Source organism: Frigoribacterium sp. VKM Ac-2530, assembly GCF_015350835.1.
Taxonomy (GTDB): domain Bacteria; phylum Actinomycetota; class Actinomycetes; order Actinomycetales; family Microbacteriaceae; genus Frigoribacterium.
In genome coordinates this window covers 818,499-876,169 of record NZ_JADKSE010000001.1, presented here as the reverse complement: position 1 = coordinate 876,169, position 57,671 = coordinate 818,499, and the positions used below count along the sequence as shown (strand labels likewise).

General features: G+C 70.1%; 47 protein-coding genes and 1 other RNA gene (2 of these 48 cut by a window edge). 29 read left to right on the top strand and 19 right to left on the bottom strand.

Annotation, left to right across the window (positions count from 1 at the left end; genetic code table 11):
* The 10 genes from ITJ48_RS03975 to ITJ48_RS03930 form a co-directional block, all read left to right on the top strand.
* A protein-coding gene (locus ITJ48_RS03975) for a BCCT family transporter (RefSeq protein ID WP_194612486.1) crosses the window boundary here: on the top strand, window positions 1-1,229 show its 3' portion. Its footprint begins 493 nt before the window's first position; the window shows 1,229 of its 1,722 coding nt (coding positions 494-1,722); the start codon falls outside the window, past its left edge; its stop codon occupies window positions 1,227-1,229.
* Between the two features lie 361 nt (window positions 1,230-1,590).
* Entirely contained in the window at window positions 1,591-2,547 is a 957-nt protein-coding gene (gene rpsB, locus ITJ48_RS03970; RefSeq protein WP_194612485.1) for a 30S ribosomal protein S2, read from the top strand.
* Between the two features lie 45 nt (window positions 2,548-2,592).
* A complete protein-coding gene (gene tsf, locus ITJ48_RS03965) occupies window positions 2,593-3,420 on the top strand; it encodes a translation elongation factor Ts (RefSeq protein WP_123546429.1) in 828 nt (275 codons plus the stop codon).
* A 169-nt stretch (window positions 3,421-3,589) separates the two neighbouring features.
* A complete protein-coding gene (gene pyrH / locus ITJ48_RS03960) occupies window positions 3,590-4,309 on the top strand; it encodes a UMP kinase (RefSeq protein ID WP_192042350.1) in 720 nt (239 codons plus the stop codon).
* A gap of 72 nt (window positions 4,310-4,381) precedes the next feature.
* Window positions 4,382-4,900 (top strand): ribosome recycling factor, encoded by a 519-nt coding sequence (gene frr, locus ITJ48_RS03955; RefSeq protein ID WP_228506470.1) that lies wholly within the window; start codon window positions 4,382-4,384, stop codon window positions 4,898-4,900.
* Entirely contained in the window at window positions 4,901-5,899 is a 999-nt protein-coding gene (locus ITJ48_RS03950) for a phosphatidate cytidylyltransferase (RefSeq protein ID WP_194612483.1), read from the top strand.
* A gap of 46 nt (window positions 5,900-5,945) precedes the next feature.
* Complete coding sequence (locus ITJ48_RS03945) at window positions 5,946-6,506, top strand: DivIVA domain-containing protein (protein ID WP_228506468.1); 561 nt, start codon at window positions 5,946-5,948, stop codon at window positions 6,504-6,506.
* 240 nt (window positions 6,507-6,746) lie between these two features.
* Window positions 6,747-7,394 carry a lytic transglycosylase domain-containing protein gene (locus ITJ48_RS16035; protein WP_228506199.1) on the top strand — a complete coding sequence of 216 codons (648 nt, stop codon included), beginning with the start codon at window positions 6,747-6,749 and terminating at the stop codon, window positions 7,392-7,394.
* A gap of 36 nt (window positions 7,395-7,430) precedes the next feature.
* The gene (locus ITJ48_RS03935) at window positions 7,431-7,748 is read left to right on the top strand and encodes a hypothetical protein (protein ID WP_123546424.1); all 318 of its coding nucleotides are present in this window, start codon (window positions 7,431-7,433) and stop codon (window positions 7,746-7,748) included.
* 2 nt (window positions 7,749-7,750) lie between these two features.
* Complete coding sequence (locus ITJ48_RS03930; RefSeq protein WP_228506466.1) at window positions 7,751-8,503, top strand: alpha/beta hydrolase; 753 nt, start codon at window positions 7,751-7,753, stop codon at window positions 8,501-8,503.
* 40 nt (window positions 8,504-8,543) lie between these two features.
* Here the strand turns inward: ITJ48_RS03930 and ITJ48_RS03925 are convergent, their stop codons facing one another.
* Both ITJ48_RS03925 and ITJ48_RS03920 read right to left on the bottom strand, forming a co-directional pair.
* Window positions 8,544-9,602, bottom strand: a complete 1,059-nt coding sequence (locus ITJ48_RS03925) for an AI-2E family transporter (protein WP_194612481.1) — start codon at window positions 9,600-9,602, stop codon at window positions 8,544-8,546.
* Between the two features lie 55 nt (window positions 9,603-9,657).
* The gene (locus ITJ48_RS03920) at window positions 9,658-11,409 is read right to left on the bottom strand and encodes a hypothetical protein (protein ID WP_194612480.1); all 1,752 of its coding nucleotides are present in this window, start codon (window positions 11,407-11,409) and stop codon (window positions 9,658-9,660) included.
* Window positions 11,410-11,656: 247 nt separating this feature from the next.
* Here ITJ48_RS03920 and ITJ48_RS03915 point away from each other — a divergent pair, with 247 nt between their 5' ends.
* Both ITJ48_RS03915 and ITJ48_RS03910 read left to right on the top strand, forming a co-directional pair.
* The gene (locus tag ITJ48_RS03915; protein WP_194612479.1) at window positions 11,657-13,465 is read left to right on the top strand and encodes a hypothetical protein; all 1,809 of its coding nucleotides are present in this window, start codon (window positions 11,657-11,659) and stop codon (window positions 13,463-13,465) included.
* Entirely contained in the window at window positions 13,462-14,448 is a 987-nt protein-coding gene (locus tag ITJ48_RS03910; protein ID WP_194612478.1) for a tetratricopeptide repeat protein, read from the top strand. The genes ITJ48_RS03915 and ITJ48_RS03910 overlap by 4 nt, the downstream gene beginning before the upstream one ends.
* 85 nt (window positions 14,449-14,533) lie before the next feature.
* Here the strand turns inward: ITJ48_RS03910 and glgB are convergent, their stop codons facing one another.
* Together glgB and ITJ48_RS03900 are read right to left on the bottom strand one after the other, a co-directional pair.
* Window positions 14,534-17,173 carry a 1,4-alpha-glucan branching protein GlgB gene (gene glgB, locus ITJ48_RS03905; protein WP_228506198.1) on the bottom strand — a complete coding sequence of 880 codons (2,640 nt, stop codon included), beginning with the start codon at window positions 17,171-17,173 and terminating at the stop codon, window positions 14,534-14,536.
* A 14-nt stretch (window positions 17,174-17,187) separates the two neighbouring features.
* Window positions 17,188-19,332 carry an alpha-1,4-glucan--maltose-1-phosphate maltosyltransferase gene (locus tag ITJ48_RS03900; RefSeq protein ID WP_194612477.1) on the bottom strand — a complete coding sequence of 715 codons (2,145 nt, stop codon included), beginning with the start codon at window positions 19,330-19,332 and terminating at the stop codon, window positions 17,188-17,190.
* Between the two features lie 214 nt (window positions 19,333-19,546).
* On the opposite strand from ITJ48_RS03900, the gene ITJ48_RS03895 reads away from it, so the two are divergent.
* The 4 genes from ITJ48_RS03895 to ITJ48_RS03880 are packed head-to-tail and all read left to right on the top strand — an operon-like array spanning window position 19,547 to window position 22,267.
* Window positions 19,547-20,110, top strand: coding sequence for an alternate-type signal peptide domain-containing protein (locus ITJ48_RS03895; protein WP_194612476.1), 564 nt, complete (start codon window positions 19,547-19,549; stop codon window positions 20,108-20,110).
* A gap of 14 nt (window positions 20,111-20,124) precedes the next feature.
* Window positions 20,125-20,751, top strand: a complete 627-nt coding sequence (locus ITJ48_RS03890) for a hypothetical protein (protein ID WP_194612475.1) — start codon at window positions 20,125-20,127, stop codon at window positions 20,749-20,751.
* A complete protein-coding gene (locus ITJ48_RS03885) occupies window positions 20,748-21,668 on the top strand; it encodes a hypothetical protein (protein ID WP_194612474.1) in 921 nt (306 codons plus the stop codon). Before ITJ48_RS03890 ends, ITJ48_RS03885 begins: the two co-directional genes overlap by 4 nt.
* A gap of 41 nt (window positions 21,669-21,709) precedes the next feature.
* On the top strand, window positions 21,710-22,267 hold the full coding sequence (locus tag ITJ48_RS03880; RefSeq protein WP_370544766.1) for a signal peptidase I: 558 nt from the start codon (window positions 21,710-21,712) through the stop codon (window positions 22,265-22,267).
* Window positions 22,268-22,680: 413 nt separating this feature from the next.
* Here the strand turns inward: ITJ48_RS03880 and ITJ48_RS03875 are convergent, their stop codons facing one another.
* A complete protein-coding gene (locus ITJ48_RS03875; protein WP_194612472.1) occupies window positions 22,681-24,354 on the bottom strand; it encodes an ABC transporter family substrate-binding protein in 1,674 nt (557 codons plus the stop codon).
* A 217-nt stretch (window positions 24,355-24,571) separates the two neighbouring features.
* Here ITJ48_RS03875 and ITJ48_RS03870 point away from each other — a divergent pair, with 217 nt between their 5' ends.
* The 3 genes from ITJ48_RS03870 to ITJ48_RS03860 are packed head-to-tail and all read left to right on the top strand — an operon-like array spanning window position 24,572 to window position 28,751.
* Window positions 24,572-25,558 carry an ABC transporter permease gene (locus tag ITJ48_RS03870; protein ID WP_194612471.1) on the top strand — a complete coding sequence of 329 codons (987 nt, stop codon included), beginning with the start codon at window positions 24,572-24,574 and terminating at the stop codon, window positions 25,556-25,558.
* A gap of 11 nt (window positions 25,559-25,569) precedes the next feature.
* A complete protein-coding gene (locus ITJ48_RS03865; protein WP_228506197.1) occupies window positions 25,570-26,634 on the top strand; it encodes an ABC transporter permease in 1,065 nt (354 codons plus the stop codon).
* Window positions 26,631-28,751 (top strand): ABC transporter ATP-binding protein, encoded by a 2,121-nt coding sequence (locus ITJ48_RS03860; RefSeq protein WP_194612470.1) that lies wholly within the window; start codon window positions 26,631-26,633, stop codon window positions 28,749-28,751. Before ITJ48_RS03865 ends, ITJ48_RS03860 begins: the two co-directional genes overlap by 4 nt.
* Window positions 28,752-28,837: 86 nt before the next feature.
* Here ITJ48_RS03860 and ITJ48_RS03855 read toward each other — a convergent pair whose 3' ends face one another.
* The 3 genes from ITJ48_RS03855 to glgX are packed head-to-tail and all read right to left on the bottom strand — an operon-like array spanning window position 28,838 to window position 31,798.
* Window positions 28,838-29,200: a DUF1294 domain-containing protein gene (locus tag ITJ48_RS03855; protein WP_370544765.1), complete on the bottom strand. Its 363-nt coding sequence runs from the start codon at window positions 29,198-29,200 to the stop codon at window positions 28,838-28,840.
* Window positions 29,193-29,732, bottom strand: coding sequence for a Cys-tRNA(Pro) deacylase (ybaK, locus tag ITJ48_RS03850; protein ID WP_194612469.1), 540 nt, complete (start codon window positions 29,730-29,732; stop codon window positions 29,193-29,195). Before ybaK ends, ITJ48_RS03855 begins: the two co-directional genes overlap by 8 nt.
* Window positions 29,729-31,798 (bottom strand): glycogen debranching protein GlgX, encoded by a 2,070-nt coding sequence (gene glgX / locus ITJ48_RS03845; protein ID WP_194612468.1) that lies wholly within the window; start codon window positions 31,796-31,798, stop codon window positions 29,729-29,731. Before glgX ends, ybaK begins: the two co-directional genes overlap by 4 nt.
* A 65-nt stretch (window positions 31,799-31,863) precedes the next feature.
* On the opposite strand from glgX, the gene ITJ48_RS03840 reads away from it, so the two are divergent.
* From ITJ48_RS03840 to ssrA, 8 genes are all read left to right on the top strand, one after another.
* Window positions 31,864-33,030, top strand: a complete 1,167-nt coding sequence (locus tag ITJ48_RS03840; RefSeq protein WP_194612467.1) for a cysteine desulfurase family protein — start codon at window positions 31,864-31,866, stop codon at window positions 33,028-33,030.
* A gap of 559 nt (window positions 33,031-33,589) precedes the next feature.
* Window positions 33,590-34,162 carry a hypothetical protein gene (locus ITJ48_RS03835; protein ID WP_194612466.1) on the top strand — a complete coding sequence of 191 codons (573 nt, stop codon included), beginning with the start codon at window positions 33,590-33,592 and terminating at the stop codon, window positions 34,160-34,162.
* A 120-nt stretch (window positions 34,163-34,282) separates the two neighbouring features.
* Window positions 34,283-34,888 carry a hypothetical protein gene (locus ITJ48_RS03830; RefSeq protein ID WP_194612465.1) on the top strand — a complete coding sequence of 202 codons (606 nt, stop codon included), beginning with the start codon at window positions 34,283-34,285 and terminating at the stop codon, window positions 34,886-34,888.
* A gap of 11 nt (window positions 34,889-34,899) precedes the next feature.
* A complete protein-coding gene (gene prfB / locus ITJ48_RS03825; protein ID WP_194612464.1) occupies window positions 34,900-36,006 on the top strand; it encodes a peptide chain release factor 2 in 1,107 nt (368 codons plus the stop codon).
* 181 nt (window positions 36,007-36,187) lie between these two features.
* A complete protein-coding gene (gene ftsE / locus ITJ48_RS03820) occupies window positions 36,188-36,931 on the top strand; it encodes a cell division ATP-binding protein FtsE (protein ID WP_123547268.1) in 744 nt (247 codons plus the stop codon).
* Window positions 36,928-37,842 carry a permease-like cell division protein FtsX gene (gene ftsX, locus ITJ48_RS03815; RefSeq protein WP_192041967.1) on the top strand — a complete coding sequence of 305 codons (915 nt, stop codon included), beginning with the start codon at window positions 36,928-36,930 and terminating at the stop codon, window positions 37,840-37,842. Before ftsE ends, ftsX begins: the two co-directional genes overlap by 4 nt.
* Window positions 37,843-37,988: 146 nt before the next feature.
* A complete protein-coding gene (gene smpB, locus ITJ48_RS03810) occupies window positions 37,989-38,465 on the top strand; it encodes an SsrA-binding protein SmpB (RefSeq protein ID WP_123546410.1) in 477 nt (158 codons plus the stop codon).
* Window positions 38,466-38,572: 107 nt separating this feature from the next.
* Window positions 38,573-38,950: a transfer-messenger RNA gene (gene ssrA, locus ITJ48_RS03805) on the top strand.
* Between the two features lie 211 nt (window positions 38,951-39,161).
* Here ssrA and ITJ48_RS03800 read toward each other — a convergent pair.
* Window positions 39,162-40,661: a hypothetical protein gene (locus tag ITJ48_RS03800; protein WP_194612463.1), complete on the bottom strand. Its 1,500-nt coding sequence runs from the start codon at window positions 40,659-40,661 to the stop codon at window positions 39,162-39,164.
* A 269-nt stretch (window positions 40,662-40,930) separates the two neighbouring features.
* Window positions 40,931-44,317 (bottom strand): hypothetical protein, encoded by a 3,387-nt coding sequence (locus ITJ48_RS03795; RefSeq protein WP_194612462.1) that lies wholly within the window; start codon window positions 44,315-44,317, stop codon window positions 40,931-40,933.
* Between the two features lie 217 nt (window positions 44,318-44,534).
* Between ITJ48_RS03795 and ITJ48_RS03790 the strand changes: the two genes are divergently transcribed.
* Together ITJ48_RS03790 and ITJ48_RS03785 are read left to right on the top strand one after the other, a co-directional pair.
* Window positions 44,535-45,584, top strand: a complete 1,050-nt coding sequence (locus tag ITJ48_RS03790) for an LCP family protein (protein WP_194612461.1) — start codon at window positions 44,535-44,537, stop codon at window positions 45,582-45,584.
* 59 nt (window positions 45,585-45,643) lie between these two features.
* On the top strand, window positions 45,644-46,900 hold the full coding sequence (locus ITJ48_RS03785) for a nucleotide sugar dehydrogenase (protein WP_194612460.1): 1,257 nt from the start codon (window positions 45,644-45,646) through the stop codon (window positions 46,898-46,900).
* Window positions 46,901-46,958: 58 nt separating this feature from the next.
* On the opposite strand, the gene ITJ48_RS03780 is transcribed toward ITJ48_RS03785, so the two are convergent.
* The 9 genes from ITJ48_RS03780 to ITJ48_RS03735 all read right to left on the bottom strand — a co-directional run.
* Entirely contained in the window at window positions 46,959-47,651 is a 693-nt protein-coding gene (locus ITJ48_RS03780) for a glycosyltransferase (protein WP_194612459.1), read from the bottom strand.
* Window positions 47,652-48,127: 476 nt separating this feature from the next.
* A complete protein-coding gene (locus ITJ48_RS03775; RefSeq protein ID WP_194612458.1) occupies window positions 48,128-49,453 on the bottom strand; it encodes an O-antigen ligase in 1,326 nt (441 codons plus the stop codon).
* Complete coding sequence (locus tag ITJ48_RS03770) at window positions 49,450-50,589, bottom strand: glycosyltransferase (protein ID WP_194612457.1); 1,140 nt, start codon at window positions 50,587-50,589, stop codon at window positions 49,450-49,452. The genes ITJ48_RS03775 and ITJ48_RS03770 overlap by 4 nt, the downstream gene beginning before the upstream one ends.
* A 1,835-nt stretch (window positions 50,590-52,424) precedes the next feature.
* Window positions 52,425-53,582, bottom strand: a complete 1,158-nt coding sequence (gene wecB, locus ITJ48_RS03760) for a non-hydrolyzing UDP-N-acetylglucosamine 2-epimerase (RefSeq protein ID WP_194612455.1) — start codon at window positions 53,580-53,582, stop codon at window positions 52,425-52,427.
* Complete coding sequence (locus ITJ48_RS03755; RefSeq protein WP_194612454.1) at window positions 53,579-54,673, bottom strand: NAD-dependent epimerase/dehydratase family protein; 1,095 nt, start codon at window positions 54,671-54,673, stop codon at window positions 53,579-53,581. Before ITJ48_RS03755 ends, wecB begins: the two co-directional genes overlap by 4 nt.
* Window positions 54,670-55,725 (bottom strand): polysaccharide biosynthesis protein, encoded by a 1,056-nt coding sequence (locus tag ITJ48_RS03750; protein WP_370544764.1) that lies wholly within the window; start codon window positions 55,723-55,725, stop codon window positions 54,670-54,672. Before ITJ48_RS03750 ends, ITJ48_RS03755 begins: the two co-directional genes overlap by 4 nt.
* Window positions 55,715-57,025, bottom strand: a complete 1,311-nt coding sequence (locus ITJ48_RS03745; protein ID WP_194612452.1) for a glycosyltransferase family 4 protein — start codon at window positions 57,023-57,025, stop codon at window positions 55,715-55,717. Before ITJ48_RS03745 ends, ITJ48_RS03750 begins: the two co-directional genes overlap by 11 nt.
* Window positions 57,022-57,669 carry a NeuD/PglB/VioB family sugar acetyltransferase gene (locus tag ITJ48_RS03740; protein ID WP_228506196.1) on the bottom strand — a complete coding sequence of 216 codons (648 nt, stop codon included), beginning with the start codon at window positions 57,667-57,669 and terminating at the stop codon, window positions 57,022-57,024. Before ITJ48_RS03740 ends, ITJ48_RS03745 begins: the two co-directional genes overlap by 4 nt.
* On the bottom strand, window positions 57,666-57,671 hold the final stretch of the coding sequence (locus ITJ48_RS03735; RefSeq protein WP_194613327.1) for a sugar transferase. It continues 618 nt past the right edge of the window; 6 of the gene's 624 nt are visible here — the last part of the coding sequence; its start codon lies beyond the right edge, outside the window; the stop codon is at window positions 57,666-57,668. Before ITJ48_RS03735 ends, ITJ48_RS03740 begins: the two co-directional genes overlap by 4 nt.

Sequence of the window (57,671 nt, the reverse complement as noted above, 5' to 3'; positions counted from 1 at the left end):
GTCAGGCCCTCAGCCAGACCTACCTGCACTGGGGCGTCCACGCCTGGTCGATCTACATCGTCGTCGGCCTCGGCATGGCCTACGCGATCCACCGTCGGGGCCGCCCGGTCTCGATCCGCTGGGCGCTCGAGCCCCTCCTCGGCGACCGCGTCAAGGGCGGCTGGGGCAACCTGATCGACGTCGTCTCGGTCGTCGGCACGCTCTTCGGCGTCGCCACGTCGCTCGGCCTCGGCGTCCTGCAGATCTCGGCGGGCCTCTCCGCCGCCGGCATCGCCGAGCCGACTATCGTCGTCCAGGTGGTCCTGATCGCCGCCATCACGGGCGTCACGATCTTCTCGCTCGTCAGCGGCGTCACCAAGGGCATGAAGTGGCTGTCGAACATCAACATCGTGCTCGCCGCGCTCCTGCTCGTCTTCGTGCTCGTCAGCGGGCCCACCCTCTTCCTCCTCCGCGACTTCGTTCAGTCGCTCGGCGCCTACCTGCAGAACGTCGTCGGCCTGACCTTCACCGTGAGCGCGTTCTCCGGTGCCGAGGGCGAGGCCTGGCAGGGCAGCTGGACCACCTTCTACTGGGGCTGGTGGATGTCCTGGGCGCCCTTCGTCGGCATCTTCATCGCCCGGATCTCGAAGGGGCGCACCGTCCGCGAGTTCGTCACCGGCGTCCTCGTCGTCCCGACGGTCCTCACGTTCCTCTGGTTCAGCGTCATGGGCGGCGCGGCCCTCTACCGCGAGGTGTTCGGCGGGGGAGGCCTGGTCTCGGCCGACGGCTCGGTCGACACCGAGGGCGCCCTGTTCGAGATGCTGCAGGGACTGCCGGGCGGCTCGATCGCCGTCTTCGGCGCCATCCTGCTGATCGGCCTGTTCTTCATCACGTCGTCCGACTCCGGCTCGCTCGTGCTCGGGATGATCTCGACCGGCGGCGACACCGAGCCGAAGACCTGGGTCCGCATCTTCTGGGCCGTCGTCACCGCGCTCGTCGCCATCGCCCTGCTGCTGACCGGTGGCCTCGACGCCCTGAAGACCGCGGCGATCATCACCGCGCTGCCCTTCAGCGTCGTCATGATCGGCATCTGCGTCGCGACATTCCGTGCCTTCGACGACGAGCACCGGAAGTTCCTCCGGGCGCAGCGCCGGCAGTTCCGCGACAGCATCGGCGACCACTTCGGACTCGAGGAGGCGGCCCACCCGAGGCGTCGTCCGCTCGGCTTCCTGACGCGCCGACCCCGCTGAGCCGACGGGGCTCGCGCCCCCGCCGTCGGGCGCCCGCAGGGCCGTCCCGGAACACGACCCGCAGGGGCGTCCCGCATCGTCGGGGCGCCCCTCGTCGGTGCTACCATGAGCACGCAGCCTGCTCAGCAGGCTGACTTCGCGTGCCCGTGCGTCTCGACGCACCTCGCCCTCGCAGCTCAGTTGCCCCGCAGCTCGGCCGCCCGCGGCGTGACACCGGCCTCCGCATCCACTCGGTCCGATCGTGCTCCGGCACGGGCGGCGGATGCGTGCCCGGGCACCAGGCAGCGGCGGCCGTCCGGCCGCCCAGACAACCGACAACAGGCTCGCGCCCGCGCGTGCCGCAGAAAATAGGAGAACGACCATGGCCGTCGTCACCATCCGCCAGCTGCTCGACAGCGGCGTCCACTTCGGACACCAGACCCGCCGCTGGAACCCGAAGGTGAAGCGATTCATCCTCGCCGAGCGCTCCGGCATCCACATCATCGACCTGCAGCAGTCGCTCGGCTACATCGACCAGGCGTACGACTTCGTCAAGGAGACGGTCGCCCACGGCGGCACCGTCCTCTTCGTCGGCACCAAGAAGCAGGCCCAGGGCTCCATCGCCGAGCAGGCGAACCGCGTCGGTCAGCCCTTCGTGAACCAGCGCTGGCTCGGTGGTCTGCTGACCAACTTCCAGACGGTCTCGAAGCGCCTCGCCCGCATGAAGGAGCTCGAGGACATCGACTTCGACGACACGACGCAGGGCTTCACCAAGAAAGAGCTCCTGATCAAGAAGCGCGAGCTCGACAAGCTGCACAAGACGCTCGGCGGCATCCGCAACCTCACCAAGACGCCGTCCGCCCTCTGGGTGGTCGACACCAAGAAGGAGCACCTCGCGATCGACGAGGCCAAGAAGCTGGGCATCCCGGTCATCGGCATCCTCGACACGAACTGCGACCCCGACGAGATCACCTTCCCGATCCCCGGCAACGACGACGCCATCCGCTCCGTCGGCCTGCTGACCCGCATCGTCGCCGACGCCGCCGCCGAGGGCCTGGTGCAGCGTCACCAGAAGCCCGAGGACGCCGACGCTCCCGTCGAGCCCCTCGCCGAGTGGGAGGCCGAGCTGCTCGCCCAGGGTGAGGCCAAGGCCGCCGAGTCGGCTCCTGCCGCCGAGGCTGCTCCCGCCGCCGAGGCCGTTCCCGTCGAGGAGAACGACGCCGACGCTCAGGTCGCCGAGAAGCCCCTGGGCGAGCCGGTCGTCGAGCCCGTCGCCGAGCCCCGCGACGAGACCGCTGCGGAGCCGGCCGACGCCGACGCCGCCGCGGACGCGAAGTAGAACCCCCCACCTCCCCCTTCCGACTCCACGAAAGGAAGTCAGACAATGGCGAATTTCTCCGCCGCTGACGTGAAGACCCTCCGTGACCGCCTCGGCGCGGGCATGATGGACAGCAAGAACGCGCTCGTCGAGGCCGATGGCGACATCGAGAAGGCCGTCGAGATCCTGCGCGTCAAGGGACTGAAGGGCGTCGCCAAGCGCGAGGGCCGTCAGACCACCGCGGGCCTCGTCGCCGCCAAGGCGTCGGGCGGCTACGCCACCCTGATCGAGCTCGCCAGCGAGACCGACTTCGTCGCGAAGAACGAGAAGTTCATCGCGCTGGCCGACTCCGTGCTCGAGGCCGTCGCGGCCTCCGGCGCGAAGGACGCCGCCGAGGGCAACGCCGCCGCGATCGGCGGCCAGACCGTCGAGGCCTTCGTCAACGACGAGGCCGCGCTCATGGGCGAGAAGGTCGAGCTCCGCACGGTCGCCCGCGTCGAGGGCACCGAGTTCGCGATCTACCTGCACAAGACCTCGAAGGACCTGCCCCCGCAGGTCGGCGTGGTCGTGGGCTACACCGGCTCCGACGCCGAGACCGCTCGCTCGATCGCCCAGCACGTGGCCTTCGCCGCGCCGACGTACCTGTCGCGCGACGAGGTCCCCGCCGAGGACGTCGCCAAGGAGCGCGCCATCGTCGAGGAGACCGCGAAGAACGAGGGCAAGCCCGAGGCCGCCCTGCCGAAGATCATCGAGGGTCGCCTGACCGGCTTCTTCAAGGAGATCGCCCTGCTCGACCAGGCCTACGCGAAGGACAGCAAGCTGTCGGTCGCGAAGGTCGTCGAGCAGGCCGGCATCGAGATCCAGGGCTTCGCCCGGATCAAGGTCGGCGCCTAGCCAGCCACGGGACGGGGTCCGGGACGCACGCGTCCCGGACCCCGTTCGTGCGCCCGCCGCCGTCCCGGTCCGTCGAGGCCGAGGAGGTGCGCGCCGGGCACCAGACGATCGGGCACCTGCGCCGCGACTCGCTACCCTGGCTACGGCCACGACACGAGGGAGACCCCACATGACGACAGACACCACCACACGACGACGCGTCCTCCTCAAGCTCTCGGGCGAGGCTTTCGGGGGCGGGCAGCTCGGCGTCAACCCCGACGTCGTCGGAGCCATCGCCCGCGAGATCGCCGAGGCCGCGAAGGACGTCGAGATCGCCATCGTCGTCGGCGGCGGCAACTTCTTCCGCGGCGCCGAGCTGAGCCAGCGCGGCATGGACCGGGCACGGGCCGACTACATGGGCATGCTGGGCACCGTCATGAACGCCCTCGCCCTGCAGGACTTCCTCGAGCAGGCCGGCGCCGCCACGCGCGTGCAGAGCGCCATCGAGATGACCCAGGTCGCCGAGCCGTACATCCCGCGCCGCGCGGAGCGCCACCTCGAGAAGGGCCGCGTCGTCATCTTCGGCGCGGGCGCAGGCCTGCCCTACTTCTCGACCGACACCGTCTCGGCGCAGCGCGCGCTCGAGATCGGGGCCGCCGAGGTGCTGGTCGCGAAGAACGGCGTCGACGGCGTCTACTCGGCGGACCCCCGCCACGACCCGTCCGCGGTCAAGCTCGACCGCCTCACCTACCAGGAGGCGCTGGTCCAGGGCCTGAAGGTGGTCGACTCGACCGCGTTCAGCCTCTGCATGGACAACGGCATGCCGATGCACGTCTTCGGGATGGAGGGCGACGGCAACATCGCCCGCGCCATCCGGGGCGAGCGCATCGGGACCCTCGTCAGCAACTGACGACTAAGCTCGACGACGAACCAAGGGAGCATCGTGACGATCACTGACGTACTGACCGAGACACGCGAGAAGATGGACCGGGCCCTCGAGTCGGCCAAGACGGACTTCGGGCAGGTGCGGACCGGGCGGATCAACCCCAGCCTGTTCCAGAAGATCCCGGTCGACTATTACGGGACGCCGACGCCGCTGGCTCAGCTCGCGTCGCTGCAGGTGCCCGAGGCGCGCACCATGATCGTGACGCCGTACGACAAGTCGGCCCTTAAGGAGATCGAGAGGGCCATCGCGACCTTCCCGAACCTCGGTGCCAGCCCGACCAACGACGGCACGCTCGTCCGCGTGACGATCCCCGAGCTGACGCAGGACCGCCGCAAGGAGTTCGTGAAGATCGTCCGCGGCAAGGGCGAGGACGCCAAGGTGCAGATCCGCAACGTCCGGCGCAAGTCGAAGGAGTCGCTCGACGCGCTCAAGACCGAGGTCGGCGACGACGAGGTCGCGCGCGGCGAGAAGGAGCTCGAGGCGATCACGAAGGGCTACATCGACCAGATCGACGACGCCCTGAAAAAGAAGGAAGCCGAGCTGCTCGAGGTCTAGATGAGCGACGCACCCGACGGCGCACGTCCCGACGAGTCGGTGCCGACACCCAAGACCACCCTCGGCAGCCGTCGCGCCGACTTCGACGCCAGGGCGCAGGCCGCACGGCACGACCTCGAGAACCAGATCCGCAGTCGGCGTGCCCAGCTCGGTGCCCGCAACGAGAAGCTGACGGCCCGCACGGGTCGCAACCTCCCCGCGGCCATCGCTGTCGGTGTCGGGCTCGGCGCGGCCGTGCTGCTGAGCCTGATCTTCGAGCCGGCGTTCTTCATGATCGTCGCCGGCGCCCTGATCGGGTCGCTGTGCTTCGAGCTGACGAGCGCGCTCCGCTTCGCCGGGCGCGACGTGCCCCGTCTGCCGAGCGTGCTGGTGGGCCTGGCCATGGTCCCGCTCTCCTTCGTCTTCGGGGTGCAGGGCCAGTGGCTCGGCCTCGTCGGCGGCGTCCTCGTCGTCTCGCTCTGGCGGGTGGCCGAGCTGGTGCGTTCCTCGCACCGCAAGCCCGCCTCCGTCGTCTGGCGCGACATCGGCGCCGGCGCGTTCGTGCAGATCTACTGCTCGTTCCTCGGCAGCTTCATGCTCGTCCTCGCGGCCGAGCCGAACGGCGCCAACTGGACGCTGGCGACGCTCATCATCGTCATCGCCGTCGACACGGGGGCGTACGCGACCGGCCTGAACTTCGGCAAGCACCCGATGGCCCCGCGCATCAGCCCCAAGAAGACGTGGGAAGGCTTCGCCGGGTCCGTCGCCGCGAGCCTGATCGCGGCCGTGCTCACCTCGTGGCTGATGCTCGACGAGCCCTGGTGGTTCGGCTTCGTCCTCGGCGGCGTGATCATCGTCACCGCGACGATCGGCGACCTCTCCGAGTCGCTGATCAAGCGCGACCTCGGCATCAAGGACATCAGCACCTGGTTGCCCGGCCACGGCGGGTTCCTCGACCGCCTGGACAGCACGCTGCCGTCCGCGGCAGCCGCGTACGCGCTCTACCTGCTGGTCACCTGACCCGGCCCAGGGTCCCGCCCCGGGCCCCCGAGGCCGATGCGGCATGATGGACGGCGTGAGCTCAACTTTCCCCACGGTGCCCAAGGGCCAGCGCGGCTACGACGTGTCCGAGGTCGAGGCGTTCCTCGCCGAGGCGCGAGCCGCCTACACGGGCGGCGCGGAGGCGGCGTCGCCGGTCGACTCGGCCCGCATCCGGCGCACCGCGTTCTCGATGCGGAAGGGCGGCTACTCCCCGGCGCACGTCGACCAGGCGCTCGAGCGCCTGGAGGACGCCTTCGCGAGCCGCGAGCGTGACCGGGCGGTGACCGCCGCCGGCGACGAGGGCTGGTACGGCGAGGCGCGCAGCGCGGCCGAGGAGATCGTGGCCAGGCTCGACCGTCCGGTGGGGCACCGGTTCGACCGCGTCAGCGTGCTGACCGTCGGCTACCACCCCAAGGACGTGGACCGTCTGGCCCGGCGCCTCCAGGGCTACTTCACGGACGGCAAGGCCCTCAGCATCGACGACGTGCGGGGATCGGTCTTCCGCGCCCGGCGCGGGGGATACCGCGAGGCGCAGGTGGACGTGCTCCTCGACGCCGTGGTCGACGTCATGCTCGCCGTCCGCTGACGGATGCCCCGCGGGGCTGGCGACCGGCCCGTCCGCGACGCGCCATCGGGGCCCTGGCCGATCCGTGACGGATCCGTTACCCTGGACGGACTCATGGGCAGGCACTCAGCGAACGCGACCACGGGCCACTCTCTCTCCGAGCAGCGGTTGGTCGTCAGTCGACCTCGGACGATCGAGAGGCGGCGCGTCCCGGCATCGCTCCTGGCCCCTCCTGCAGCACCGCCGGCCCCCCGGGCCCGCATGTCCGCAGGTCGCCGCTACGCGCTGCCCCTGGTGGGCTTCGCCGCGACCTTCGCCTTCGTGTCCGCGTCGCTGGTGAACCCGCTCTCGGGCGCCGAGGCGGCGACGACCAGCGTGGGCGGCGCTGCGGCCCTCGTCGCTCCCGGTCAGTCCTTCGTGGTGGGTGCCGGCGTCGTGCTCGCCGCCGATCGCGACCAGTACGGCGTCACCCTGCCGCCGCCTCCGCCGCCGCCCGCGCCGGTCGTCGAGGAGGCCCCGACGGACGAGCCCGCTGCTGCCGCCTCGTCGTCGGGCAGCGCGAAGAAGCCGTCGTCGGGCGCCGCGCCCGTGGCGGGCGTCCCCGACCCGGGCACGGCGAAGGCCATCGCCGCCGAGATGGTCGCCGCACGCGGCTGGGGCACCGGCGAGTACGACTGCCTGGTCTCGCTGTGGAACAAGGAGTCGGGCTGGAACATCAACGCGCACAACGCGTCGAGCGGTGCCCACGGCATCCCGCAGGCTCTGCCCGGCAGCAAGATGGCCTCGGCGGGAGCCGACTGGCAGACCAACCCGGCGACCCAGATCACCTGGGGCCTGGGATACATCCAGGGTCGCTACGCGACGCCGTGCGGCGCATGGGGCCACTCGCAGTCCGTCGGCTGGTACTGACCCCCGACCGCTGAGGGGCGGGCTACGCTGGAGGGCATGCCCCGCAGCAACCGCCCGCGTCGTCCGCGCGACCGAGCGGAGCGGAACCGCACGGAAGAAGTCCGTGACGAGCGCGATCTCGCGCGTTCCCTCTTCGGTGGTCCGCGGACCGAGACCCGGCGCGGGCGTGAGTTCGTCGTGCAGTCGGTGTCGGCGTCCTCCGCGGTCAAGGACTACACCTGCCCCGGCTGCGCGCTGACGGTCTCTCCCGGCACGCCCCACCTCGTCGTCTGGCGTGCCGACGGGCTCTTCGGCGAGCAGGACGACCTCGCCTCCCGCCGACACTGGCACACCCACTGCTGGAGGATCTCGTGACCCTGCCCCCTGCCTCTCCCGTGGACGTCCGCGGCGGCGTCGAGCTCCCGGCGCGCCGATCCGACGTCGAGATCCGCACGGCGGACGGGCTCGCCCTGGTGGGCGAGCTGGCGCTGCCGCTCGACCGGGACCCGGTCGCCACCCTGGTGACGCTGCACCCCCTCCCGACTGCCGGCGGGTTCATGGACTCGCACGTGATCCGGAAGGCCGCGGCGCGTCTGCCGGCGCTGGCCGACGTCGCCGTCCTCCGCTTCAACTTCCGCGGCGTCTCGTCGCCCCGGGGGCGTTCCGAGGGCTCCTTCGGCGAGGGCGAGGCCGAGGCCGCCGACCTGAGGGCAGCCGTCGCGCTCGCCCAGGGCGCCGGACTGCCCACGCCGTGGCTGCTCGGCTGGTCGTTCGGCACCGAGGTCGCGCTGAAGCACGGCCGCGGCGTCGACGTCGCGGGGCTCCTCCTGCTCTCCCCGCCCCTGCACCGCACGACCGAGGCCGAGCTCGCCGCGTGGAACGAGAACGACGTCCCGATCGTCGCCGTGGTCCCCGAGCACGACGACTACCTGCAGCCCGAGGAGGCGCGGGCACGGTTCGCGGCCGTGCCCCGCGCCGAGGTCGTCGCGGTCGAGGGCGGCAAGCACCTCTGGGTGGGCGAGAAGCAGACGTCGAGGGTGCTCGACGAGATCGTGCGGCGCGTGGCGCCCGGCGCGCTCCCGCTGCCGACCACGTGGCCTGCCTCGGAGGGCGAGCAGGCCGCCTCCTAGGAGAGCCCTGCCTTCGGCTCGTCCGCGGCCGGACCGGCCGTCAGCGGGCGTCCTGCCGGGGCACGACGACCTGGCGGATGATCAGGAGGACCGAGGCGGCGACCGGGATGGCGATCAGGGCCCCGAGCACGCCCAGCAGCGTGCCGCCGGTGAGCGCGGCGATGACGACGACGACTCCCGGCACCTTCACCGCGCGGCGCATGATGCGAGGGCTCAGGACGTACGCCTCGACCTGCATGTAGACGAGGTACCAGATGGCGGCGGTGACCCAGGTGGCGGGGGAGTCCGGCAGCAGCACGATCTGCGCGAGCACGATGATCGCCGACCCGCTGATGGTGCCGACGAGCGGGATGATCGAGCCGAGGAACGCGATGAAGGCGAAGACCGCCGGCTGCTGCGCCCCGATGGAGCTGAGGAAGATGAAGCTGAGGACGCCGTTGATCGCGGCGAGCGTGAACTGGCCGATCACGTAGCGGCCGACCGACTGGCTGATCTGCTCGGCGATGTCGGCGAAGCGCACGCGCTTGGAGGCAGGGACGAGCTGGTAGATGCCGGCCTTGAAGGTGTTGATCGACGAGGTGAAGTAGAGCACGAGGATGACCACGACGACCGTGGCGAAGACCCCGTTGCCGATGGCCACGCCGACGGCCAGCACGCCGCCGCCGATCGTGACGACGTTGTCGGGGTTCGTGAGGAAGTCCAGGACCGAGTCGAGCGCCTGCTGCACGTCGAAGAAGTTCTGGGGCACGAGAGCCTGGAGGTTGTCGACGAACTCCTGAGTGGTGACGCTCTGCAGGTACGTGACGAGGTTCGTGATCAGCGTGGTCGCCTGGCTGACGATGACGGGCACGATCGCGAACACCACGCCGACGAAGGCCCCGATCGCGACCGTGAAGACGATGACGATCGCGAGCCAGCGCGGCACCGAGCGGTTCTCCAGCCAGGACACGACCGGGTCGAGGCCCAGGGCGATGAAGATCGCGGCCCCGACGTAGGTGAGGATCGTCGACAGCTCGCTGAGGGCGCCCCCGATGACGAGGGCGGCGATGACGCCGAGGCCCGCCAGCAGCCCGAGGCGGAAGGGATCGTGGATCTTCACGCGGGCGGCTCCTGTCGACGGCCGGTGCGCCGTTCAGCTCGACGCCACCGGTTGTCTACTCTGGCGCACCCTGCGCCTGCGGGGCCAACACGGCGCGCAGGTTCTCGAGGTACCCCGCGACGGCGTCGCGTTCCTCGCGGATCTCGGCGAGGCGACGCTCGGCGTCGTCGGTGAGCTCGGCGGACCGGCGCTCGGCCTCGTCGACCAGGCTCGCGGCGCGCTGCTCCGCGTTCGTGAGGACGTCGTGGGCCGTGGCGTCGGCCTCGGAGCGGACCGTGCGGGCGTGCTCGTGCGAGGTGCGCTCCAGCTCGTCCGCCTCGCGTCGGGTCTCGACGGCACGCTGACGCGCCTCCTCGAGCTGCCCCGCGGCGTCGTCGAGGTAGCCCTGCGTCTCGGCCACCGCAGCGTGGTGCCGCTGGACCAGCTCGCGCTCGGCCTCGTCGCGTCGCGTGCGCAGCTCGACCTCGGCGTCGCTGCGGCGTTCCTCGAGCTCGCGGGCGAGCTCGGCGACGGCGGTCTCGCGGTCCGCGACGAGCCTCGCCTGCTGCGTCGCGGCCTCGGCTGCGAGGCGCACGCGTTGCGCCTCCTCGTCGTCGACGAGCTGCGCCTGGCTCTCGGCCACCTCGGCGTCGAGGTCGGCCCTCGCGTTGACCGTCTCGGCCTCCACGACGGCACGTGCCTCACCCGCCTCGCGCTCGAGCCGGTCCCGCTGCTGCTGCACCTCGCGCTCGAGGCGCTCGTGGGTGGCGACGACCTCGGCGGAGAGGGCGTCACGAGCCGTCGTCAGCTCGTGCTCGAGGTCGGCCCGCGCGGACTCGACGTCCCTCCGGGCCGCGAGGCGCGCCTCCTCGACCTCGCGTTCCAGGGCGGCGCGCGTCTGCGCGACGTCCGCGTCGAGCTCTGCCCTGGTGACCGCGACGTGCTCCGCGAGCTCCGCACGGCCGGTGTCGACGTCGTCGTCGAGCTCCGCGCGGGCGGCCTCGACCTCTCGGGCGAGGTCGTCCCGTCGGGTGGCCACCTCGAGCTCGAGGTCGGCGCGGGTGGTCTCGTCGAGGCGCGCCAGCTCGGCGCGGACCGTCTCGGACTCGCGGGCGAGGTCGGCGCGCACGCGCTCGTCCTCGGCGACGAACTCGGCGCGTGCCAGCTCGGTGTCCCGTGCCAGCGCCGCGGCGCCGTCACGGGCGTCGGCGACCTCGCGCTCGACCTGGGCCCGCAGCTCGGCGACCTCGCGCTCAGCCGTCGCGTGCAGGGCGGCGACCTCGTGCCGTGCCGTGCTGACGTTCTCGGCCGACTCGGTGGCCGCGGCGCCCCGCATCGCGGACGAGTCGCGCTGGGCCTCCTGCAGCAGCGAGCGCGCCTCGCCGCGCGCCCTGGCCACCATGCGGTCGGCCTCGCCGGTGCTCTCGGCGACCTGGGCGGCGGCCCGGCCCCGGGCGTCCTCGAGGAGGGCGTCGGCCCGCTCCCGGGCGTCGGAGAGCACCCGTCGTGCCTCGCTCGTCGACGAGGTGCGGAGCTCCTCGGAGTCGATGTCGGCCTTGCTGACGAGGGCGGTCGCCTGTTCCTCCGCGAGCCGGAGGGTCTGCTCGAGCTTGCTGCCCAGCCCGGCGTAGGTGGGCGTGCCGGCCTCCTCGAGCTCCGTCTGCAGGTCGTCGAGCCGGGTCTGGAGCTGCTTCACGTTGCCTGCCATCTCGGCACGGTCGGCGTTGGCCTTGATCAGCTCGCGACGCAGGTCGCCGAGGGCCGCGTCGACGTCGTCCTTGCGGTAGCCGCGCAGCTCGGTCCCGAATTCCGTGTCGTCAGCAGCCACTGTGTCTCCCTCGCGTCCGTGGCGGGCACTGCTCACGTGCCCGGCGCGACGATTTTAGCGGCCGGAGGAGGGGGCGACGGTCCCCGAGGAAGGCCGGGGTGCGGCACTCAGGCTGGTCGGATACGCTGAGCCGTCTTAAATACCCGCCGCCGTGCCCGGCCTCCCGGCCAGGCCCGCGCGAGCTCCGTCGGCGTCTGCCGCGGCGCTCCCACCCGACCGGGATGGCGGCACGGAGGGAGAAAACAACGTGCGTTTCATCATCGCTGTCGTCGTCGTCGTGCTCGCGGCGCTGATGGTGGCCCTCGGGTTCGCCCAGCGCACGGTGTTCGCGCCTCCGTCGAGCGTCTCGTCCTCGGTGTCGACGAGCTCCTCCGAGGCGACCGTGACCGTCGTCCCCGCCAGTGCGCTGCACGGGCGTGAGGGACGTCAGGCAGTCTCGATCGACGGAGCCGACACGGTGTTCGCGGCCACCGGCCGCACCTCCGACGTGCTCGGCTGGGTCGGCGACGCCGACTACAACCTCGTCGAGTGGGACGCGGACGCGGGCGAGCTGACGACCCGCACGGTCGCCGGCGACGAGACGGCGGTGCCCGACCCGGCCGACTCCGACCTCTGGTACGACCAGTACAGCGGCAGCCCCCTGACCTTCTCCCTGGACGCGCCCGACGACGTGTCGCTCGTCGTCGTCTCCGACGGCACCGAGCCGGCGCCCGCGGACCTCGCGGTCACCTGGCCGCTCTCCCAGGCGACCCCCACCGCCGGCCCGCTGATCGTCGGCGGCCTCCTGACGCTGCTGATCGGCGTGCTCCTCTACATCTGGGCGATCGTCCACCACCGTCGGACCCGCGGCCCCCGCCGCACCTCGAGCGACGGCTCGCGCCCCAAGCTCTCCCGGCCGTCCCGCCGGCGCGCGCTCAAGGCGGGGACCCCCGAGTCGATCGACGCCTCGTCCTCGCCCGGCGCGCGTCGCGGCCGGACGCGGCGGTCGGTCGCCGTCGTGCCCGTCCTCCTCGTCGGCTCGCTGGCCCTCGCCGGCTGTTCCGCCGACTACTGGCCGGCGCCCGCGGAGGGCGCGGGTGCGAGCTCGTCCGCGACGGCGACCCCGACGGCCACCCCGACCGACGGCGCCGACGCCGAGGACGACGCCCCGAGCGTGCAGCCCCCGGTCGTGACGGTCGCCCAGGCCGAGCGGATCGTCGAGCGCGTCGCCGCGGTCGCGTCGCAGGCGGACGGCGCGCTCGACGCCGCGCTGGCCGAGACGCGGTTCACCGGTCCCGCGCTCCAGCAGCGCCAGGCCGACTACGTCATCCGGGCGAAGGACGCCGCGGCGGCCGGTCCCCTGGCCATCCCTGCCGGCGACGTGACCCTCACGCTGCCGCAGCAGTCGGACACCTGGCCACGCACCCTCTTCACGGTCGTCCAGGACGCGGACGCGACCAAGGCGCCCGTCGCCCTGACGCTGCTGCAGGAGACGGCTCGCGACCCCTACAAGGTCGAGTACGCCCAGTCGCTGGAGGCGCAGGCCACCCTGCCGACGGTCGCCCCCGCCACCATCGGGGCCGCGAGGCTGGCACCGGACGTCAAGCTCCTCACCCTGCGGCCCGACCAGCTCGCCGAGGCCTACGGCGACATCCTCCGCAACGGGGACGAGAGCCAGTGGGCACCACAGTTCCAGGGCGAGGGCGACACGCTGCGGGACAAGATCGGCAAGGCCTACAAGGACGCGAAGCGGACGGCCCTGCCGACCACCGCCTCCATCGAGTTCTCGTCCACCCCCGTCGAGGACGACGCGGTGGCCTTCGCGACGAACGACGCCGGGGCGCTCGTCTCGGTGGCGCTGAACGAGGTCGAGACGGTCAAGCCGACCGCCGAGGGCGCGAGCGTCGAGCCGCAGGGCGTCGTCAAGTCCCTGCTCGGCCTCGACACGTCCAAGAAGGGCATCGAGGCGACCTACGGTGTCCAGTTGTTGTTCCAGGTGCCTCCCGTGGGCAGCGACGACAAGATCGTCCTGCTCGGCTTCAGCCAGGCACTCATCCAAGCGAAGGAGCTGCCGTGACCGGCCTTCCCCCCGTCCCCGCCGGCCTCCGAGGGGCGGTCGACCTGTCGTCCCTCGTGAACCGGCCCGCACCGTCCGCAGCCGGCGCTCCCGCGCAGCCTGCGGCACCCGGCCAGCCCGCCGGCGCCCCGGCCGCCGCGGTCGCGGTCCCCGCGCTGGTCGTCGACGCGACCGACGCGACCTTCTCCCAGGTGCTCGAGCTGAGCAACACGGTCCCTGTGATCGTCGACCTCTGGGCGGAGTGGTGCGGGCCGTGCAAGCAGCTCTCGCCGGTCCTCGACAAGCTCGTGGCCGAGTACGCGGGCCGACTGCTGCTCGTCAAGGTCGACGTCGACGCGAACCCCCAGCTGACCGAGGCGTTCCAGGCGCAGTCGATCCCTGCGGTCGCCGCCGTCATCGGCGGTCGGCCCGTGCAGCTGTTCGTCGGCGCGCTGCCCGAGGCGCAGGTGCGCGACGTGTTCGAGCAGGTGCTCGAGCTGGCCGCGCAGAACGGCGTCACGGGGACGGCCGTGGTCGACGGCGCCGCCGTCTCCGCGGACGGCGAGACGCCCGAGCCTGAGCCCGAGCCCCTGCCGCCGCACCACCAGGACGCCTACGACGCCATCGATCGGGGCGACTACGACGCGGCGATCGCCGCCTACCGCACGGCCATCGCGCAGGACCCGCGCGACCAGCTCGCCGTCGCGGGCCTCGCCCAGGTATCGCTGATCGCGCGCCTGCAGGGCGTGACGATCGCCGACGTCCGCGGCGCGGCCGCCGCGGCGCCGACCGACGTCGACGCCCAGCTGGCCGTGGCCGACCTCGACGTCAGCGGCGGCCACGTCGACGACGCCTTCGACCGCGTGCTGACGGTCTTCCCGTCGCTCGACGCGGCCGGCAAGGACGCAGCCCGCACGCGCCTCCTCGACTACTTCGAGATCGTCGGCCTGGACGACCCCCGCGTCGCCGCCGCCCGGCGCCGGTTGACGATGCTGCTGTACTGAGACGCACGATGCACGAAGGGCCCCGACGACCTGGTCGTCGGGGCCCTTCGTGCACGTCGCCCCGGGGGAGGAGCGACGCGACTGCTCAGCGGCGGAGCTTCAGCCAGACGACGCCGAGCGGCGGCAGCTGGACGTCCGCGGAGGCGGGACGCCCGGCCCATGGGCTGTCGACGGCCGTGACGGCGCCGAAGTTGCCGACGCCCGAGCCGCCGTAGATCGTCGCGTCGGTGTTCAGCACCTCGTCCCACGTGCCGGCCTCCGGCAGGCCGAAGCGCATGCGCTGAGGCTGGCCGGAGAAGTTCGCCAGCACGGCGAGCGAGTCGCCCGAGCCCGACTTGCGGAGGAACGCGACCACGCTCTGCTCGCCCGCGCCGCCGTCGATCCACTCGAAGCCCTCGGTGTCGAAGTCGTGCGCCCAGAGCGCGCTCTCGGACTTGTACACCTGGTTCAGGCGGCTGACGAGGTCGAAGACCTGCTGGTGCTGCGGCCGGTCGAGCACCGACCAGTCGAGGCCGAGCTCCTGGCTCCACTCCGTCGGCTGGCCGAACTCGGAGCCCATGAAGAGCAGCTGCTTGCCGGGGTGCCCCCACATGTAGGCGAGGTACGCGCGGAGGTTCGCGCGCTTCTGCCAGTCGTCGCCGGGCATCTTCTCGAACAGCGAGCCCTTGCCGTACACGACCTCGTCGTGGCTGATCGGCAGCATGAAGTTCTCGCTCCACGCGTAGTGGAACGAGAAGGTGATCTCGCCGTGGTGGTACGAGCGGTACAACGGGTCCTTCTCGACGTAGTCGAGGGTGTCGTGCATCCAGCCCATGTTCCACTTGAGGCCGAAGCCGAGGCCGCCTTCGCTGGTGGGGCGCGAGACGCCCGGCCAGCTGGTCGACTCCTCGGCGATCATCACGATGCCGGGGTGGCGCCGGTAGGCCGTCGCGTTGGTCTCCTGCAGGAAGGAGATCGCCTCGGTGGCCTCGCGGCCGCCGTGCTCGTTCGGCAGCCACTCGCCGTCGTTCCGGCTGTAGTCGAGGTAGAGCATCGAGGCCACGGCGTCGACGCGGAGGCCGTCGACGTGGAACTCCTCGAACCAGTACAGCGCGTTCGCGACCAGGAAGTTCCGCACCTGCGAGTCGCCGAAGTTGAAGACGTAGGTGCCCCAGTCGGGCTGCTCGCCGCGGCGCGGGTCGGAGTGCTCGTAGACGCTGCGGCCGTCGAAGCGGCCGAGGGCCCACTCGTCCTTGGGGAAGTGGCCGGGCACCCAGTCGACGATGACGCCGATGCCGGCCTGGTGCAGCCGGTCGATCAGGTAGCGCAGGTCGTCGGGGGAGCCCCAGGTGCTCTGCGGCGCGTAGTAGCCCGTGACCTGGTAGCCCCACGAGCCGCCGAACGGGTGCTGGGCGAGCGGCATGAACTCGACGTGCGTGAAGCCGAGCGCGGTGACGTAGTCCACCAGCGGGTCGGCCAGCTCGCGGAACCCGAGGCCGGGCTTCCACGAGCCGACGTGCAGCTCGTAGACGCTCATCGGGCCGGCGTGCTGGTCGTTCGCCGCACGGCGCTCGAGCCAGGCGTCGTCGCCCCAGTCGTGTCCGGCCTCGGTGATGACGGAGGCGGTGGCCGGGGGCACCTCGGCGCGTCGTGCCATCGGGTCGGCCCGCTCGACCCACTCGCCGTCGGGCGTGAGGATCTGGTACTTGTACGAGCCCTGGTCGACGCCGGGCACGAACAGCTCCCACACGCCGTTGTCGTCGAGACGGCGCATCGCGTGGCGGTCGCCCCACCAGCCGTTCAGGTCGCCGACGACGCGGACCGCCTGCGCGTGCGGGGCCCAGACGGCGAAGGAGGTGCCGCGGACGCCCTCGTGCTCGCGCACGTGGCTGCCCAGCACGGTCCAGAGCTGCTCGTGACGGCCCTCGCCGAAGAGGTAGAGATCGAGGTCGCCGACGGTGGGGGAGAACCGGTACGAGTCGTCGGCGACCCAGGGGGCGCCTCCTTCGTACTCGGCCGTCACCTGGTAGCCGCCGAGCGGCTCCGGGGCGACGCCCTGCCACAGGCCGTGCGCGTGGTGCTCCAGGACGACGGCCTCGCCGGAGGCGCCGGCCACGCTGACGGAGCCGGCCAGCGGACGGACGACGCGCACGACCGTGACCCCGTCGACCGTGTGCTCGCCGAGGAGGGCGTGCGGGTGGGCGTGACGCCCCTCGGCCGCGGCCAGCACCTCGGCGTCGTCGAGGGCGGGGAGCTGCTGTGTCGAGGTCGCAGGCTCTCGGCGGACGTCGGGAGGCGTCGGGTCCTCGTGCGTCGCCGGACGCGCACCGGCCGGCTCGGCCGGCTCGGCCGGGGTCGCCGGTCCGAGGTCGAGGACGGGGCGCTCCTCGGTCGGGACCGGGGCGGGCACGGACGAGACGAGGAGGTGCTCGTCGGCCTCGGCCGGGTCGGACGGCTCGTCGGGGTCGTCCGCGGTGGACGGCTCGACGGGCTCGTCGCTCGTGGACAGCTCGTCGGGCTCGCCCCTCGTGGACAGCTCCTCGGCGGGGAGCGGGGGCTCCGCCGTGACGGGCGGGTCGTTCTCGTCGGGCACCGAGGTGACCGGCTCGGCGGCGACGGGCTCGGGAGCGACGGGCTGCGCAGCCGCGGCCTCGGGTGCGACCGGCTCAGCCGCGGCGGGCTCGGGCTGGACGGGCTCGCGACGGTCGTCGTCTCGGGAGGAGCCGTGGCGGGAGAAGATGCTCATGGTGGGTCGCCTTCCTACGGCGCTCGGGTGAGGTCGACGGACAGCACGTGCACGGGCTCGACGAAGGCGTCGAGGCGCACGTAGTTGTCGTCGCCCCAGGTCCACGACTGGCCGGTGATGAGGTCGCGAACCGTGTACGTGCCGCCGGGGGCGAGCCCGAACTTCGTCACGTCGAGGTGCACGGTGGTCTCGCGGGCCGAGTGGGGGTCGACGTTGGCGACGACGATGATCGCGTCGGCCCGGCCGCTGCGCGTGTGCGCCCGCGACAGGTACTTCGAGTAGACGAGGACGGCGTCGTCGTCGCTCGAGTGCAGGTCGAGGTTGCGGAGCTGGCGGAGGGCCGGGTGCGAGCTGCGGATGCGGTTGAGCTGGGTCAGGTAGGGGGCCAGGGTCGCGCCCTCTGCCTCCGCGCCGGCCCAGTCGCGCGGCTTGTACTCGTACTTCTCGTTGTCGATGTTCTCCTCGGAGCCCGGACGGGCGACGTCCTCGAAGAGCTCGTAGCCCGAGTACACGCCCCAAGTCGGCGACGCCGTCGCGGCGATCGCGGCCCGCACCTTGTACGCCGGGCGACCGCCGTACTGCAGGTAGGGGGTGAGGATGTCGTGGGTGTTGACGAACAGGTTCGGGCGCAGCCAGGCGCTCGTCTCCTTCGACAGCTCGTCGAGGTACTCCTCGAGCTCCCACTTCTCGTTGCGCCAGGTGAAGTACGTGTACGACTGGTGGAAGCCGACGCGGGCGAGCGCCTGCATCATGGCCGGCTTGGTGAACGCCTCGGAGAGGAACACCACCTCGGGGTTCGTCTGCCGCACCTCGTGCAGCAGCCACTCCCAGAAGCGGACCGGCTTCGTGTGCGGGTTGTCGACGCGGAAGATCGTGACGCCGAGCTCGATCCAGTGCCGCACGATGCGGAGCACCTCGCGGCTGACGCCCTCGTAGTCGTTGTCGAAGTTCAGGGGGTAGATGTCCTGGTACTTCTTCGGCGGGTTCTCGGCGTAGGCGATCGTGCCGTCGGGCAGCGTCGTGAACCACTCGGGGTGCTCGGTGACCCACGGGTGGTCGGGCGAGCACTGCAGGGCCAGGTCGAGCGCCAGCTCGAGGCCCGTGTTCTTGGCGGTGTCGACGAACCAGCGGAAGTCGGCGAGCGTGCCGAGGTCGGGGTGCACCGCGTCGTGGCCGCCGTCGGGCGAGCCGATCGCGTAGGGCGAGCCGGGGTCGTTCGGGCCGGCGGTCAGGGTGTTGTTCGGGCCCTTGCGGAACGTCGTGCCGATGGGGTGGACGGGCGGGATGTAGAGCACGTCGAAGCCCATCCGCGAGATCGCGGGGAGGCGGCGGGCCGCGGTGCGGAACGTGCCGCTCTTCCAGGTGCCGTCGGGCAGCTTCTTGGCGCCCTCGCTGCGGGGGAAGAACTCGTACCAGCTGCCGACCGCGGCGCGGGTGCGCTCGACGCGCAGCTCCTCCGGGGCGCTGCGCGTGACCAGGCTGGCCATCGGCTTGGCGGCGAAGACGGCGGCGAGGCGCGCGTCGGTCGCGACGCGGAGCCGCGAGCCGGGCGAGAGCGCCTCGTTGGCGAGGGCCTTCGCCGCGTCCCGCACGAGGGTCGTGTCGGGGTAGCCGGGGGCGGCGGCGGCGAGGAGGCGGCTGCCGAGCGCGAAGGTCACCTCGACGTCCAGCTCGGCCGGCACCTTGATCTCGGCGGTGTGCAGCCAGGTCGCCCAGTCGTCGGTGTACGCCTCGACCTGCCAGGTCCAGTCGCCCTCCGTCTCGAGCTGCACCTCCGTCGTCCAGCGGTCGGTGCCGGGCAGGCCCGCGACGAGCGGGTGCCGGGACTCGGACCCGGAGGGGTCGGTCAGGACCAGGTCGGCGCCGACGACGTCGTGCCCCTCGCGGAAGACCGTCGCGCCGAAGGGCACGACCTCTCCGGAGAAGGCCTTCGTCGGGAAGTCCCGGTCGGGGGTGGTCGGGGAGAGCGCCGTGACGGGGATCCGCCCGACTCTGGGTTCGTATGCTGTCGCCACGGTGGCGACGCTACCCGGTCTCGAGGCCCGGTGTCCCGCCTCCCTCGAGGACGGAGCGGCACGGCCTGGTCGAGCCGGAGGGTGGTCGGCGGGTGAGGACGGGTGCCCCTCGGATTGGGTGCATGTGGATGCATGGAAAACCATGTCCGCACTTCGGGGGACCCGGTAGCGTCGACCACGGCAGCAGGCCAGCCCGCCGCGGGCCCCGAACCCCGCGAGCTCGGCGCCCGCGGACGGCGTCGTCGGACCCGAACCCCACGACGCGGCACTGCCCCGACACACGTCGCCCCGGACCGGACGCGCTCGACGCGACCCCCGGGGAGTCGTTCGACGCGCCTGGGCGCGGACAGGACAGATCATGAACACCTTCGTCAAGAGCGCCGTCGCCGGTGCTGCCGGCGTCGCCCTCCTCCTCGGCGGCGCGGGCACCTTCGCCGTCTGGAACAGCACCGCCAGCGCCTCGGCGGGCGTGCTGCAGACGGGCCAGCTCAGCCTCTCCACGGTGGCCGGCTCCGGCCAGTGGAAGGACCTCCGGACCGGGTCGGTGCTGAGCGCCGCCGAGCTCTCGTCGTACCGGATGATCCCCGGCACGCAGCTCGAGTACACGGTGCCCGTCACGGTGACGGCCACGGGGACCGGGCTCAGGGCCGTCTTCTCGTACGACCTCGGCGCCACCTCGAGCACGCTCACCAGCGTCGTCCCTGCGCTCACCGTCCAGAAGAGCCGCACCGACGCAGGCCTGCCGACCGGCTTCGCCGCCGTCAGCGGCACGGCGAACTCCTTCTCCGTCACGCCGTCGGCGACGAGCACCGACGCCGTCGCACGACTCGGGATCACCGTGCCGACCGACGCCGACAACAGCACGCAGAACAAGACCCTCGACCTCAGCAAGGTGGTCTTCACGCTGACACAGGTCGAGTAGCCGGAAGTCCGACCGTGCCCCGTCGCCCGCGCCCGCGCCGCCGCGCCCGTCACGCCGCCCCGCGGCGCGGCGCGGCGCGGTCCGGCGTGCTGCGGCGCGTCTGGACGGGCACGGCGGTGCTGGGCGGGGCCGTCGTGCTCGGGCTCGCCGCCACCGGCGGGTCGTACGCGCTCTGGAGCTCGTCCGCCCCCGGGCGGACGATCGGGGTCGTGACCACCGGGACGGCCGCCCTCGCCGTCACGCAGCCCACCGGGCTCACGTCGACGGGTCTCCTGCCCGGCACGTCCGCCGTCGGCTCCTTCTCGCTCGCGAACCGCGGGGTCGTCCCGCTCGCGGCCACCATCATGACTGTGGGCGCACGCGCGATGTACGACGGCCCCGTGGCCGGCGCGTCGCTCGACGAGCTCCAGCTGCGGGTCGCGGCCCTGCCCGTCGGCGGGACGTGCGCGTCCGCGCTCTCCGGGGCCGCCGCCTCCCGCCTGGTCGGGTTCCGGGCAGCCGACGTGCTGCCGCGACTCGAGCCGGGCGCGTCCGCGACGATCTGCGTCGAGGTGCTGCTCGACGGGGACGCCCCGCAGTCCGTCCAGGGAGCGGTCGACACCTGGTCGGTGCGCGTCGTCGGCACCCAGGTGACGTCGTGACCCGACGCGGACCCCGGCGGGCGCTCGCACGTGCCGCCGCGCTCGTCGCCGTCGTCGTGGCTCTCGTCGGGGTCGGGACGGGCACGGGCTGGGCTCTCTGGACCGCCTCCGCCGACGCTCCCTCGCAGACGACGTTCGCGAAGGTCGACCTCGGGCTCGAGTCGTCCAGCCCGCGGGCCGTCGACTTCACGGCCCCGGGCCAGTCGGTCACGACGGCGATCACCGTGTTCAACGGCAGCACCGTGCCCGTCGACTACGAGCTCTCGGCGCGCGTCGGCACGACGGGGGCCGTGTCGGCCGACCTGGCGACGAGGATCGACGTGCGCGTCTGGCCGGCGAGCACCGCCTCCTGCACCTCGGCCGTGCCCGACGACGCGCGGTCGGGGACGTGGGCGGCTGCCACCGTCGCCGCGGGCAGCGCTCCCGCCTCCACGCGGGTGACCTGGTGCTGGCGGGCGACCACCACCGCGTCGGCGCCGGACGCGGCCACGGTGAACCCGCGCTTCGAGGTCGTCGGCGGGTCGCACGGCTGGACGGACGGGTGGTTCATCGAGGACTTCTACCAGAACACGCGGTACGCGTCCCCGGCCCCGGCGGCCAGGGCGCTCGGCTGCCGCACGGTCGACACGGGCGACGGGACGTCGTACGCGACCGTCTCGTGGGACGCGCCCCTCGACTCCGCGCAGTGGGGGCTGTTCGTCGGCGGCCGGCGGGTCGGCAACACCGTGTCGGGGCAGGCGCCGACGAAGCAGCACGACGTCACGCGCGACATGGTGCCCGCGTCGCTGGTGCCCGACGGCCGGGTCACGGTCGACGTGCGCTCGGTCGCGGGCGCCGAGCCGGGGCCGGTCGCGTGGACGGGGCCCGTCGTCGTGGGGCCCAACGCGCAGGGCCAGCGCCAGGTGTCGTGTCCGTGAGCGCGGAGGCCGGGAGGAGAGCCGGAGCCCGGACCGGCGCCGTGCCCGCCGCGGACCGAGGCGCCCGCGGCCTGCTCGGTGCACTCCTGCTCGGCCTCAGCATCGGCGCCCTGGGGCTCGTCGTCGCGCTGGCCGCCCTGCTGGTCGTCGTGCCCAAGGCCACGGGCTCGACGCCGCTCACCGTCCTGACGAGCTCGATGGAGCCGACCTTCCCCCCGGGCACGCTGCTCGTCGTCCGGCCCGTCGACACCGACCTGGTGGAGCCGGGCGACGTCCTGACCTACCAGATCGAGTCCGGCGAGGCGGCAGTCGTCACCCACCGGGTGGTCCAGGTCGTGTCGTCGTCCGACGGGATGCGCTCCTTCGTCCTGAGGGGCGACGCCAACGGCAGCGTCGACGCCGACCCGGTCATGCCCGTCCAGGTGAAGGGGGCCGTCTGGTACAGCCTCCCGCTCGTCGGCTGGGTAGCCCAGGCCGTGGACGGCGAGGGGCGCGGCTGGGTCGCCACGGCCGTCGGCGCGGCACTCTGCCTGTACTCGGTCGTGGCGCTCGCCGTCGGCGTGCGGCGCAGGAGGCGAGCGAGGCACGCGAGGCACTGACCCTCGTACTGGGTGGATGCGATCGCATCGAATTGTCTTGTCCGCCATCAGGGGGACGAGTACAGTCGGATCTGTCGACGCGGCCTGCCCGCCCGGGGTGCGATCCGCCCCGAGAGCCCGGCGCCCTCGACACGCTCGTCACGACGACGAGCACCGTCCTGCCGTCACCTCGGTCGATCGCCGTGGGTGCCGTCACGGGACGCTGTTGCAGCGCGCCCGGACCCGGCCCGAACCGGTCCGGTCGCCGGCAGCGGCCCCGGCTCGCCCTGCTCGCCGTGCCCCGCGCCGTCCCGAGCGCCCTCCGTGCCTCCGAGCCTCAGCAACACGCGCCGCCCAGCACCGAGCCCCGCCCGTCCCGCGCCGTGGCGCGGTCCGAGCGGGGCTCGTGGTCGTCCCGTCGGGGGCGGCCGGTGCTACTTCGTGAAGCCGACGATCGTCCAGTCGAGGTCCGACGCGCCGGCGCGGGCGCCGTAGTTGGCGAGCTTCGGGCTCTGCGCCGAGACGAGCGGCTGCTGGATGATCGGCATCGAGTGCCCGATCTCCCAGATCGCCTCGTCGGCCTGGTTGTACAGGTCGGCCGCGGTGTCGGGGTCGCCCTCGGCGACCGCCTCGTCGAGGAGCGAGCTGATCTTGTCGCTCGAGACGCGGCCATAGTTCTGGCCCTGCTCGTCCTGGTTGTAGATGCTGACGCCCGAGGCCTGGTAGCCGGTGCCCGCCCAGACGAAGATCGTCATGTCGTAGTTGCCGGGCGTGACGTTGTCCTCGAAGAAGGCGTCCGTGCCGACCGCGTTGATGTCGAGCTTGATGCCGACCGCGGTCAGCTGGCTCTGGATCACCTCGGCGAGCTGCTGCGACACCGGTGCCGACGAGGGGATGGTGATCGAGATGGCGAGCTGCTCGCCGTCCTTCGCACGGACGTCGCCGTCCATCTCCCAGCCCGCGTCGTCGAGGATCTTGCCGGCCTCCTCCACGTCGTAGTTGCCGGTCTCGCCCGCGTTGTCCTGGTACGCCCCGTCGGTGCTGAGGTACAGGTGGTTGTTCAGCGTCGACACCTCGTACGGCAGCGTGCCCGTGATGACCTTGCCGAGCGCGTCGCGGTCGACCGCGTGCTGGATCGCCTGGCGGACGGCCTCGTCGGCCAGGAGGCCCTTCGTGCTGAAGTCGACGTGGGTGTAGCGAGCCGAGGGGGCGGCGCGGAGCTCGCTGCCGTCGGCGTCCTTGACCCGGTCGTACCGGTCGGACGAGTTCGCGTAGACCTGGTCGATCTCGCCGTTGAGGTAGGCGTCGATGTCGGCGTCGCCGTCGAGGGCGCGGAAGATCACCGTGTCGAGCTTGGGGGCGTCGCCCCACCAGTTCTCGTCGGGCACCATCGTGACGGTCTGGGCCGTCTGGTCGATCTCGTCGATCTTGTACGGGCCGGCCGAGATCGGCACGGCGTCGACGTAGGCCGTGTTGAACGCGGTCGGGTCGTTGTAGATCTTGGCCGGGTACAGCGGCGCGAACATCGACTTCCAGTCGGAGAAGGGCTCCGAGTACGTCACGACGACCTGCTTGTCGCTCGTGCCGGGCTCGACGCTCGCCATGCGGTCGGGGCCGAGGGTGCTGCCGACGAGGTACTCGGCGTTCGTGCCCTTGAGGGCCGTCCACCAGGCCTGGAAGTCGGCCACCGTGATCGGGGTGCCGTCGTTCCACTGCGCGTCGGGGTTGATGTCGTAGGTGACGACGAGGGGGTCGTCGCTCGTGGCCTCGGCGCTCGTGACGAGGTCCTCGTCGATCTGCGGCACGCCTTCCTCGTCGATGCGGAACGGCTGCGGCAGGATCGCGCTCTCGATCAGCGCGGCGTCGACGAGCGCGCCGTCGAGCTGGCCGTAGTTCCACTGCGAGGGCAGCTGCGTGAGCGGCAGGGTGAGCGTGCCGCCCTGCTCGACGTCGCCGGCCGCGGTCGCGTTGATGTCGCCGGTGGGGGACAGCTCGCCGTTCTTGGGTGCTCCGTCGCCGTCCTGGCCGCCTCCGCCGCTGCACGCCGTGACGACGAGAGCGAGTGCGGCGAGGCCCGCGACGACGCCGGCCTTCTTCGTGTTCTTCATGGCACTCCGAACTAGATGGTGTGAAAAACGCCGGTCACCCCAGTGGTCCGAGGTGCTGTCCCGCCCGGTGATCGCGAGCCGGGGTCCCCCTCGTCCGGGACCGACGAGTGCCACGCTACGGATCCGTGCACTCGATGCGAACTTTTCCGCCACTTCGTTACACGCCTGAAACGTCACGGCACCGATGCCCTCCGGGGTACGTCTATGTTGTTCTTCCATGGCCCGCTATCTCGCGCGGCGGCTGGTGTACTACGTCGCTCTCGTCTTCATCGCCACGTCCCTGACGTACTTCCTGGCGTCGGCGACGTTCACCCCCCGGTCCGCCTACGCCGAGCGCAACCCGCGACCCACCGAGCAGGTGATCGACGCGAAGCTCGACTCGATCGGCGTCAACGACAAGGTCCCGGTCGTCGAGCGCTACGCCTCCTGGCTCGGCGGCGCGGTGACCGGAGACCTCGGCAGGACGATCCAGGACAAGCCGGTGGACACGGAGTTCTGGCCGCGTCTCGGGGTGAGCCTCCGCCTCCTGCTCGCGGGCTCCGTGATCGGCATCGTCCTCGCCATCGCCGTGGGCACCTGGAACGCCGTCCGCCAGTACAAGCTGTCGGACCGTGTGTCGGCGATCCTCTCGTTCGTGCTCATCTCGACGCCTGTGTTCCTGTCGGCGGTGCTGCTCAAGATCGGGGCCACGCAGCTCAACAGCGTGCTCGGGTTCCAGCTGATCAGCTTCACGGGCGAGGCCACGCCGGGGCTCGGGGGCGGCTTCGCGACCATCGTCGGCGACCGGGCCGTGCACCTCCTGCTGCCCACCATCTCGATCGCCGCCGGGCTCATCGCGATCTACAGCCGGTACCAGCGGTCGACGATGCTCGACGTGCTGCAGGCGGACTTCATCCGCACCGCCAGGGCCAAGGGCCTGAGGAGGCGCCCCGCCATCGTCAAGCACGGCCTGCGGACCGCGCTGATCCCGATGACGACGCTCTTCGCCTTCGCGTTCCTCGGCGTGCTGACCGGTGCGACGTTCACCGAGAAGATCTTCGGCTGGAACGGCCTCGGTGCCTGGTTCATCGACGCCGTGCAGGGCAACGACGTGAACGTCGTCGTGGCCTACACGCTCTACAGCGCCGTCGTCGTGCTCTTCGCCGGCTTCGTCAGCGACGTGCTGAACGCCGTCCTCGACCCGCGCGTGCGCAGCCAGAAGTAAGGGGAGCCACCATGACCAGGTTCAGTCCCGAGCTGCTCGACGGCGGCGCCGACGACGTCCTGCCAGCCACCCGTGAGGAGGCGGTGACCACCTCGCCGAACCGCTTCGTGCTCACGATGCGCCGGCTCTTCTCCAACCGGGGCGCTACCGTCGGCCTCGTCACCGTGCTGCTGCTGTTCGCCTTCGCGTTCCTCGGGCCGCTCGTCTCGCCGTGGGCGTACGACTACATCGACTACACGGCCCTGTCGTCGCCGCCGGACGGCGCGCACTGGTTCGGCACGAACAACATCGGGCAGGACGTCTTCGCGCAGACCGCCCGCGGCATGCAGAAGTCGCTGCTGATCGGCCTGCTCGTCGCCCTGTTCTCGACCGCGATCGCCGGGTTCCTCGGCGCGATGGCCGGCTACTTCGGCGGCTGGGTCGACCGGGTCGTCATGATCTTCGTCGACCTGCTGCTCGTGCTGCCGTCGTTCCTGATCATCGCGATCCTGTCGCCGCGCCTCAAGCAGTTCGGCTGGTTGATCCTCGTCGCGCTGCTCGCCCTGTTCGGCTGGATGATCACGGCCCGCGTCGTGCGCTCGCTCACCCTCAGCATCAAGGAGCGGGAGTTCATCCGCGCCGCCCGCTACATGGGCATCGGCCACTTCACGATCATCACGCGGCACATCCTGCCGAACGTCGCGTCGTTCCTCGTCATCGACGCGACCATCGCGATCGGCGCCGCCGTGCTCACCGAGTCGGGGCTGTCGTACTTCGGCTTCGGCGTGCAGCCGCCCGACGTCTCGCTCGGCACGCTCATCGCGCAGAACCAGAACGTGGCGACGACCAAGCCCTGGCTCTTCTTCTTCGCCGCGGGCGCGCTGATCGTCTTCGCCCTCGCGAGCAACCTGCTCGGCGACGGCCTCCGAGACGCGCTCGACCCCACCTCGACGGCAGGCCGCACCGGTCGCCGTCGTCGCCTGCGCGCGGGCGGCCGAGGACGAGGAGGCGCCGCCCCCGTCGGCCGTGCCGCCGCGCTGTCCGAGGACGCGCCCGCCGCGCCTGTCCCGACCCGACCCACGGGGGAGACCCGATGACCCTCGCCGATCCCGTCGTCCCGACCCGCGCCTCCTCGGCCCCGGTGCTCGAGGTGCGCGACCTGCACGTGACGTTCCCGACGCCGGACGGGCCCGTGCGGGCCGTCCGCGGCATCGACCTGACGCTGCGCCGGGGCGAGGTGCTCGGCATCGTCGGCGAGTCCGGCTCGGGCAAGTCCGTGACGAGCACGGCGATCCTCGGCCTGCTGCCGTCGACCGCCCAGGTGACCGGGTCGATCCGGCTCGACGGCGAGGAGCTGCTCGGCAAGGGCGACAAGGCCATGTCGGCCATCCGCGGCGCCCGCATCGCGATGGTGTTCCAGGACCCGCTGTCGGCCTTCACGCCCGTCTACACGGTGGGGCAGCAGATCGCCGAGACGGTGCTGATCCACCGCGGGGGCAGCAAGGCCGAGGCGCGCGCCCGGGCCGTCGAGCTGCTCGGCCTCGTGGGGATCCCCGAGCCGGAGCGGCGCGTCGACTCGTTCCCGCACGAGTTCTCGGGCGGCATGCGCCAGCGCGCGATGATCGCCATGGCGATCGCCAACGACCCCGACGTCATCCTCGCCGACGAGCCGACGACGGCCCTCGACGTGACGATCCAGGCACAGGTCATCTCGGTGCTGCGCACGGCCCAGCGCGAGACCGGGGCCGCCCTCGTCTTCGTCAGCCACGACCTCGGCGTCATCGCCGGCTTCGCCGACCGCATCGCCGTCATGTACGCGGGACGGGTCGTCGAGACGGCCACCGCGGAGGACCTCTTCGCCCACCCGCGCATGCCGTACACGGTCGGCCTGATCGGTGCGCTGCCGCGCCTCGACCAGCGGAGCGACCAGCCGCTCGTGCCGATCCCCGGCACGCCGCCGTCGCTGCTCTCGCTCGCCCCCGGCTGCCCCTTCGCCGCCCGCTGCCCGCTCGTGCGCGACGACTGCCGCGCGGTCGAGCCGGCCCTCGAGCAGGCGCCGTCGGTCGAGGCGGGCCACGCGGCCGCCTGCCTGCACTCGGACGAGCTCGTCGGCGAGGGCACGGAGCCCGAGGAGGTCTACGACCTGCCCGACGCGCCGCGGTCGGCCCTGTCGCGCGTCGCCCGTGACCAGCGCGAGCGCGTGCTGCACGTCGACGGGCTCGTGAAGACGTTCCCGATCACGAAGGGCGCGGTGTTCAAGCGCCGGGTCGGCACCGTCTGGGCCGTCGACGGCGTCGACCTCGACGTCCGCCGCGGCGAGACGCTCGGCCTCGTGGGGGAGTCGGGCTCCGGCAAGAGCACCACCCTGCACGAGATCATGGACCTGCGTCGGCCCGAGGCCGGCACCATCGAGCTGCTGGGGACCGACCTCTCGTCGGGCCGGCTCGACCGCTCGACCGTCGCGCGCCTCCGGAGCACCGTCTCGATGGTGTTCCAGGACCCGATGGCGAGCCTCGACCCCCGGCAGCCCGTGAGCGACATCGTCGCCGAGCCGCTGCGCGCGGCCGGGCGGTCGGCCGAGGAGATCGGGCGGCGGGTGCCCGAGCTGATGCGGCTCGTCGGCCTCGAGCCGGCCGCCGCGACCCGCTACCCGCACGAGTTCTCGGGCGGCCAGCGCCAGCGCATCTCGATCGCGCGGGCGCTCGCCGCCGACCCGGCGCTCGTCATCCTCGACGAGCCCGTCTCGGCCCTCGACGTGTCGATCCAGGCGGGCGTGCTCAACCTCCTCGCCGAGCTCAAGGCGACGCTCGACCTGTCGTACCTGTTCGTGTCGCACGACCTGGCGGTGATCCGCCACGTCGCCGACCGCGTCACCGTCATGTACCTCGGGCGGACGGTCGAGACCGGTCCTGTCGACGACGTCTTCGAGCACCCGCTGCACCCGTACACGCGGGCGCTGCTGTCGGCCGTGCCCGTGCCCGACCCGGTCGTCGAGCGGGCCCGCGAGCACATCCTGCTGCCGGGCGACCCGCCGAGCCCCACGGTGCAGCAGACCGGCTGCCGGTTCCGCAGCCGCTGCCCGCTGTTCGCGCTGCTGCCCGACGAGAAGAAGCGGGCGTGCGTCGAGGACGTCCCCGCGATGCTGCCGCACGGGCGCGAGGGAGAGGACCACACGGCCGCGTGCCACTGGGCCGAGGAGCCGGTGCCGGCGTAGGGGGCGGCAGGGCCCGTCGAGGCCGGCTCGGCGCCTCAGTGACTCGGTGGTCTGCGGTCTGCGGTCTGCCGTCGGTGGTCGGCGGCTCAGCCGCTCGAGAGGCGGACGACGAGCACCACGACCACGACGATCGCGAGGTTGAGCGCGACGGTCAGCCGGAACGAGGACTGGAACGACCGCTTGCGGGTCTTGTGCCGCAGCCGTCGCTGCGCCACGATCGCGCCCGGCCAGCCCCCGGTGAGGCCGAGCGTCAGCAGGGTGCGTTCGGGCACCCGACGGGCCCCGCGCCGCGCAGCCCGCTTGTCGAGGGCGTAGGCGAGCACGGTCACGCCGTTCAGCGCGACCAGCGCCCCGACGACCGCGACGACGGCCCAGGCGGTCGTCGGGTCGGCCAGGGTCGTCGGGTCGGTCAGAGCCGCCAGGTCGGTCACGGTCGTCGGGTCAGTCACGGGCGATCGGCAGGAGCCGCGCCCCGGTGGCGCGCACCAGGTCGTCGGGAGCGATCTCGAGGTCGAGCCCGCGCCTCCCGGCGCTGACGAAGACGGTGGCGAAGGAGGCGGCGCTCGCGTCGACGACGGTCGTCAGCGCCGTGCGCTGCCCCACCGGGCTGATGCCGCCGACGACGTAGCCCGTGCGCCGCTCGGCCACGGCGGGGTCGGCGAGCCGGGCCTTCTTCGCGCCGAGGGCGGCGGCGAGGGCCTTGAGGTCGAGGCGACGGGCGACGGGCACCACCGCGACGACGAGCTCGTCGTCGGCCGAGGCGACGAGCGTCTTGAAGACGCGGTCCTCCGACAGGCCCAGCTCGGCCGCCGCCTCCTCGCCGAAGTTCGTCGCGGTGTCGTGGTGCTCGTAGGCGTGGGCGGTGAAGGCGATGCCCGCCGCGGTCAGCGCGACGGTCGCCGGGGTGCCCGCGCCCCTGCCCGCCCCGGCGGCCTTGCCTGCGCCTGGGCCCGCACCCGACGGGGTGCGCCCGCCGCTCACGACACGGCCCGGAAGATCACGACCGTGGGGGCCGACACCAGCACCTCGTCGCCCGGCTCGAGGGGGTCCAGCTCGGCGGAGTCGTCGCTCGACCAGAGCGGCTCCCAGCCGACGACGCGCTCGGCGCGGGCGAGCGTGACGGCCGCCGCGGACTCGGCCCCGTGCACCAGCACGAGGACCGTGTTCGGCGCCTCGTGCTCGGGCGTCGACCGTGCCACGTACTGCAGGGTCCGGACGCGCGGGTCCTCCCACTCGTCCTGGCGCATCTCGGCGCCGGACGCGTCGGCCCAGGTGATGTCGTTCGCGCTGAGTGTGCAGGCGCCCTCGACGCCGAACCGCGTCGGGCGGAGCGCCGGGTTCTCCCGGCGGATCCGCGCGAGCGTCGCGACGTCGTCGTGGATGCCCTGCTGCCACGGCTGCGTCGCCCAGTCGACCCAGGTCAGCTCGCTGTCGGTGCAGTAGCCGTTGTTGTTGCCGCGCTGGGTGCGCCCGCGCTCGTCGCCGGCGGTGAGCATCGGCACGCCCGACGACACGAAGAGGGTGCCGAGCAGGTTCCGCATCGAGCGGCGTCGCGCGTCGCTGATCCAGGGGTTGTCGCTGTGCCCCTCGACGCCGTGGTTGAACGACCGGTTGTCGTCGGTGCCGTCGCGGTTCTGCTCGCCGTTGCTGAGGTTGTGCTTGGCGTCGTGCGAGACGAGGTCGAGCAGGGTGAAGCCGTCGTGGGCCGTGACGAAGTTCAGCCCGGCGAGCGGCCCGCGGTCGTGGCTGAAGACGTTGCTCGACCCGCTCAGCTTGGAGGCGAAGCTGCCGACGCCGGTGGGCGGCGTGCCCTGGGCGCGCGCGGTCGCCACGTCGGTCAGCCAGAAGTCGCGGGCCCGGTTGCGGAACCGGTCGTTCCACTCGATCCACCCGTCGGGGAAAGCGCCGGTCTGCCAGCCGCCGGCGCCGACGTCCCACGGCTCGGCGACCATCTTGACGCCCGCCAGGGCCGGGTCCGAGACGATGTCGTGCAGCAACGGGTGGGCCGGGTCGAAGACGTGGCCCGCGTCGCGGCCGAGCGTCGCCGCGAGGTCGAAGCGGAAGCCGTCGATCTGCATCTCGGTCGCCCAGTAGCGCAGCGAGTCCATCACGAGGCGGTGCGCGGCGGGGTGGCTCGTGTCGAGCGAGTTGCCGCAGCCGGTCACGTCGACGGGGCGGCCCTCGGCGTCGTGCCGGTAGTAGGCCCCGGCGTCGAGGCCGCGGAGGCTCGTGACGGGCCCGCCGTCCTCGCCCTCCTCGGCGGTGTGGTTGTAGACGACGTCGAGCCAGACCTCGATGCCCGCCTCGTGCAGGAGCCGCACCATGCCCTTGAACTCGCGGACGACGGCGGAGGCGCCGGCCAGCTGGGCGTCCCGGCTCGCGTAGGCGGCGTGCGGGGCGAAATACGACAGCGTGTTGTAGCCCCAGTAGTTCTCGATGCCCTGCGCGACGAGGCGCTGCTCGTCGACGTGCTGGTGCACCGGCAGCAGCTGGACCGCGGTGACCCCGAGCCCCTTGAGGTAGGCGATGGTCGTGTCGGCGGCCAGCCCCGCGTAGGTGCCGCGCAGCTCGTCGGGCACGAAGGGGGCGAGCCTCGTCAGGCCACGGACGTGCGCCTCGTAGACGACGACCCGGTCGAGCGGGGTGCGCGGCTTCTCGACGCCGCCCCAGTCGAACGACTCGTCGATCACGGTCGCGCGGTGCTCGCCGCGGCCCGTCCGGCCGAGGCCGCGCGCGTACGGGTCGAGCAGGGCGGGGAGTTCGCCGGCGGGGTGCTCGCCGCCGTCGGCACGGGCGGCGTCGCCCGCGGTCCCGTCGGCGTGGTCGGCCCCGTCGACGCGGAGCCAGTAGCGCCGGCCCGGCGTCAGCGCCGCGTCGGTCGCGGTCCACACGTCGTGCTCGTCGCGGGTCAGCGGGACGACCCGGTCGTGGGGCGCGTCGTCGATCACGACCGCGAGGCGCTCGGCCGACGACGAGAAGACGCGGAGCGTCGGCCCGTCCGGCCCCTGGCGCACTCCGAGGTCGGCGAGGGGGTCGATGTCGGGCACGGGACCTACAGTAGATGAGGGCCGAGACGGGCCCGCGAACCGACCGGCCGGCAGGAGGCGCCCCCATGGTCGTCTACCTCGACCACGCCGCGACGACGCCGATGCACCCGGCGGCCATCGCCGCCTACGCCGCGGCCCTCGGCACCGTCGGCAACCCCTCCTCGATCCACTCCGCGGGCCAGGGCGCCAAGCGCGTGCTGGAGGAGGCGAGGGAGCGCGTCGCCGCCTCCCTCGGCTGCGAGCCGATCGAGGTCGTCTTCACCTCGGGCGGCACCGAGTCCGTCAACCTCGGGGTCAAGGGCCTCTGGTGGGCGAGGCAGGCCGACCGGACTCGCCCGCGCCTCCTCGTCCCCGCCGGCGAGCACCACGCCACCGTCGACGCCGTCGAGTGGCTCGAACGGCACGACGGCGCCGTCGTGACCTGGCTGCCGCTCGACGAGCACGGCCGGCTGCGGGTCGACGCGCTCGCCGCGGCCCTCGACGAGCACGACGACGTCGCGCTGGTCAGCCTGCTCTGGGCCAACAACGAGGTCGGCACCCTGCAGCCCGTCGACGAGGTCGTGGCGCTCGCCGCCGCGCACGGGGTGCCGGTGCACTGCGACGCGGTGGCCGCGTACGGGCAGGTGCCGATCGACTTCCGCTCGACGGGCCTCGCCGCGCTCAGCGTCAGCGCCCACAAGATCGGCGGTCCGATCGGCATCGGCGCCCTCGCGCTCGCCCGCACGGCGACCGTCGAGCCCCTGATCCACGGGGGCGGCCAGCAGCGCCAGGTGCGCTCGGGCACCCAGGACGGCCCGGCCGCCGTCGCCTTCGCCGTCGCCGCCGAGCAGCAGCACCACGCGTACGAGCCGCTGCGCGACCGGCTGGTCGCGGGGGTCCAGGCCGCCGTCCCGTCGGCGGTGCTGCGGGGCGACCCGGTCGACCGCCTCCCCGGCAACGCGCACTTCACCTTCCCCGGGTGCGAGGGCGACTCGCTGCTGTTCCTCCTCGACGCCGCCGGCGTCGCCGTCTCGACCGGGTCCGCCTGCCAGGCGGGCATCCCGGAGGCGTCGCACGTCCTGCTCGCGATGGGCCTCTCCGACGAGGAGGCGCGGGGCGCGCTCCGCATGACGGTCGGCCACACGAGCACCGAGGCCGACGTCGACGCGCTGCTGGCGGCGCTGCCCGACGCGGTCGCCCGCGCGACCCGAGCCGGCTACGCCGCCCACGCGCCCGCGACCTTCGCCCGCTAGCGCCCGCGCTCGCGCCCGCGCCCGCCCGAGCCCACACACCCGTGTCAGATGCACGACTTGCCCCGATGCGCTGCCTCCCGAGTCTCAGCGCAGCAGAACGGGGCAACTCGATCCGTGCAGTGTAAAGAGGGGCCTCTCCTCCACCGGCGACGGATGAGCGATGTCGTCCCCGTGTCGGTGCCGCCCCCGAGCGGCAGCCCGGTGCCGGCCCGAGTCTCGGTCCGTGCGTCCACGACCCCTTCCCCCGTCCCTCGCCCTAGGTCCGTTCTCCGCTCAGGACGCCCGAGACGCAGGTGTACCGCCCCATCGGCTCCGCGCCGCCGACCTGAACAGTCCGCACCACGGTGTCCGGACGACGGTCGCGCCAGAGTCGATCGAGCAGCGGGCGGCTGCTCTCGGCGTCCTGCTCTGCGGCGACGAGTACTTCAGCCACGTGACGGCACTCGCGCTGTGGCATCTTCCTCTGCCCACCCGTCACGAGGGCGGCACCCTGCACGTGACCGGATCGACCACGCACCAGCGGAGGCGTCCGGGCGTGCGAGGCCATCGGCTCGCGCGGGTGCCGCGGCTGCACTCCCTCAGGGGACTCCGCGTCGTCGACCCCGTCGAGGCGTGGGTGCAGTCGGCCCCGCTCCTGTCGGTCGACGAGCTCGTGCAGGTCGGCGACGCGTTGGCGGGAAGGTGGTCGACGTTCGGCCCGGCCCGCGGGCGTGACCTCGCCGAGCTGGTCGACGCTGTGGAGCGGGCCCACCGGCGACCTGGTGTCGTCCGACTCCGGGCGGCCTCTGAATGGCTGCGGGCCGGCGTCATGTCACCCCGCGAGACGCTTCTGAGATTGATGATCGAGCGTGCAGGGTTGCCACGGCTCAATGTCAACGTGAAGCGCTGGACCGCGTCGGGGGCGTATCTCGGACGACCCGACCTCAGCGACGGACGGCGCAAGGTCGCGGTGGAGTTCGAGGGCGACGGACACAGGACGGACAGACGCCAGTGGCGTCGAGACATCGAGCGCGCGGCGCGGTTCGTGGACGACGGGTGGGCCTACCACCGGGTCACTGACGACCACCTCCGCGGGCCACTCGCCACAGCGTTCCTCGGCCGCCTCGCTCGCGACCTCGATGAGCGCCCCTGACGGTGGCCCTGACGACTTGCTTCGATGACTTGCCTTGATCTGTCACGCCGGAGGGGCCGGGGCAGCACTTCGGGGCAACTCGACGCCTCCAGGGTGTGGGGCGCGGGGCAGACTGGGGCGATGCAGATCTACTCGGCGTCGAACGCCGTCCGTGCTCGTCAGGTCGCCGGCGACGTCGTCGCCGTCGGGCTCGTCGTCGTGTTCGTGGGGCTCGGGCTCGCGGTCGCCGCCTTCGTCGGCGGCCTCGCCGAGCTGGGGCGCCAGATCGAGGAGGCGGGCGCCGGCTTCCAGGGGACGATGGACGACGCCTCGCGCGTCCTGGGCGGCATCCCGCTGCTGGGCGGCGCCGCGTCGGCACCGTTCGACGGGGCAGCCGGAGCCGGCCAGACGCTCGTCGACGCGGGCCGCCAGCAGCAGGACGACGTGGGGCGCGCCGCGCTCGTGGCCGGGCTGCTCGTCGGCGGGCTGCCGAGCATCGTGGTGCTGTGGGCCTGGCTTCGCGGGCGCGTCGCGTTCGTTCGCCGCGCCTCCTCGGTGCGGGGGCTGCTCTCGCTGCCCGGGGGAGAGGACCTGCTCGCCCTGCGTGCCCTCACCGGACGCGACGCCCGCGCGGCGCTCGCCGTCTCGCCCGACCCCGTCGCGTCGTGGCGGGCGGGCGACCCGGCCGTGGTCCGCCGCCTCGCCGACGTCGCGCTCCGCGAGGCCGGCGTCGCCCGACCCCGGTAAGCTCGACCACCATGATCGCACTGGACTTCTCTGAGCAGATTGCCGCCCTCCGGGCCACGTTCGAGGACATCCGGGCCGTGATCGGGCAAGACCGTCTCGTCGCCGAGATCGCCCAGCTCAGCGAGCAGGCGTCGGCGCCCGACCTCTGGGACGACACCGAGAACGCGCAGAAGATCACGAGTGCGCTGAGCCACCGCCAGGCCGAGCTCGAGAAGCTCGAGACCACCGAGCAGCGCCTCGACGACCTCGGGGTCCTGGTCGAGATGGCCAACGACGGCGACGACCAAGAGAGCGCCGACGAGGCGCAGGTCGAGCTCAAGGCCCTGCAGAAGATGATGGACACGCTCGAGGTGCAGACGCTCCTCGACGGCGAGTACGACCCGCGGCCCGCGGTCATCACCATCCGTGCGGGGGCCGGCGGCGTCGACGCGGCCGACTTCGCCGAGATGCTGCTCCGCATGTACCTGCGCTACGCCGAGAAGCACGGCATGGCGGCCACGGTGATGGACACGAGCTACGCCGAGGAGGCGGGCATCAAGAGCGCGACCTTCGAGATCGACGCGCCCTACGCCTTCGGCACCCTCAGCGTCGAGGCAGGCACGCACCGCCTCGTCCGGATGAGCCCCTTCGGTGCGGCAGGCAAGCGCCAGACGAGCTTCGCCGCCGTCGAGGTCATCCCGCTGATGGAGGAGACGGAGGCGGTCGAGATCCCCGAGAACGACATCCGCGTCGACGTCTTCCGGTCGTCGGGCCCCGGCGGCCAGAGCGTCAACACGACCGACTCGGCCGTCCGACTCACCCACATCCCGACCGGCACCGTCGTCTCGATGCAGAACGAGAAGAGCCAGATCCAGAACCGGGCCGCGGCGATGCGCGTGCTGCAGTCCCGCCTCCTGTTGTTGCAGAAGGAGGCGGAGAACGCCAAGAAGAAAGAGCTCGCCGGCAACATCACGGCCAGCTGGGGCGACCAGATCCGCAGCTACGTCCTCGCGCCGTACCAGATGGTGAAGGACCTGCGCAGCGAGCACGAGGTCAACAACCCCTCGAACGTGTTCGACGGCGACCTCGACGGCTTCATCTCGGCGGGCATCCGCTGGCGCAAGCGCGACGACGCCTGAGCCGACGGCGCCTGAGCACGGCGCGAACGAGGCGCGAACGAGGCGCGGGGGAGTCACGAAGGACGCGCGGTGCGCGACGGCACCGCGCCTCCTCCGCGCTCTCCCAGCGCTTCCATAGGCCCGTTCGAGGGGCGAGTCGCGACCGCGATCGACGCGGCCCGCGCTTAGGGTGATCCCCGTCATGATCCGTTTTGATGAAGTCACCAAGGTGTATTCCGGCAACCCCCGGCCGGCACTGAACTCGGTCACCCTCGAGATCCTCAAGGGCGAGTTCGTGTTCCTCGTCGGCGCCTCCGGCTCCGGCAAGTCCAGCTTCCTGCGCCTCGTGCTCAAGGAGGAGAAGCCCTCCAAGGGCCAGATCCACGTGCTCGGGCAGAAGCTCGGCGTGCTCTCGAGCCGCAAGGTCCCGTACTTCCGCCGCAACCTCGGGGTGGTCTTCCAGGACTTCCGCCTGCTGCCGCAGAAGAGCGTGTTCGACAACGTGGCCTTCAGCCTGCAGGTGATCGGCAAGAGCAAGGGCTTCATCCAGGAGGCGGTGCCCGACGTCCTGAAGATGGTCGGCCTCGTGGGCAAGCAGCAGCGCCTGCCGCACGAGCTCTCGGGCGGCGAGCAGCAGCGCGTGGCCATCGCCCGCGCCATCGTCAACAAGCCCTCGATCCTGCTGGCCGACGAGCCGACGGGAAACCTCGACCCCTCGACCAGCGCCGGCATCATGACGCTGCTCGAGCGCATCAACGCCGGCGGCACCACGGTGATCATGGCGACGCACGACGCCGGCATCGTCGACCAGATGCAGCGCCGCGTGATCGAGCTCTCGGCGGGCAACATCCTCCGCGACGAGCGCCACGGCGGCTACCAGACGCAGGCGGTGCCCATCCAGGCCATCGGTGTGGAAGACCTCAGCCTGAGGGGAGCGGACGAATGAGACTCGGACTCGTCCTCAGCGAGGTCGGCAGCGGCCTCCGGCGCAACGTCTCGATGGTCGTCGCGGTCGTGCTCGTCACGTTCATCTCGCTGACCTTCGTCGGCACCGCGGCCCTGCTCCAGCTGCAGATCAACCAGATGAAGGGCTACTGGTACGACAAGGCCCAGGTGGCTGTCTACCTCTGCACCGAGACCGACACGACGGGCAACTGCACGGGCGCCAAGGCCACGCAGGACCAGATCGACGGCGTCGAGGCCCAGCTCAGCAGCCAGGTGCTCGCGCCGTTCGTCGACCGGTCGTACTTCGAGACCCAGGACGAGGCCTACGCCCGCTTCACGACGCAGTTCGCGGACAGCCCCGCGACCGAGTTCGTGCAGCCCTCTTACCTCAACGAGACCTTCTGGGTGAACCTCAAGGACCCGACGCAGTCGGACGTCCTCACCGAGAGCCTCTCGAGCCTCGCCGGCGTCCAGAGCGTCGTCGACCAGCGGGGTTACCTCGACCCGATCTTCTCGGTGCTCAACGCGGCGAGCTACACGGCCATCGGCATCGCGGTGCTGATGCTCATCGCGGCGGTGCTGCTGATCGCCACGACCATCCGGCTCAGCGCCTTCAGCCGACGGCGAGAGCTCGGCATCATGCGGCTGGTGGGCGCGTCGAACAGGTTCATCCAGACGCCGTTCATCCTCGAGGGCGTGATCGCCGCGTTGGTGGGCTCGGTGCTGGCTGGCGGTGCCCTGATCGCGATCGTCAACTTCTTCGTCAAGGGCTACCTCGTGACGACCTTCGCCTCGACGCCGTTCATCGGGCTGCGCGAGACGGCGATCGTCGTGCCGGTGGTGGTCGTGATCGGCATCGCGCTGGCGGCGCTGTCGGCGAACGTCGCCATCAGGCGGTACCTCAAGGTCTAGCGACGCCACGGCGTCGCGAGGCGGGTGCCCGCAGGAGGCGCGGTGCAGGGAGACCTGGACCGCGCCTCCTTCGCTGTCTCGCTCATGTAGACTGACAGGCTGCCTGATCGCGGGCAGACCATCCCACGAACGACCGGAGGCAGAGCGTGGCGAAAGAACGCGGCGAGAAGGTCGTGGCCACCAACCGTCGGGCGCGCCACGACTACCTGATCGAGGACACCTACGAGGCAGGCATCGTGCTCAGCGGCACCGAGGTGAAGTCGCTGCGGCAGGGGCGGGCGTCGCTCGTCGACGGCTACGCCTTCGTCGACGCCGGCGAGGCCTGGCTCGACGCAGTGCACATCCCCGAGTACACCGAGGGCACCTGGAACAACCACGCGCCCCGACGCAAGCGCAAGCTGCTGCTGCACAAGCAGCAGATCGTCAAGATCGGGCAGAAGACGAAGGAGGGCGGCTTCACGGTCATCCCCCTCAAGATCTACTTCAGCGACGGGCGAGCGAAGGTCGAGATCGCGGTCGCCAAGGGCAAGCGCGAGTACGACAAGCGGCAGACCCTGCGCGAGCGCACGGCCACCCGCGAGGCGCAGTCGGCGATGTCGGCCCGGAAGCACCTCGGCGAGTAGAGCTGACGGCACCGGGCGGGTGGATTCTTCCCTGCGGGGCAACTACACTCGTCCACAGCGACAACGGTTCTTCATAAATCAACAGAGTGTGACAACGGCCCCCTCATGGGGATGATCGGTTTCGACATCGCCTGTGTGCGAACGAGAAGCGGGCCGAGGATCCAGGGTTATCTCGTTAACGATCTCTGGAAAACAATAAGTGCCAATAACAAGCGCACTGACTTCGCTCTCGCTGCGTAAGCAGTAGAGCCACATGGAGTCCGTCAGTCTGGTGACCGCCTTCTAACCAGAGCCTGACGTCATCTAGAGGGCTTGCTGCGTGACTACGCCTGAGGGTCACGCGGGACTTGCACTCGGGCTGGGCTCGTCGACCTAGAAGCCAGTAGCGAAGGTCGGAGCCGAGCAGAACGTCTCATCTGGCTACGCCCGTAGAATGCGTGCAATCTCAGCGATGGACGGGGGTTCAATTCCCCCCATCTCCACCACCGGGCCGTCGTCACACTCTGTTCCGTCGTCGCGACGACGTAGGCCCCCTCCCGCACCGGGAGGGGGCCTACGTGGTTCCGTGGGAGCTCGGACCGGCGCACCCCGCGGGGCGGCCCGCAGGAGGCGCGGCGCCCGGACACGAGGAAGGCCCCCGACCGTGTGGTCGGGGGCCTTCTCCGTGTGGTGCGGTGTCGCGTGCTGCAGTCTGGACTACTCCGAGTCGGAGCCCGTGACGGTGGCGAGCTTCGCGCGGCGGCGAGCCGCGAACGCGAGGCCGGCGCCGGCGAGGGTCAGTGCTGCACCGAGGCCCAGGGCGAGGCCCTGGTCGTCGGAACCGGTGTAGGCCAGGCCGGACGGGGTGCGGACGGGGGTGACGGCAGCGGCGACCGCGGTGGCGGCGACGACGCTGAAGTCGACCGCGTTCGAGTCGCCGGAGATGCCGGTCAGGGTGCCGTCGGCGTCGACCGTGAACGCGAAGGCGACGACGGTGAAGCTGCCGGCCTTGACGTTGCGGAGGGTGCTGGTCCAGTTGCCGGCCGCGTCGACGACGATGCTCTCGTCGGCGATGGCCTCGTCGAAGGCAGCGGACGACTCAGGCGACTGGCCCTTCGGCAAGACCACGTAGCCGATGTTGTTGCCCGGCGTGCCGGTGCCCGAGATGACGACGTCGGAACCGACGATGACCTGGTCGGGGATCGGCGACGTGATGACCGGAGGGGCGAGCACGGTCGGGGTGACCGGGACGGCCGCGACGGCAGGCAGGTTGAAGTCGCGCGTGACGGTGTTGTCGAAGCCGCTGCCGCCGACGAAGCCGCTGACGAAGACGGTCTGGGCGACGTCGTCGTCCTCGGTGTAGGCGACCTCGATGGAGAAGGTCGTGCCGTTGCCGAGGTTCGCACGGCCCAGCTCGGCGCCGTCGGCGTCGTCAGCGTTCACGATGACGGTGGAGCCGGCAGGAGCGGTGCCCGTGAAGGTCACCGTGCGCGAGCCGGTCGTGGTGCCCTGGGCGGGCGCGTCGAGGACGAGCGTCTTGGCCGGGGCCGGTGCGACCACTGCGGGCAGCGTGATGTCGCGCGTGACCGGGTCGATGCCGCTGCCGCCGACGATGCCGTTGACGGAGAGCGTCTGCGCGACGGCGTCGGCGTCGGTGAACGTCACCGGGATCGAGTAGGTGTTGGCGTTGCCCAGGTTCTGGCGGCCGAGCTCGCGACCGGCGCCGCTGACGATGACCGTCGAGCCCTGCGTGGCCGTGCCGGTGACGTTGAAGGTGCGGCTGTCGACAGGACCTGCGGCCGGCGCGTCGATCGTGATGTACTTCGCGATCGGCAGGTTGAAGGCGCGGGTCACCGGGTCCTCGAAGCCGCTGAACCCGATGTCACCGGTGACGTAGATGCTCTGAGCAGTCGGTGCGGTCACGGCGTAGGGGGTGAGCTGGACGCTGAAGGCGCCGCTCTGACGGTTCGTGACCGTGCGGCCGAGCTCGGTGGTGCCCGAGGCGTCGGTGAAGACGCGGATGTTGGCGCCGGCTGCTGCGGTGCCGGTCACGGTGACGGTACGGCTGTCGGTGGTCGAGTTGACGGCCGGAGCCGTGACGACGAGGTTGCCGACAGCGGCGCTGGCGGCGGTGGAGGTGAGGAGAACCCCTCCGAGGGCGAGAGAGAGCGCAGCCGGAACGGCCAACGCACGTCGCCAAGAGAACTTGGTGGTCACGTGTGTGCTTTCTTGATCGGTGTACAAGCGACATTGCTCATCACCCGAGCCCAGCGCCGGGGAGATACGCGAAGAGAACTCATGAAAAGTCCCCCTGTGGAAAGACTAAGCAAAGACGACGGGTGTCGTCACCATGGACGGGTGAGGCGGGGGGCGGTCTGCTCGTGCGGAACGGGTGAGGGTGGGGGTGAGAGCCCCGGAGAACGGCGGCCGAGCATGCAGGAGGGGCACGACGCGACGCGCCGTGCCCCTCCTGTTCCGCCCCGAGGTCATCGACGCTGGTGTCGCCCCCCGCCCGTCCGGAGGCGCGCGACCGATATCGCACCGGCCCCGGCGACGAGCAGCATCGCCGCGACGCTCGCGAGCCAGGCGCTCTCGGACCCGGTGAAGGCGAGTCCGGGACGACCGGCCGTGGTGCCGCCGCCGTTCCCGACACCGGGCCCCGTGCCCGCTCCCGGGCCAGGAACGACGGGGCCGGGTGCGACGGGACCCGTCCCCGGGTCGACAGGCGGCGTCGTGGGGTCGGTCGGCGACGTCGGCACCGGTCCGGCCTCGACCGCCACGACGGCGGCGGGCGAGGTGACGAGCGTCCCGTCGGGGGCGGTGCCGGTGGCGCTGGCCGTCGTCGGCACGGTCCCGTCGCCGGCGGCGGCGGCGGTCACGTCCCTGTCCGTCACCGTCCGCGTCGCGGTGAAGGTCGCCGACGCGCCGGGTGCCAGGTCAGCGGACTCGGGAGACAGGCCCTCGGCGTCGGGGTCCGCGACCGAGACGCCGGTCAGGCTGACCGTGCCGTCGTTGCGGACGACGTAGCGGTACGTGACGACCTCGCCCTCGTCGGCCACGCCGTTGCCGTTCGTGTCGGCGAGATCGGCCGTCACCTCGATCGAGAGTCCGCCGGTGCCGGCGGTGACCGGCGTCGGGATCGCGAGGGAGGCCTCGGCAGACGACACCGCGCCTCCTTCGGGGTCGGTGCCCGTCGCGACCGCGGTGGCGCCGAGGTCGGTGCCCGCGTCGACGTCGGCCTGCGTCACCACGTAGCTGCCGGTGACGGAGGCGGAGGCGCCCGGTGAGAGGGACGCGGGCGACGCGGTCGTGACCGGGGTGCGCGGAGCCGTCACGCCGAGGCCCGTGAGGGTCACGGTGCCGGTGTTGGTCGAGGTGTACGTGTAGGTGATCGTCTCGCCCGCGTCGGCCGTGCCGTTGCCGTTCGCGTCGTCGAGCACGGCCGTGAGCGTCAGGTCGAGGTCGGCCTGCGCGGCGAGGAGCGGCGTGCTGCCGGAGGCCTCGGGGCTGTCGACGGCGGTGCCCTCCGGGGTCCGGCCCGTCGCCGTGGCGGTGACGACGAGCGGGTCGCCCGCGTCGACGTCGGCCTGCGTGACGGTGCGGGCAGCGGACGTGAAGCGGACGGTGCCGCCCGGGGCCGCGGCGCCGTCGCCGACGCGGACGGGCTGCAGCACGCCGGGGCCGGTGACCACGATGCCGGTGAGGCTCGTGTTGCCCGTGTTCGTCACGACGTACGAGTACGAGATCGTCTCGCCGGGGTCGGCGACGCCGTTCTCGTTCGTGTCGTCGAGCACGGGGACCACGTCCACGGACAGGGCGTCGTCGGCCGCGGCGGTGACGGTCTGGACGGACGCCGGCGGGCTGGTGAGCGGGCCGTCCACGCCGTTGGCGGAGGCGGTGGCCGTCTCGGTGACCGGGTCCGGGCTGTCGACGTCGGCCTGCGTGACGGTCGTGGTGGCCGTGTAGGTCACGGACGCACCCGGCGCGAGCGAGGCAGGGTCGCCGCTCAGGACGACGACGCCGATGCCGCGCGTCGGGGCGAGGGCCACACCGGTGAGGGTGCTCGTGCCCGTGTTGGTCACGGTGTACGTGTAGGTGATGACGTCGCCGAGATCGGCCAGGCCGTCGCCGTTCGCGTCCGTCGTGAGGGCTTGCTCGACGCCCAGCTCGAGCAGGTCCGAGGCCGTCAGGAGGGGCGTCTCCACGACCGAGGGACCGCTGGCGGCCGTCAGCCCCGAGGGCGACGACCCCGTGGCGGAGGCGGTGTTGACGAGCGGGCCGCCGGCGTCGACGTCGGCCTGGGTCACGGGGCGGTCGGAGGTGAAGGTCCGGGTGCCGCCCACGGCGAGGACGATCCCGGTGGTGTCGACGGCAGGGGCGCCTCCCGTGTCGACGGCGAGGTCGCCGAGGGGCGTCTCGCCGGTGTTGGTCACGGTGAAGCGGTAGCGGATCGTGTCGCCGGGGCCGGCGACGCCGTCCCCGTCGGCGTCGATCAGCTCGGCGGTCTGGGTCAGGCCCACAGCGGGCTGCAGCTGGTCGAGCGGCGCGGTGGCCGTCGAGGCGGCGCTGGCGATGGCGGCTCCGTTGCGGGAGTCGACGGCGGTGGCGGTCGCCGTGTTGGTGAAGGTCGCGGCCTGGGCGTCGGCGGCCGTCACGGTGTGCCCGCCCGTGCAGACGGCGGTGGCTCCGGGCTGGCCGACGGGGGCGAGGCTCGCCACCGGGCAGGTGACGTCGTCGGCGAGGGCGTCGCCGATCGCGAGGGAGTCGAGGCGGACGATCGAGGTGTTGCTGACGGTGAACGTGTAGGGGATGCGGTCGCCGACGGCCCAGCCCTCGGCCGGAGCCGTGCCCGAGACGGACTTGACCAGGTTGAGGGCGCCGAGCTCCTGCACGGACGAGACCGCGAGGTTGCGGATCAGGTGCACGTCGGTCGCGCCGCCGGTCGAGCCGAGGAACCCCAGCTTGTAGGTGTCGGGGGCGGCGTCGGTCATCTGGTGCTCGAGCACGCGCAGGTAGCCGCTGCCGTCGTGGAAGTCGATGTCGACGGTGACGAGGGGGAGCGCGTCCGGGCTGAGGGTCACCCGAACTGAGTCGCGGCTGGTGTCGTCGGCGCCGGTGCCGCGCAGCGAGCCCGGCAGCGTCGAGGCGAACCGGTCGCCGCCGGTGTTCGCGCCGACCGTGCCGGCGAGCCAGCAGTAGCCGGTGGTGCCGCTGCCGGGGCCGCGGAGCGACACGGCGTTCGGCACGAAGCCGGGGCCGACCTCGGGCGGGGTGCAGGTGGAGTCGCGCAGCTCGGTCGGGTTCGCGTAGTTGCCGTAGGCGTCGAGGCCGATGCCGACGTAGCCGCCGACGACGCCGGGGTCGCCGTTGCGGTTGCCGTAGCCCAGCGACCCGCCGTCGGCTCCCGTCATCGTCAGCTGCTCGTTGCCGTCGGTGAGGAAGAACCCGATGCCGTCGCCTCCGTCGCCGCCGTCGGGACCGTACTGCCACTGGTCGAACTCGACCACCAGGCCGCCGTTGCCCGGGATGGCCTGGTTGTAGACGACGCCGCCGCGACGGAAGCCGCTCTCGGCGTTCAGCTGCAGGAAGCCGGGGGTGCCGACCGCGGGCGACCCGCTCAGGTCGGTGCACTGAGACAGGTTGCTGCTGCCGGCCGGGGCCGCCGCGGTGGCGCCCGTGAGGCACGCGTCGTTCAGCCCGCGCCAGGCAGGATCGGCGATCGAGCTGCCGGTGAACGACTCGGTCAGGAGGGGCGTGCCGGCCGCGTGGGCCGGTCCCGCGACGAGGAGGGCGGGGGAGACGGCGGCAGCGGCGACCGCGAACGCGACGAGCGTCCGGGTGAGCCGGCCACGCCGGGGCGCGACGCTGTGCATGGGGATCCCGATCCGTGATGGCCGCCCTGCGGGGTGATCTTCGGCGACGTGAGAAAGTGTCACACGGAGGCGCGGGGTCGGACAAGGAGTCCCTCACCCTCCAGACCCGTGCGCTCGGGAATCGGCCACGGTCGTCGTCTGGCTGAGGCCTCGCCGTTGTTATGATCGACGGGACGCTGGGCGAGAGCCGCGCCGGGGTCGTAGGGGGAACGGCTTCATGAGCGACATCTTCACGCTGACGGCCGACGACGGTGACGGCCCGGCTCCGGAGGAGCGGCCGCGACGGAAGCGTCGCCTCTCGAAGGGGGCCAGGGCCCTCATCGTCATCGCCTCGGTCGTCGTCGGGGTGCTGCTCATCGCGGTCATCGGTGCCGCCGTCTACGCGTCGCGACTCGCGAACACCTTCGACGACAACGCGACGAAGATCGAGCAGGCGTTCCCCGAGGAGACGACCAGGCCCGCACCGGTCGAGACCGGTGCCATGAACATCTTGCTGATGGGATCCGACTCGCGGGCCGACGAGACGACCATCGACGACCCGTCGTCGTCCGACCAGCGCACGGACTCGATGATGTTGGTCCACGTCGACGCCGACCGCGAGAACGTCTACGTCATGTCGATCATGCGCGACCTCTACGTGCCCATCCCGGGCAACGGCGAGAACAAGATCAACGCCGCCTTCGCCTACGGCGGATCGCCCCTGACCGTGCAGACCGTCGAGCAGCTGCTCGGCGTCCGCATCGACCATGTCGCCATCATCGACTTCGAGGGCTTCAAGGGCATGACGACGGCGCTCGGGGGAGTGGACGTGCAGTCGCCCCAGGCGTTCTCGGCCGGGCAATTCTCGTACGAGGAGGGGGTCAACCGTCTCGAGGGAGACGCCGCTCTCGCGTTCGTGCGGGAGCGCCACGCCTTCGCCGACGCCGACTTCACGCGGGTGAAGAACCAGCAGGCGTTCGTCAAGGGCCTCGCGAACACCATCCTCAGCCGGTCGACCCTCACCGACCCGGGCAAGGTCTCCGCCTTCGTGACGGCCATGTCGCCCTACCTGACCGTCGACCAGGGCTTCGACGTCGGGACGATCGGCAACCTCGCCTTCAGCCTCCGCAACATGGACGCGACCACCATGCACTTCTTCACGATCCCGACGGCCGGCACCGGCAGCGTCGGCGGCCAGTCGATCGTCAACGTCGACCAGGCCGGGCTGGACGTAGTCAAGCAGGGCTTGGCCTCCGACACTCTCGACGTACTTCCCGCTGCGCAGTAGCGGTCTTAAATTGGCTCGTCACGGTCGAGGTCGAGCGCCACCAACAAGGGGATCAGCAAATGAAGACTGTCGTCGTAGGACAGGGGTACGTCGGGCTGCCCGTCGCCATGCGGGCCGTGGAAGTCGGTCACGACGTCGTCGGCGTCGACCTTGATGTGGCGCGAGTCGAGTTGCTGCAGAGCGGGACGTCCTACGTGGACGACATCTCGAGCGAGACGCTCACGGCTGCCCTGGCGGGCGGGAGCTACGTCGCGACGATGGATTACGCGGACGTCGCCGGCTTCGACGTCGCCGTCATCACCGTGCCGACGCCCCTACGGGACTCGCTGCCCGACCTCAGTTTCATCGAGATGTCTGCCGCCTCTCTTGCTCCTCTGGTCCGGGCCGGGAGCACCGTCGTGCTCGAGTCGACGACGTACCCCGGGACGACCGAGGAGCTGCTCGTGCCGATCCTGGAGCAGGGTTCGGGCCTGGAAGCCGGCACTGACTTCTTCGTCGGATACAGCCCGGAGCGGATCGACCCAGGCAACAAGACCTGGGGGTTCGTCGAGACACCCAAGGTCGTCTCAGGCATCAACGACGATTCGCTCGTGGCCGTCCAGGGGTTCTATGACCAACTAGTCGAGACGACTGTCCCCGTGTCCGGCACCAAGGAAGCGGAGCTCACAAAGCTGTTGGAGAACACTTTCCGGCATGTGAACATCGCGCTCGTCAACGAACTCGCCATCTTCGCCCATCAACTCGGTGTCGACGTCTGGGAGAGCATCGAGGCAGCGTCGTCAAAGCCCTTCGGCTTCATGAAGTTCACGCCGGGCCCGGGTGTCGGCGGGCACTGCCTCCCCGTCGATCCGAGCTACCTTTCCTGGCAGGTTCGCCAGAAACTGGGGCAGAGCTTCCGGTTTGTCGAACTCGCCAATGACGTGAACGATCACATGCCTGATCACGTTGTTCAACGAGTTGTTGCGATGCTCAACGACGAGTCGAAGGCTGTTCGAGGAAGCAAACTCCTGCTAGTTGGGCTTGCATACAAGCCGGGGACGGGTGACGTTCGAGAGGCCCCCTCGAAGAGGATCATCGAACTTCTGCAAAGCATGGGTGCGGAAGTCTCGGCCGTGGACGGCCATGTCGAAGATCACCGTTGGCCGGCCACGGTTGGAAAGATCGAGGATCTGACCCCCGTTGTGGCCGACACGTCCGATCTCATCGTCGTGTTGACGCACCATCCCGAGTTGTCATTGCGTGTCCTTGAGGAGACTCCTACGCCTGTCTTCGACTCACGAAACATACTCCGGCGACCGGGCGTCGTTCAGCTCTGAATGCGGGAGCATTGCGGCTCCGGCGATCGCCCGAGCCCTACGTCAACGTATGCCGACACTATTCAAGCATCTGGAGGAGGTGCGCTCCAGCCTCGCCCTGCCAGAAATCGAAGGACTGGGCGGCGCGCTGTCGCATGGCGTTCTGGTCCTCTCGGCTCAACGTCGTCACCGTTCGGATAGCGCTAGCCCAGGATTCCGCTAGGGAATCGTCCACGACGATCCCAGCACCGTGCGTTCTTATTCGCGTGGACCAGGGTGTCGTGTCGGCTACGACGATCGGGCAGCCGACGGATAACGCTTCGACTATGACGTGCCCAAAGTTCTCTCCCGCTGTGGGAAGAGCGAGAAGCGTTGACGAGCGCACAGCATTTAGGATCTGCTCGTGCTCGGTGCTGCCGTGGAAGGCGATCTCATGGGACAGATTGGCCGCGAGCACTTTGCAACGCTCGACGTAGGCAGCGTCTTCCTCAGCGCCATAGACGTCGAGGCGTAGGGGCTCAGCCACCTGGCTCAGCGCCTCGAGAAGAAGCGCCAACCCCTTGTGCGGCACGAGGCGACCAACGAAAACGATCCGTGCCTCGCGCGGAGCCGATGTCACCTCCGCAGCGGTAGCGAGGAGTGTCTCGTTGCGTCGAATGAGGACACGAACCTTTTGCCCGAGGTGTCGCTTGATGTCGAGCTCCTCCAGTTCGGAGGACGCGTGGAAAGTGACACGGCGGTGCTGTCCCAGCACGCGGTAGACAGTTGTCAACAGTCGCTTCTTCGCCCCTCGCCGCCCGAGAGCCCCGATCCCCAACTCGCCCCGTGTAGCAATAACGACCCGAGGCGTCCTGCAGTTGAGAAAGGCAACTAGCTGGGGAACCAGTGAGAACTTCCAGTTGAAAAAACTGTTCAAGTAAACGACGTCTGGATTGCGCATTGGGATAAGTCGCCAAAGCCCGACAAGTCCGACGAGGTTATCGACACTCGCATAGAAAGTCGGAATCCCCGACCACGTCGACCATTCGTTGTTGCGCACGGGTAACCGACCGGTTGCTCCTAGATCGCGATCCGACGTCGCGACGCACACCATCCAGCGATCAGGAGCGTTCTTGACGAAGGCCGCCAAGGACCGGATTGGCCCCCCACCATCGGTGGCGGGAGGGAAGTATGGCGCGTACGCCAGGGCCAGGGCCGAGGCCGAGGCCGAAGCGGGCGTGTCGGATCGGCCATCTGGCGGCGCGACGTTCATCTGGGTGCTCCCTGTCTCGTGCTGGTGATCCTGCTCTCATCTCCGTATCTGCTCGTCGCACGAGCCCCGATAGGTTTAGGCCGAGCATCCGTGCGGACTGCAATCCAGAGAAGCAGGAAGACGCCGAGAAGCGGACTGACCGGTGACAGCAGCCAGCCCTCAAACACGCTGTGCACGATGGCTGAAAGTCCCAGGGCGACAGCCGCCACTCCTCTTCGCGCTCCCTCTATGAGCAGGACTAGCCACATCGCAACCACAGCGGCAACTCCCACCAGACCTGCTTGAGCCAAAGCTCGAAAGGGGCTGCTCGCAATGATCGATGATTCGTTGCCCACACCCACACCGATAAGCGGATTGGTCAAGAAGGCGCCGATAGCTGTTGCAGTCGAGTCGGAACGTGAATCGTTGAAACGCAACAAGCTCGATAGTGGATTAAAAAGCGCCGGATTTACTGTAAAGGCCAGCGCGACGGCAGCGCCTGACCCAAATAAGACAACGATTGTTGTGATCACACCACGCCTGAGGACGAGGATGGCGATCACGAGGACCAGAGCGAGAGCGCTGGCGCGACTTGCTGTCAAGACCAAGGCGACGACAGCGATTGCGAGAAGGGCAGCACGCCATCGGATTTGCCGCACAAGAATCAAGGCAGCTGCCCCCAGCAAATAAGCGAAGAACCCCAAGGTGTTGGCGTTTTCCATGAAACCTCGGAGCCTGCCGTTTTCAAAGCCGGCTGAAGGCACCGCAAGACCATAGAGCAATGATGTTGAGACGAGAAGACTCAAGGCGAGAACGAGCCCTCTGCGTAGATCGGGATCAGCCGCACCCTCTGTTCTCACGACCGTTATCAACAGGATGCCAAGGCCTGCGGTATAGAAGAGGAACGTGAGGATCTGCCCGTGAAACGCAGCGCCGACTAAGAAGTAGCTTCCGAGACTCGCGCCGACGACATAGGCCCACTTACGGCTGTGCGACCCCACGGCGTCAATCGGCCGCTCTGGTCGGGGTCGCGAGGCCAGAAGGACGATTACACCGAAGCCGACTATACGGAGCGCCACCGAAATGACAGACGCGCCCTCCAATGATGAAATCGCTGTCGAGGATGCCGCGATGATGAGCAGTGCGCCTGCTGCATAGCCCAATGAATGGCGAACGGTGGTTGAGAGCGTAAGAGAGATAACTCCGAATAGAGCGAGAACAAGCGCGAGCCCGAGGCGCAGATCGATGAAAAGCGTCGCATAGAGAACGGCCACGCCGACGCAGACGGTACCGACGAGCCAGGCAACGTCACGTGCATAGGCTTTGCGTTGATGAGTGCTCATGATTCGTCTCCCCGATTGGTGACCGCGTTCCGCCAAGGCGGCGCTATCTCAGCCTGAGGATCACGGATTAACTCGGCCAAGTACGAGGCTGCAGCTCGAGCAGAAGTCTTTTCCCTCGCCCAAGCGGCCAGATCTCGTCTAGCTTCGGGGGAAACTCGACCGGCGTCCAAGGCTGCAGCAAGCTGACGACGAAAGTCGGCCCTCGATTGGGCGGCGAATACCCGCCCCGCGAGGGGAGTCGACACGAGGTCGCAAGACCCTGCCGCCGAGCTGACCAATACCGGTGTGCCGACGCTGAGCGCCTCGTTGATTACTGCTCCCCAGCCGTCGTAAGCGCTCGGAAGGACGAGTAGGTCTGCAGTCACGAGCACGTCAGCCACGGCGGTGTTGGGTACTGTGCCGAGCAATGACACATCGGCGTGTCGGGCCTGAGACGCCGAGCGGGATACGGCGTCTCGGAGGGGGCCGTCCCCGATGACCGTTAGGCGCCACGTGTTGTGCGGAATGGCCAGCAGGGCTTCGAGGAGGAGCTCCGGGCGCTTGAGGTCGATGAGTTCGCCGACGAAGACGACGTGGACGGGACCTGTCACTGGCTGTGTCGTCTCGAACGTCCGCGTTCGCGACTCCACAAAGTAACCGAATTCGGCTTTCCGCACGGTGGAAGGCAGTAGACGATTGAATTGCTCTCGTGCCTGACGCCCGATGGTCAGCACGGTGTCGACGCCGGTAAGGCGATGACTGCGCCAGAAAAACCTCGCGTGCCTGGCAAGACCGGAGAGCCCGCGGGTGTCGAAGGGTTCTGTCGAGATCAGGACTTGCCCGTGAGGTCGTCTTCGAACGAGCCGACGTGCAGCCGCGACCATCGGGTAAGCATCGAGGCCCGAGAACACATGCGTTGTCTCAGGGCCGAGCTCTTGGACGAGTTGGTTGAGGGCGGCCGCCGAAGGTGAGGTCACCACATCCGCGGTCCCAAAGTCAGCTTGTCCCCATCCCATGGATCGGCGTGCCTCGCTGAGTCCGTCTTGCGTTACGACGAGGACACTGAGCCCCAGGTAGCCGAGTTCTCGAACCAGCGGCCCCTGATGAAGGGAGATGGTGTTCTGCCAGAAGACGATGTCGTGGGCGTTCTGGGTCATGGGGTTCTCCGGGCGGAGCAAAGTGCGAGGCCAGCGCACACGAGCGAGAACGCGCCAGCCGCAAAGCTCGTCACCGTCAAGGGGACAACGGAACTTGTGATAGCTCCGAGAGCAAGGAGCAGGCTGAGAATCGGCACACTCGGTTCTTTCAAGGAGTTCCTTCCACTGGTCGCCACGAAGTAGCTCATGAAACCGACGAGAGTTGCGATACCTGCTGCAAGGTCAGCGGGAAGCGATGTCTGCAGGAGGGCTAGCAAGAAAAGTACGGACACGCCGGCGGCGAGTGCTGTTCGTACAGCAAGCGAACGAGCGCGAAGGCGTAGTTGGAGCAACCAACCTGAGGCTTGTCCCAGGCCAGCGAAGCAAGCTGCCGCGCTGAGAAGGACGAGAACCGGGATGTTGACAAGATCGGGAGTCACGGCTAGTGACGCGGCAAACCCGTTAAGTGCGCAGAAAACAGAGATGCAAGCTGCCCCCACGGCCAACATGAGGTGCTGTGTTACGCAAATCCGAGATCGGACGGTGTCATGGCTACCGGCATCCCAGTCGCGCCGAACCCCGGGATACAGGGCAGTCAAAATGAGTCCGACTATTGCCGCGCAGGTCAGCGTCGCTAGTTGTGACATCGCGGAGAAGTCAGCCGCTGCGGCTGATCCTACCCAGCCCTGGAGGACTACGAGGTTTGCACTCGTCAAGACCGTGACGCCTAGGCTCGCGGCGGCTAGAAGATAGCCAAGCCGTCTTGGCCAGGGACTCTGAGTCGTGAACGCAGCTCGAAGAGAAATTCGCGGGGACAGGGCTAGGCAAGCGATCACTGATGCGGCACCAGCAACGATGATGGCTATGAGTCCGTCCACGTCCGAGAGCACGAGACCGATGAGAACAAAGGTGCGGACGAGCGTGCTTACCATGAGGTTGCCGGCGTAGGCCCAATTCCGCCCCCACATTAACCAGGCTGTTGCGGTCAAGCGGGCTAGAGCCAGCCCGCTTCCCCAGGCCGTCACCGCCAGGACTGCAACGGGACCGTCGAGAAAAACCGAAACGATCACAGCAATTGAAGCCAGAGCAACGATGACAGGAATGACGCGGCCTAGGGCGTAGGCGTAGTTCCGTCGCAACCCATCTGTTGCAGGGTGCCGCTGGAACGCGAGAGTGGCTGGTTCGGAGGTCACCAAGGCGAAGTACGTTGAGAGCACCACGACGAGCGCGACGATGCCATAGGTCTCTGTCGATAAGGTTCGCGTCAGGACTGGCAACTGCAACGCCGCACAACCGAGACTGACGACCCGGGCGGATAAGACCGCTGCCCCGGAACCCCTAAGGAGTCGCAAGTGTGGCGTGACCAAACGGCTGCTCACAACCTACGAATCACGCGCGCCGGTGTCCCGGCGATCAAGACGTTGTCAGGGAATACCCCCATGACGAGTGATCCAGCGCCGACAACGACCCCATGGCCTACTCTGCTGCCGCCAAGGAACGTGACCCGCGCGCCAACCCAGCTGCCGTTGCCTACACCCACGGGATCACTGCGTCCTGCACCCGCGCGTCGCTGGTCAGGACCGATGTCGTGAGAGCCGGTTATGAAGAGGACGTCCTGCGAGATGTCGCAGTCACTGCCGATGGTTATTGTCGCTCGCGGGGTTGAGACGAACTCCGTCCTGCGCCCGATCCACGTGCCTCGGCCGACTATGACATTGTGATGTTGGAACACGACACCTCCGTTCATTCGAACGCCGGGTCCAATCCTTACGCCGCACGCTCTGTAAAGACGTGCCCGCATACCAAATGCACGAGTCTGGGGTAGGACCAGCGATACCAGGTTGGCCAGATGTAGCCTAATTCCCACCGTTCCAATCCCTTCTGATTCCGAGCCGGGCATGATGCGTGTGCGTCTTCGACCGCAGGTACGACAGAACCCGTCGGCTTGTGTCACTGACTTCGTACCCCTGAGGAAGGGGGGTAGCAGGAGCGTGCTCTCCGAGCGCGAGGACCATATCTACAGCGTCGACGAGGGACTCAGCCGAGACTCCTGCCGTGATTATATGACCGCTGTCCAGAGCCTCTGGGCGCTCAATGTCATCTCTGAGAGTCACAGCGGGAAAGCCCAGGAGGCTGGCTTCCTCGCTTATGGTGCCGCTGTCGGATAGGACGATGCGAGCGTTCACTTGCAGCGTCAGGAAGTCACGGAAGCCGAAGGGCTTGTGGAACATGAGTCCTTCCACCGCACCGGGCTCCAGCCTGTCGATCCTTAGCCGCGTGCGAGGATGCGTGGACACGAGGACTGGCAATTCGTACTTTGAAGAAAGCCTCCTGAGACCATCAAGAACCGCGCGAAGGCGTTCGTCGTTATCGACATTTTCCTCTCGATGTAGGCTGACGAGAAAATATGCACCTTTTTCCAAGCCTTCCCGAGATAGCACGTCGTTTTCCTTTAACGACGCCGCACTATTGAGTAACACCTCTCTCATAGGAGACCCGGTCAGCACTATGCGCGAGGGGTGCAGACCTTCGGCCAGAAGGTTGCGACGCGCGTGCTCGGTGTACACGAGGTTGTAGTCCGCGACGTGGTCGACGAGGCGGCGGTTCGTCTCCTCGGGCACGTTCTCGTCGAACGAGCGGTTGCCGGCCTCCATGTGGAAGACGGGGATCTTCATCCGCTTGGCGATGACAGCCGAGATGCTGCTGTTCGTGTCGCCGAGCACGAGGAAGGCGTCGGGTCGCTCCTCGACGAGGACCTTCTCGATCGAGGTCAAGATGCTGCCGAGCACAGCGCCCAGTGACGATGTGTCCGCCTCGAGGAAGTGATCGGGCCGTCGCAGGCCGAGGTCCTCGAAGAAGACCTCGTTGAGTTCGTAGTCGTAGTTCTGGCCGGTGTGCACGAGCACGTGGTCGACGTGCTCGTCCAGGCGCTTGATGACGGCGGAAAGGCGGATGATCTCGGGTCGTGTACCGACGACGGTCAATACCTTGAGCCGGGGGACAGGGGCGCTCATACGGTCTCCGGGATGGTGTCGGGGGCGGCCGCATCGAAGATCTCGTTCGACCAGAACATCGTGAACAGGGTGTCGTCACCGGTGTTGGTGATCGAGTGGGCCCAGAAGGTCGGCATGTCGACCGAGCACGGCGACGTGCCGTCGACACGGACGGTGACCGCGTCGTCCGAGAACAGGCGGCGCAGACGGATGTCGGCCGTGCCGGCCACGACGGTGAACCGCTCCATCTTGCGCCGATGGTAGTGCTGACCGCGCGTGACCCCGGGCGCCGTCGTCGAGAACGACGTCTGCCCGGAGCCGCCGTGAGACCTGATCACCTCGGTGAAGCTGCCTCGGGCGTCGGTGTTCTGCCTCAAGGGGAGGACGTGCGAGGCTTCGAACGCGAATGAACGGTACGTGTTGAACAGGTCGCGTTCGAACCCGGATGCCAACAGGGGCACGTCACCCGTCGCGTATGCGTCAGCGAAGCGCGACAGGGTCGCCAACAAGCCCGACACCGTCGTCGTGGTCGACCGGGCGAACACGTCCTCGGCACCGTCGATGCCGACGAGAGCCTCGGCGGCGTGCTGTGCGTGGAGCAGGCTCAGCTCGCGGTCGACGTCGACTGAGGGGGTCTCGCCGCGGCTCAGCAGATGGCAGAACGTCGCCGTCACGGCGTTGTAGAAGGGGCGACCGTGCTCACCGAAGAGGTTCGGCAGGTGAAGGTCGACGAAGCGCGCCCCCACTGCCTCGGCCGCTTCGCGGATGATCCGTGCGGCCTCTTCCTTCGCCGCCCCGTAGGTCGAGCCGTTGCCGACCTGGGTGGAGTTGGCGAAGACGATGCAGGTCGGCGGCACCTCAGCCCCTCGCACGGCTCGCGCGGCCTGCTCGGCGAAGAGAGTGTTGCCTGCCCGGACGTCGTCGTCCGAGCCGCGGTTCACACCCGCTATGAGGACGAGTCGGTCGCTGCCCGAGACGGCCTCGGTCGCCCGGGCCGCATCGAAATGCTCGCCGACGGCGAAGGCGTGTACATCGGGCTCACCGAGTGAGTGGAGGAAGGCTCGGGTGTGCCAGCCGAGGAAGCCACCGGCGCCTGTCATCGCGATCTTCATGCGCGCCCGCCCGAGACCGCGATGCCCGCGAGGGCGAGCTCCGCGCGTACCTCGGGCAGCGCCAGCAGCATCTGCTCGACCTCGGGCACGGTCATGCGGTCGACGGTGTGCGAGTCGTAGTCGGTGAACTCGACCTGTCGAGGGTCGCCCTCCTCGAAGAACGCGCTGTAGTTCAGGTCGCGCTTGTCCGCGGAGATGCGGAAGTAGTCGCCCATGTCCTCGGCGCGCGAGAGCTCTTCGCGGTTGGCCAGCGCCTCCGACACCTTCTCGGCGTGACGGGTGCCGATGACGGCGACCCGTCGGTCGCTCCGGAACACGTTGATGACGGCCTGCGCGAGGTCGCCGATCGTGCATGCCGCCGCCTTGCGGATGAACAGATCACCTTGACGCGCGTTGCGGAAGGCGTGCTCGACGAGGGCGACCGATGCAGGGAGCGACATCATGAACCGCGTCATGCCGGGGTCGGTGACGGTGAGGTCCTTGCCCAGTTTGAGCTGCGAGATGAACAGCGGGATGACCGACCCACGCGAGTACATGACGTTGCCGTAGCGGACGCAGGACACCGTGGTGACGGCGTTGGGGTTGTTCAGCCCATGAGACTGAGCGACCTTCTCCATCATCGCCTTGCTCATGCCCATCGCGTTGACCGGGTAGACGGCCTTGTCGGTGCTGAGGCAGACGAGCGATGTCACGCCCGCGGCCTCGCTGGCCCGGACGACGTTCTCGCTGCCGAGCACGTTGGTCTTCACGGCCTCGATGGGGAAGAACTCACACGACGGCACCTGCTTGAGCGCCGCAGCGTGGAACACGTAGTCGACGTCACGCGTGGCGCGCTCAACGCTCAGGTAGTCCCGGACGTCGCCGACGTAGAAGCGCACTCGGGAGTCTCCGAGGTCGTGACGCATCTGGTCTTGCTTGGCCTCGTCACGGCTGAGAATGCGTACCTGTCCGACCTCGCTCGCAAGGAGCTTCTGAGCCACCGTCCGCCCGAACGACCCAGTGCCGCCTGTGATCAGCACCGACTTGCCGGCGTAGTCGTCGTTATTCGTCACGATGTCCATCTCTGGTCTCCCCATGGTCGTTCGGTGTCGCGGCGGTGGTCGGCACTCCTCGCGAGACAGCTCCGAGAATCTGCTCGATGGCCGAGACACCCGCCGCTTCTGACATGTGTCGCTCGTAGAAGCGCCTAGCTCTCGATGCCATGGTCGTCCTCTCGGCGGACGTGGTCGATGCTGCGCGACGGATGACGGCCGCGAGCTCGGCGGCATCCGACGGCGGTGCGGTGAACCCCAGACCCTCAGCGTTGACGAGGTCAGACACGTCACCGTGGACTGTGGTGATGACCGGGACGCCGGATGCCAGCGAATTCTGCAGCTTGGACGGGATCGTCCCGCGAAAGACCTCCAGGCCCTTGAGGGTCACGAACTGGAAGTCGCTCCGCGCGTTCAGCTCTCGCATCTCGATCGGGTCGAGGCGGCCCGTGAACGAGACTCGCGTCTCTGCCTGGCGCGTCACCTGGTCACGCAACTCTGCCTCGAGGACGCCTGCACCCGCGATGATCAGCTCGACGTCCGGAACGTCCGAGCACAGCGAGAAGGCTTCGATCAAGATCGACAGGTCTTGGAGTTCCCCGAGGTTGCCCGCGTAGACGAACGTCGTCCCTCGTCGCTCGACGTCGTGTTGATTCTTGCCCTCGGGCCGTTCGCCCATGACGTCCTGAGGAGACCAGTTGAACACCACCGACGATGCCATGGGCTTCGCGCCTCGCGAGCGGAGCATCGTGAGCATCGAGGGCGCGATGGCGACCACGTGCCCCGCTCGGCGGTAGCTGGATGTCAACCAAGGGGTGAGTGCGTGGCTGATGAAGCTCGAGGCGCGTCCACCGACCATTCCGGAGCCGGTGATGGACTCCGGCCACAGGTCCTGCACGTGCAGGACGTACGGAGTTCCGAACAGCCGCTTCCACAGGGCGGGCCCGATGCTCGCCGTCATCTGGGTCGCGTAGACGTAGACGACGTCGGCGCGTCTCCCCGTCCTGAGACGCAGGGAAGATGACACGGCGAACGACGCGTAGTTCAACATCCGACCGAGAGCTGACGTGCTGTGGCTGATGACCAGGGGCACTCGATGGACCGTGACGTTCCCTTGTCGCTCGGTGTGACGAAGGCGCTGTCGATGGTACGGGAAGAGCTTGCCCTCCGGGTAGTTGGGCCAACCCGTCACGACCTCGACCTCGTGCCCACGTCGGCTGAGCTCGTCGGCGAGCGTCACGGGGATCGAGACGCGTTCGGGACGGAAATACTGGCTGACGACCAGGATGCGGAGCGGGGCGTCAGTCTGGGGCACGCTCATCGGGCAGGTACTCCCACGACTGTCCTGCCAGGCAGCACGTCACGAGTCACGCAGGCTGCGGCTCCGACCACGGCCCTGGCCCCGACCGTGAGCCCCTGCAGCACGACAGACGCGGCGCCCAGCAGGACTCCGTCGCCGACGACCACCGAGCCTGAGACCACGGCAGCGGGGTTGACCGAGACCGCCCACCCCAGCACTGCGTCGTGGCCGATCGTCGCGTTCGGATTCACGTGCGTGTGACGCCCCAGCGTGACGTTGGCGGATACGACGGCACCCGCGCAGACGATCACACCTGGCTCGAGCACCGTGTCGGTTCCGATGCTCGCGAGAGGGTGGACGAGCGCAGGGGCCGGCTGGATGTCATCCCCGACCCGGGCAGCGATGTCCAGTCGGGCGGCGGGATCGCCGATGGCGATGACGTACGCGTCGACCTCGCCGACCTTGCCCTCGAGGAGGTCGCCCGTGGTCCCGATCACATGGACCCCGCGGCGTGCCAAGATCTGGCGGGATGCTGCGCTGGGGCGATCGTCGAGGACTCCGAGCACCTCGAAGTCGCCAGGAGTCCGCCTCTCGAGCGCGTCCAGCACGTCCAACGTCTCGCGGGCGAAGCCACCGGCTCCGATGACGATCAATCGTGTGCTCATGC

What these genes read in the sequence shown, in the direction of transcription:
- ITJ48_RS03895 (WP_194612476.1), top strand. Translation starts at nt 19,547, where the DNA reads ATGAACACCTTCGTCAAGAGCGCCGTCGCCGGTGCTGCCGGCGTCGCC.
- ITJ48_RS03770 (WP_194612457.1), bottom strand. Translation starts at nt 50,589, where the DNA reads ATGACCCAGAACGCCCACGACATCGTCTTCTGGCAGAACACCATCTCC.
- ITJ48_RS03755 (WP_194612454.1), bottom strand. Translation starts at nt 54,673, where the DNA reads ATGAAGATCGCGATGACAGGCGCCGGTGGCTTCCTCGGCTGGCACACC.
- ITJ48_RS16035 (WP_228506199.1), top strand. Translation starts at nt 6,747, where the DNA reads ATGTCCGCAGGTCGCCGCTACGCGCTGCCCCTGGTGGGCTTCGCCGCG.
- ITJ48_RS03790 (WP_194612461.1), top strand. Translation starts at nt 44,535, where the DNA reads ATGAGCGACATCTTCACGCTGACGGCCGACGACGGTGACGGCCCGGCT.
- tsf (WP_123546429.1), top strand. Translation starts at nt 2,593, where the DNA reads ATGGCGAATTTCTCCGCCGCTGACGTGAAGACCCTCCGTGACCGCCTC.
- ITJ48_RS03870 (WP_194612471.1), top strand. Translation starts at nt 24,572, where the DNA reads ATGGCCCGCTATCTCGCGCGGCGGCTGGTGTACTACGTCGCTCTCGTC.
- ftsX (WP_192041967.1), top strand. Translation starts at nt 36,928, where the DNA reads ATGAGACTCGGACTCGTCCTCAGCGAGGTCGGCAGCGGCCTCCGGCGC.
- ITJ48_RS03945 (WP_228506468.1), top strand. Translation starts at nt 5,946, where the DNA reads ATGGACGGCGTGAGCTCAACTTTCCCCACGGTGCCCAAGGGCCAGCGC.
- ITJ48_RS03830 (WP_194612465.1), top strand. Translation starts at nt 34,283, where the DNA reads ATGCAGATCTACTCGGCGTCGAACGCCGTCCGTGCTCGTCAGGTCGCC.
- ITJ48_RS03785 (WP_194612460.1), top strand. Translation starts at nt 45,644, where the DNA reads ATGAAGACTGTCGTCGTAGGACAGGGGTACGTCGGGCTGCCCGTCGCC.
- ITJ48_RS03865 (WP_228506197.1), top strand. Translation starts at nt 25,570, where the DNA reads ATGACCAGGTTCAGTCCCGAGCTGCTCGACGGCGGCGCCGACGACGTC.
- pyrH (WP_192042350.1), top strand. Translation starts at nt 3,590, where the DNA reads ATGACGACAGACACCACCACACGACGACGCGTCCTCCTCAAGCTCTCG.
- ITJ48_RS03740 (WP_228506196.1), bottom strand. Translation starts at nt 57,669, where the DNA reads ATGAGCACACGATTGATCGTCATCGGAGCCGGTGGCTTCGCCCGCGAG.
- glgB (WP_228506198.1), bottom strand. Translation starts at nt 17,173, where the DNA reads ATGAGCATCTTCTCCCGCCACGGCTCCTCCCGAGACGACGACCGTCGC.
- ITJ48_RS03775 (WP_194612458.1), bottom strand. Translation starts at nt 49,453, where the DNA reads ATGAGCACTCATCAACGCAAAGCCTATGCACGTGACGTTGCCTGGCTC.
- rpsB (WP_194612485.1), top strand. Translation starts at nt 1,591, where the DNA reads ATGGCCGTCGTCACCATCCGCCAGCTGCTCGACAGCGGCGTCCACTTC.
- prfB (WP_194612464.1), top strand. Translation starts at nt 34,900, where the DNA reads ATGATCGCACTGGACTTCTCTGAGCAGATTGCCGCCCTCCGGGCCACG.
- ITJ48_RS03900 (WP_194612477.1), bottom strand. Translation starts at nt 19,332, where the DNA reads ATGGTTTTCCATGCATCCACATGCACCCAATCCGAGGGGCACCCGTCC.
- wecB (WP_194612455.1), bottom strand. Translation starts at nt 53,582, where the DNA reads ATGAGCGCCCCTGTCCCCCGGCTCAAGGTATTGACCGTCGTCGGTACA.
- ITJ48_RS03795 (WP_194612462.1), bottom strand. Translation starts at nt 44,317, where the DNA reads ATGCACAGCGTCGCGCCCCGGCGTGGCCGGCTCACCCGGACGCTCGTC.
- ITJ48_RS03935 (WP_123546424.1), top strand. Translation starts at nt 7,431, where the DNA reads ATGCCCCGCAGCAACCGCCCGCGTCGTCCGCGCGACCGAGCGGAGCGG.
- ITJ48_RS03745 (WP_194612452.1), bottom strand. Translation starts at nt 57,025, where the DNA reads ATGAGCGTGCCCCAGACTGACGCCCCGCTCCGCATCCTGGTCGTCAGC.
- ITJ48_RS03860 (WP_194612470.1), top strand. Translation starts at nt 26,631, where the DNA reads ATGACCCTCGCCGATCCCGTCGTCCCGACCCGCGCCTCCTCGGCCCCG.
- frr (WP_228506470.1), top strand. Translation starts at nt 4,382, where the DNA reads ATGGACCGGGCCCTCGAGTCGGCCAAGACGGACTTCGGGCAGGTGCGG.
- ITJ48_RS03875 (WP_194612472.1), bottom strand. Translation starts at nt 24,354, where the DNA reads ATGAAGAACACGAAGAAGGCCGGCGTCGTCGCGGGCCTCGCCGCACTC.
- ITJ48_RS03840 (WP_194612467.1), top strand. Translation starts at nt 31,864, where the DNA reads ATGGTCGTCTACCTCGACCACGCCGCGACGACGCCGATGCACCCGGCG.
- ITJ48_RS03950 (WP_194612483.1), top strand. Translation starts at nt 4,901, where the DNA reads ATGAGCGACGCACCCGACGGCGCACGTCCCGACGAGTCGGTGCCGACA.
- ftsE (WP_123547268.1), top strand. Translation starts at nt 36,188, where the DNA reads ATGATCCGTTTTGATGAAGTCACCAAGGTGTATTCCGGCAACCCCCGG.